The sequence below is a fragment of the Actinomadura kijaniata genome (assembly GCF_014138665.1).
GTDB classification, from domain to species: Bacteria; Actinomycetota; Actinomycetes; order Streptosporangiales; family Streptosporangiaceae; genus Spirillospora; species Spirillospora kijaniata.
The window spans coordinates 169,869-225,937 of the sequence record NZ_JACJIA010000011.1 but is presented as its reverse complement, the minus strand read 5'-3'; the positions used below and the strand labels follow the sequence as shown (position 1 = coordinate 225,937).

The following is a 56,069-nucleotide window of genomic DNA, read 5'->3' as shown; positions in this document are numbered from 1 at the left end:
GTGGAGCAGGACGCCGGTGGCGTTGATGACGGGCCGCAGCGTGGTGGCGTGCTCGGGGAGGGCGGCCAGGGCGGCGTCGGCGACGTCCTCGGGGGCGAGGCGGCCGGCGCGCACGGCGTGCTGGGCGTCGGCGACGGCGGTCTTGACCAGGACGCGGCCGAGCCGGTCGGCGGCGGCCCTCAGGCGGGGGTCGGCCAGGACGGCGTCGGTGCGGGGGACGCTGCGCCGGGGGTCGGCCGGTGGGCGGGACGGCGTGGGCTCCACGAGAGGCAACCCTATGGACGGCGGGGGCGTCGCGGAAGCCGACCGCGCGCGGAGGGCGGGAACGGGACGTCCGTCACACTCCGGCGGCGGTCCCCCCGCGCGTTCCGGACGGCGCCGCCGGCAGCGGCCCGCCGGGCGGCCCGGCGATGCCGAAGTGGTCGCACTCGGAGGCCGAGTAGGCGAGGAAGTCGTCGATCATACGGTTGACCAGGACGGCGAGCCGTTCCCGGTCGTCGGCGGGCCAGTGCGCGAGGGCGCCGGACATCCAGCGCAGCGCGGCCCCGCGGATCGCCTCGACGGCGTCGTGCCCGGCGGGCAGCAGGCGGACCCGCTGGGCGCGCCGGTCGTGCGGGTCGGGGACGCGTTCCAGGTAGCCGGCCTTCTCCAGGCGCTGGACCTGGCGGGTGACGTGCGGGGCCTCGACGGCGAGGCGCTGGGCGATCTCGCCGGGGCGCAGGGGCTCGCCGGCCTCGGCCAGCAGGCGCAGCAGGGGCACGGCCGCGCGGTCGACGGGGACCCCGGCGGCGCTGACGGTGCGGTCGTGCTGGCGGGCGCGGGTCAGCAGGTGGGCCACGCGGGTGAGGCCGCGTTCCAGCTCGACGACCCCGGCCGGATGGGTGTCGGCGACGGCGGAGGAGGAGTGTGGCGCGGACATGTGATCCATCTTACAGGCATATTACTTAACTTAAGTAAGTAGTACGCTTCGTCCTTGTCGTGGCCTTCGACGCTCTTTCCCCCTGTTTCTTCTGGAGGTCCCATGACCGGTGCCGTCACGACGGCGCCCGGCGCACGCACCGGTCCCGGGGGCGCCCCGCGCCCCGGCCTGACGCTGGTGGCGCTGGCCACGGCCGGGATGGTGGTGTCGGTGCAGCAGACGCTGGTGCTGCCGCTGCTGCCCCGGCTGATGGAGCGGTTCCACACCTCGGTGACGGCGGTGACCTGGGTGTTCACCGCCGCCCTGCTGGCGGGCGCGGTCGCCACTCCCCTGCTGACGCGGTTCGGCGACATGTACGGCAAGAAGCGCATGATCCTGCTGGCGATGGGGCTGCTGGTGGCCGGGTCGGTGGTGTGCGCGCTGTCGGAGTCGCTGGGCGTGCTGGTCGTGGGCCGGACCCTCCAGGGGACGTCGTCGGCGCTGGTCCCGCTGGCGATCGGGGTCATCCGCGACACCTCCCCCCGCGAACGCGTCACCACCGGCATCGGGATCGTCAGCGCCACGATGGGCGTGGGCGGCACGATCGGCATGCTGGTCACCGGCGTGATCGCCGACCACACCACCAGCCACCACCCGGTCTTCTGGATCACGGCGGGGCTGGCGGGCGCCGGGGCGGTGCTGATCCGGTTCGCCGCGCCGGACACCGGGACGCGCTCGGGCGGCCGCCCCGACGTCGCCGGGGCGCTGCTGCTGGGCGCGTGGCTGGTGTGCCTGCTGCTCGGGATCAGCCAGGGCAACCGCTGGGGCTGGACCTCCGGCGGGGTGCTCGGGCTGTTCGGCGCGGCGGCGGCGCTGTGCGCGGTGTGGGTGCTGGTCGAGACGCGGGTGCGCGAGCCGCTGGTGCGGCTCGGCCTGCTGGTCGGGCCGCGGTCGCTGTCGGCGAACGTCGCGTCGGTCCTGCTGGGCTTCTCGATGTTCGCGGCGTTCACCCTGATCTCCACGTTCGTGCAGACGCCCGCGGCGGTCGCCGGGTACGGCCTGAGCGGGTCGGTGCTGGACGTGGGCCTGTACACGCTGCCGAGCACGGTGACGATGCTGGCGGCCTCGATGCTGTCGGGACGGCTGGCCCTGCGGCTCGGCGCGGCGTTCACGCTGGCGATCGGGGCGGTGTTCGCGGCGCTCAGCTACGCGTGGCTGGCGGTGTTCAACGGCACCGTGACCGACATGCTGGTGTTCAACGCGGTGCAGGGCGTCGGGTTCGGGATCGCCTACGCGGCGCTCGGCACCCTGGCGGTGCAGCACGTGCCGATGGACCAGAGCGGCATCGCCAGCGGCATCAACTCGCTGGTGCGGGTCGCGGGCGGCAGCGTCGCGGGCGCGGCCACCGCCGCCGTCCTGACCGCCGGGACGGCCGCCGGGGCGAGGGCGCCGTCACTGGACGCCTACGTGCTGTGCTTCTGGCTCGCGGCGGCCGGGGCGCTGCTGGCCGCGGCGGTCGCGACGGCGCACGGGCTGCGCCACCCCCGTCACTGAGCGGTCCGCGGATCGGACCGGCGCGGGGCCTTGACGAATCGGGCCCCGGGCGGGCCGTATAGGGGAACGCCCCAATTCCCGATGTTGGGGTGGTCCGACTGCTCCGGAGGACGATATGGGCGCCTACGCGGCCGCGTACGAACGCAGCATCGCCGATCCGACCCGGTTCTGGGGGCTGGCGGCCCGCGACATCCGCTGGCTGGTCCCGCCGGACCGGGTGCTGGACGACGGCGCTCCCCCGTTCTACCGGTGGTTCACCGGCGGTGAGCTGAACACCTGCGACAACGCCCTGGACCGGCATGTGGAGGAGGGCCGCGGCGACCAGCCTGCCCTGATCTACGACAGCCCCGTCACCGGGACCGTGCGCACCTTCACCTACCGGGAGCTGACCGAGGAGGTGGCGCGGTTCGCCGGGGCGCTGCGGGCGCAGGGCGTGGACCGCGGCGACCGCGTGGTGATCTACCTGCCGATGATCCCGGAGGCGGTGGTCGCGATGCTGGCGTGCGCGCGGCTGGGCGCGGTCCACTCGGTGGTGTTCGGCGGGTTCGCGGCCCGCGAGCTGGCGGTGCGGATCGACGACGCCCGGCCCAAGGCCGTGGTGTCGGCGTCCTGCGGGATCGAGGGGTCGCGGGTGGTGGCCTACAAGCCGCTGCTGGACGAGGCCCTGGAGCTGGCGTCGCACAAGGTGGAGCGGTGCGTGATCCGGCAGCGCCCGCAGCTGCACGCCGACCTGGCGCGGCCCCGCGACGTGGAGTGGGACGAGGCCGTCGCGGCCGCCGAGCCCGCCGGGTGCGTGCCGGTCGCCGCCACCGACCCGCTCTACATCCTCTACACCTCCGGCACCACCGGCCGCCCCAAGGGCGTGGTGCGCGACAACGGCGGCCACGCGGTCGCGCTGCGCTGGTCGATGGAGAACGTCTACGGCGTCGGCCCCGGCGACGTGTTCTGGGCGGCCTCCGACGTCGGCTGGGTCGTCGGGCACTCCTACATCGTGTACGCGCCGCTGCTGACCGGCTGCACGACGGTGCTGTACGAGGGCAAGCCGGTCGGGACGCCGGACGCGGGCGCGTTCTGGCGGGTGGCGGCCCAGCACCGGGTGAAGGCGCTGTTCACCGCGCCGACGGCGATCCGCGCCATCAAGAAGGAGGACCCGGACGGGCGGCTGCCGGCCGGGTACGACCTGTCGGCGCTGGAGACGCTGTTCCTGGCCGGGGAGCGCCTGGACCCCGACACCTACCACTGGGCGGCGCGCGTGCTGGACCGGCCGGTGATCGACCACTGGTGGCAGACCGAGACCGGCTGGCCGATCGTGGCGAACCCGCGCGGCCTGGAGCCGCTGCCGGTCAGGCCGGGGTCGCCGTCGGTGCCGGTGCCCGGCTACGACGTGCGGGTGCTCGGCCCCGACGGGGAGCCGGTCCCGCCCGGCGCCGACGGCGACATCGTGATCCGGCTGCCGCTGCCGCCCGGCACGCTGCCCACCCTGTGGCAGGACGACGAGCGGTTCGTCGAGTCGTACCTGACCCGCCACCCCGGCCACTACCTGACCGGCGACGGCGGGCATCTGGACGAGGACGGCTACGTGTGGGTGATGGGCCGCACCGACGACGTGATCAACGTCGCCGGGCACCGGCTGTCCACCGGCACGATGGAGGAGGTCATCGCCGCTCACCCGGCGGTCGCCGAGTGCGCCGTCATCGGCGTGCGGGACGAGCTGAAGGGCCAGGTGCCGCGCGGGCTGGTGGTCCTGAAGAGCGGCGCCGACGCCGACCCCGCCGCGCTGCGCGACGAGCTGGTCGCGATGGTGCGGCGGCAGGTCGGGCCGGTCGCGGCGCTCAAGGAGATCACGGTGGTGCGGGCGCTGCCCAAGACCCGTTCCGGCAAGATCCTGCGCGGCGTGATGCGGGGCATCGCCGACGGGCAGGAGGTGCCGGTGCCGTCCACGATCGAGGACCCGGCGGTCCTGGAGGAGCTGCGCCCGGTGCTGCGCTCCCCCGGCGCCTGACCCGGCGCGCGCCCGGCCGCCGTCCCGGGGGCTCGGGACGGCGGCCGGGCGGCAGGCCACCGGTCAGTAGTTGCTGCCGGAGCGCTTCGGCCAGAAGGCGGCCACCAGGTAGACGCCGATGGCCGCGACGGCCACCTGGAAGAGCGTCTCCCAGAAGTTCCACCCCTCGGTCTTCAGACCGAACAGGTGGGCGAGCCCCGTGCCGATGAACGCCGCCACGATGCCCACCACCACCGTCAGCCAGATCGGCATGTGCTGCTTGCCCGGCACCACGAGCCGGCCGAGCGCGCCGATGATCGCGCCGAAGATGATGGCCGTGATGATCCCCCCGATGGTCATGTCCGCTCCTTCGGTCATGAGGCGTCGGCTCCCGCCTGTCGCGGAACCGTCACCCCTCCCCTACCCACCACGCGATCATCGACACGATCCGTGACGGAACGCACACCGGGGGCGATCCCGCCCGCTACGCGCGGGTGCCGGCCGGGTCGGCGGCGGGCGCGCGGTCCTCGCCCATCAGGCGGCGCAGGGCCCGCACGAACAGGAACATCACCACGCCCGCGGCCACGGTGAGCGCGCCCAGCAGCAGGAAGTAGGCCACATCGCCCAGCGCGCCCTGGAAGCGGGCGACCTGCCCGCCGACGGCGTCCCCGGCGGCGGTGGCCAGGAACCACACGCCCATCATCTGGCTGGCGAACGCCTGCGGGGCCAGCCGGGTGGTCACCGACAGGCCGACCGGTGACAGGCACAGCTCGCCGAGGGTCTGCAGCAGGTACACCGCGATCAGCCACAGCAGCGAGATCCGGACCCCGCCCGCGGCGGCGTTCGAGGCGATCGACATCACCACGAACGACAGCCCGCACATCACCAGCGCGAACGCGAACTTGTGCGGGGTGCCGACCCGGTCGCCGAGCCTGACCCACAGCCAGGCGAACACCGCCGAGAAGCAGATGATCAGGATGGGGTTGATGTTCTGCGTCCAGGACGAGGGCATGTCCCAGCCGAGGATGGTCAGGTCGACCTTCTGCTGGGCGAAGATGTTGAGCGGCCCGGCCGCCTGGTCGAAGATCATCCAGAAGAGGGCGGCGGCGACGAACAGCCACACGTAGGCGCGCAGCTTCACGCGCTCCTCGCCGCTGACCTCGGGGCTGCGGAACATGAACGCGAAGTAGGCGACCGGCACGACGATCGCCAGCGCGGTCAGCGCGACGGTGACGCCGTCGACGGTCAGCCGGCCCATCGCCGCGAAGGCCGCCAGCACGGCGGCGACCAGCGCCAGCACCAGGCCGACGGTGCGGAACACCCGGGTGCGCTCGGCCGGGGTGAGCGGGTTGCCGGGCCGGTCGCCCACGCCCCGCAGGTGCCGCCCGCCGATCACGTACTGGGCCAGGCCCAGCGCCATGCCGACCGCGGCGGCGCCGAAGCCGACGTGCCAGTTGACGTCCTGGCCCAGGTAGCCGACCAGGAACGGCGCCAGCGACCCGATGTTGATGCCCATGTAGAAGATCGAGAACGCCGAGTCGCGGCGGGCGTCGGGCTCGCCGTCGTACAGCTTGCCGACCATCGTGGAGATGTTCGGCTTCAGCAGCCCGGTGCCCAGGATGATCAGCATGAGGCCGAGGTAGACGAAGCCCGCCCCGCCGGGGACGGCCATCGACAGGTGGCCGCACATGATGACGATGCCGCCGACCAGCACGGCCCGGCGGGCGCCGAGGATCCGGTCGGCGACCCAGCCGCCGGGCAGGGCCACGAAGTAGACCATCGCCATGTAGACGCCGAGCAGCGCCTTGGCCGTGCCCTCGGCCATGCCCAGGCCGGAGTCGGCGGGCGGCGCGATCAGGAACAGCACGAGGATCGCGCGCAGGCCGTAGAAGCTGAACCGCTCCCACAGCTCGGTGAAGAAGAGCGTGGCCAGGCCCCATGGATGACCGAAGAAGGTGCGACCCGACGTCGCACCGGCAGACGTGGGCGTCGCCATACGGTGTTTCCCCCCGGAGATCGTCGCCACCCGGCGTGATCGGGGCCTACCCCGAACCGGCGCCGGGCGAACAGTCCGTCGGGGAGGCTATCCGATCCTTTGACCTGCTAAGTTCCGGGCTTCGTCACCGAGGGTGGTCAGCGGACCACGAGGGTGTGCCGCCCCCGCGGCACCAGTTCCCCGACCACCGGGGCGCCGGGGATCTCCCCCGCGACCAGCAGCCCGCCGGAGGTCTGGGCGTCGGCCAGCAGTAGCCGCTCCTCCTCCGGCAGCGCGCCGAAGTCGGTGTGCGGGGCGATCCAGGCCAGGTTGCGGCGCGTCCCGCCGGGCACGAACCCGTCGCGCACCGCCTCCCGGGCGCCCTCCAGGCGGGGCACGGCCGCCGCGTGCACCACGGCGGTCACGCCGCTGGCGCGGGCCAGCTTGTACAGGTGGCCGAGCAGCCCGAACCCGGTGACGTCGGTGGCGCAGGTCACGCCCCGCTCCAGGGCGAGCCGGGAGGCGTCGGCGTTCAGCGCGGTCATCGCGGCGACCGCCTGCGGGAACACCTGCCCGGTCGCCTTGTGGCGGGCGTTGAGGACCCCGATGCCGAGCGGCTTGGTCAGCGACAGCGGGACGCCGGGGCGGCCGGCGTCCAGCCGCAGCAGCCGGGCGGGGTCGGCGATCCCGGTGACGGCCAGGCCGTACTTGGGCTCGGGGTCGTCGACGCTGTGCCCGCCGGCGATCGGGCAGCCCGCGGCGGTGGCCACGTCCCGGCCGCCGCGCAGCACCTCCCGGGCGAGCTCGGCGGGCAGCACGTCGCGCGGCCAGCCCAGCAGGTTGAGCGCCATCAGCGGCGTGCCGCCGACGGCGTAGACGTCCGACAGGGCGTTGGCGGCGGCGATCCGGCCCCAGTCGTAGGGGTCGTCGACGACGGGGGTGAAGAAGTCGGCGGTCGAGACCACCGCGCGGTCGCCGTCGACGCGCAGCACGGCCGCGTCGTCGCCGTCGGCCGCGCCGACCAGCAGCTCGGTGCCGGGCGGGGCGGGGGCGAGGCCCGGTCCGTCGCTCAGCCCGGCCACCAGCTCCTCCAGCTCGCCGGGCGGGATCTTGCAGGCGCAGCCGCCGCCGTGGGCGTACCGGGTCAGCCGGAGGGGGGCGGAGTGGGCCGCTGCCTGGGAGGTCACGCGGGGACCGTACCCACCCCGACCATTAACGATCAAGAAACGCTGCGCCACCGTTCGGTCACCGGTCGCCTTACACCGCCTCCGACCAGCCGGTAAACCCGCCGGGCCACGCCGAACGCGTTCGCCCCGCCCCTTGCCCGAACGCCGTTCGCCATGATGCGATGCCCTCTGCAAGTAATCACTTATCTGGCCGCACGGACCGAGAGGGGCGCGAGATGGTCGATGCCGGTATCCAGGAGGCGCGGGAGGAGCCGGCCCGGCGGCTGGCGGGACGGACGGTCTGCACCGAGCTCGCCGGCACCGCCCGCGCGCACGGCGACCGGCCCGCCTACTCCGACCGCGACGCCGACGGCTGGCGCACCCTCACCTGGAGCGCGTTCCGCGACCGGGCCCTGGACGCCGCCGCCGGGTTCGCCGCGCTCGGCCTGGAGCCGGGCGACGTGGTGGCGCTGATGATGCCCAACCGCGTGGAGCACCTGCTGGCCGACTCCGGCGCGGTGCACGCCGGGGCCGTCCCCACCACCGTCTACGCCACCCTGGCCCCCGACCAGGTCGCGTTCATCGCCACCGACTGCGCCGCCAAGGTCGCGGTGCTCGACGGCCGCGACCAGCTCGACCGGTGGCTCCCGGTGCTGGACCGGCTGCCCACCCTGCGCCGCGTCGTCGTGGTGGACGCCGCGGCCTGCCCGGCCGGGGACAAGTTCCTGACCTGGGACGACCTCCTGGCGCTGGGCGCCGAGCGCCGCGCCGCCGACGCCGCCGCCCTGGACGCCCGCTGGACGGCCCTCACCCCCGGCGACACCGTCTGCCTGCTCTACACCTCCGGCACCACCGGCGACCCCAAGGGCGTGCGGATCACCCACTCGATGGTGCTGCACGAGGCGGAGATGGTGGGCGGCGCGTCCGCGCTGCCCGAGCGGCCCACCGCGATCTCCTACCTGCCGTTCGCGCACATCGCCGACCGCGTCTTGAGCTACTACCTGCCGATCCGGCTGGCCGCCCACATCCACTTCTGCCCCGACCCCGCCCAGCTCACCACCGTGCTGCGGGAGGTGCGGCCGCACACCTTCTTCGGCGTCCCGCGCGTCTGGGAGAAGATCATGGCGGGGATCCAGGCGGTGCTGGCCGGAGAGCGGGACGAGCAGAAGAAGGCCGCCGTCGCGCGGGCGCTGGAGGCGGGCCGCCGGTACGTGACGGCGCAGGAGTACGGCAATCCGCCCGTCCCCGATGACGTGGCGGCCGAGTTCGCGCGCTGGGACCAGGCCGTGCTCGCCCCGATGCGCGGGCTGCTCGGCCTGGACCGCGTCGTGCAGTCCTCCAGCGCCGCCGCCCCGCTGCCCGAGGAGGTCGCCCGGTTCTTCGCCGGGCTCGGCCTGAAGATCTTCGACGCGTACGGGATGACCGAGACCACCGGCGCGATCACCGCCAACCTCCACGACGCGTTCAAGCTCGGCACCGTCGGCCGCGCCTTCCCCGGCGTGGAGCTCTCCCTCGCCGAGGACGGGGAGATCCTGGTGCGCGGCGCGACCTGCACCCCCGGCTACCTCAACCGGCCGCGGGCCGACGCCGACCTGATCGACCCGGACGGCTGGATCCGCACCGGCGACATCGGCGTGCTGGACGACGACGGCTTCCTGCGGGTCGTGGACCGCAAGAAGGAGATCATCATCACGGCGGGCGGCGAGAACATCGCGCCCTCCCTCATCGAGAACCACCTCAAGGAGCACCCGCTGGTCGGGCAGGCCCTCGCCTACGGCGACCGGCGGCCCTACGTCGTCGCCCTGATCACCCTGGACGGCGAGGTCGCGCCGGTGTGGGCCGCCGCCCGCGGCGTCGAGGCCGGCGACGTCGCCGAGCTGGCCGAGCACCCGCTGGTCCTGGAGGAGGTCGCGCGGGCCGTCGAGGACGCCAACGCCCGGCTCGCCCGCGTCCAGCAGGTCAAGAAGTGGCGGCTGCTGCCGGCCGAGTGGACCGCCGAGAGCGAGGAGCTCACCCCCACCCTCAAGCTCCGGCGCCGCGTCGTGCACGGCAAGTACGGCGACGCCATCGAGGGGCTGTACGCCTCCTGACCCGGTCCGGCGCCGCCTCCCGCCGACGGGACTCAGCGGGAGGCGGTGCCGGGCCGCCCGGCCACCTCCGCGCGCAGCGCCTCCACCCGCGCGCTCAGCGCCCGCACCTCCGCCAGCACCGCCGCCGAGTCGGCCTCCCCCTCGGGCCCCGCCCCGGCCCCCCGGTCGTTCTCCAGGTCGAGACGCGCCTCCTCCTCCATCGCGCTCACCACGATCGCGATGAACAGGTTCAGCACCGCGAACGTCGTGACCAGGATGTAGACCACGAAGAACGCCCAGGCCAGCGGCTGGGACTTCATGATCTCGCGGCTGACGTCGGACCAGCCGTCCCCGGTCATGATCTGGAACAGGGTGAACAGCGACGCGCCCAGGTCGCCGAAGTGGTCGGGCGCGGCCTCGGCGAACAGCTCGGTCGCCATCACGCCCGACACGTACAGGATCAGCACCAGCAGCCCGATGGTCGACACCATGCCGGGGATCGCGCCCAGCAGCGCCGCCACCACCCGCCGCATGCTCGGCACCGCCGAGATCAGCCGCAGCACCCGCAGGACCCGCAGCGCCCGCAGCACCGACAGCCCGCCCGAGTCGGGCAGCAGCGCGATCGCCACGACCGCTAGGTCGAACATGCTCCACGGATCGCGCGCGAAGCGGCGGCCGTGGGCGACCAGGCGCAGCCCCAGCTCCGCCGTGAACAGCGCCAGCGCCACCTGGTCGACGGCGGCGGCGGCCTCGCTGAACGGCCCGGAGAGGGCGGGCACCGTGTCCACCCCGAGCGCCAGGGCGTTGACGACGATCAGGACGGTGACGGCACGCTGGAACGCCGGGGCCTCCACCAGGGCGCGCAGCCGGGCACGTGGCCCGGTGCTCTCCCTGGGACGGGGGACGGCCTCGGAAGGGGAAGCAGACTCGACCACGTTGCCCAGCGTAATGAACCGATCACGCGGCGGCGGCCGTAATGGTGATCCGGTCCCGGCCGCCACCCGACCCTCACCCGGCCGTCACCCGGTCCCCTCCCCGGTCACAGCGCGGTCAGGCCGCCGTCGACCGGGATCACCGCGCCGTTGACGTAGGCCCCGGCGCGGCTGGCCAGGAAGACCGCCACGCCCGCCATGTCGTCGGGCCGCCCGATCCGGCGCAGCGGCACCGCGCCCGCGATGGCCTCGCCGAACGCCTCCAGCGTCGCCGCCATCATCTTCGACTCGAACGGGCCCGGCGCCACCGCGTTGACCGTGATCCGCTCGGGCCCCAGCTCCTTGGCCAGCACGCGGGTCAGCTGGTGCAGCCCGGCCTTGCTGGCGGTGTAGGAGTACCGGTCGGCCGGCGTCATGATCCCGTCGACCGAGCCGATGTTGATGACGCGGGCCGGGTCGTCGTCGGTGGCGGCGGCGCGCAGCGCGGGCAGCAGCGCCCGGGTGAGGAAGAACGGGGCCTTCAGGTTGAGGTCCACCACCTTGTCCCACGCCGACGCCGGGAACTCCGCCAGCGGCGCGCCCCAGGTCGCGCCCGCGTTGTTGACCAGGACGTGCAGCGGGCCGTCGCCGAGCCCGGCGGCCAGCCCCAGGCACCCGGCCTCGGTGCCGAGGTCCGCCGGGATCGCCTCGACGGTCCCGGACTCCGCCAGCTCGGCCGCCGCCTTCGCGCACGCCTCCGGCTTGCGGGAGCTGATCACCACCTTCGCCGCGCCCGCCCGCAGCAGGCCCCGCGCGATCATCAGTCCGATGCCGCGCGTCCCGCCGGTCACCAGCGCCGTCTTGCCCGCCAGGCTGAACAGGTCCGTCATGCCGCTTTCCTTCCGTGGGGAGGCGATCCCCAGGTAATACGGTGGAGGGATGAGGCGGCGCAAGTTGGCCTACGGCGTCATGATGGGCGCCTGCCTGATCCTGTTCGTGCTCGCCTGGACGGTGGTGCGGCTCTTCTCCCCCGCCCTGGCGGTCGCGATGACGGTGGTGGCGATGGTGATCCCGCCGTTCGCCGCCGTGGTCGCCAACTGGAACTACGACCGCGACGAGTGATGCCCGCGCCGGTGCGCGAAGCCCTCCATATCCCCCATTTTCCTGCCATTTTTTGGCGATATTTCCGTTTTCTGTTGTCCAGCGGGACACATTTTCCTGCACGGGCGGTGCATTTTTCTCTGCTGGATCTCCCCCTTATGGGGCCGGGGCACGGCAATTAGCCTTCCCTGCGTGCGCCGCCCCCGGCAGATGGGAGAGCCCCCGAGATGACCAGCGAGGCAGCCGCCGCGCCGCCCCCCGCGTCCGCGCTGAGCCTCGGCACCCGCGCGGCGCGCAATCTGGCGACCACCACCAAGTCGGTACCGCAGACGCAGGGGATCACCCCGCGGTGGCTGCTGCGCAAACTGCCGTGGGTGGAGGTGCGCGGCGGCACCTACCGGGTGAACCGCCGCCTGCGGGTGACGCCGGGGCGCGGCCGGCCGGCGTTCGTGCAGGAGGGCGCCGACCACGTCCGGATCGTCCCCGAGACCCTCACCGAGCTGCCCCCGCTCCACGGCCTCGCCGACCGGGCCGCGCTGGAACGCCTGGCCGGGCTGTTCACCGCCCGCGAGCTGCGGCCCGGCGAGGTCCTCACCGAGGCCGGGACGCCGGTCGGGGAGATGCTGGTCGTCGCGCACGGCAAGGTCGAACGCCTCGGGCCCGGCGAGTACGGCGGCGTCCGGAGCCTCGCCGTCGTCGGCGGCGGCGCGACGCTGGGCGAGGAGCTGCTGCACGAGCCCGACCCCGTGTGGCCGCACACCCACCGCGCCGTGACCGCCGGGACCCTCCTGACCGCCCCGCGCGGCGCCGTCCGCGAGCTCGTGGACGCCTCGCCCGCCCTGCGCGAGCACGCCGCCGCCCGCCGGGCCGGGGCCGCGCGTCCCGCCAACCGCAAGGGCGAGGCCGACCTCCCCCTCGCGGCCGGGCACCACGGCGAGCCGGAGATCCCCGCCGGGTTCGCCGAGTACGAGCTGGCCCCCCGCGAGTACGGGCTGTCCCCCGTGCAGACCGTGCTGCGCGTCCACTCCCGCGTCCAGGACCTCTACAGCCACCCCGTGGACCAGCTGGAGCAGCAGATCCGGCTGGTCGTCGAGGAGGTCCGCGAACGCGAGGAGTGGGAGCTGCTCAACAACCGCGCGTTCGGCCTGCTGCACAACGCCGAGTTCGACCAGCGGATCAGCACCCGCACCGGTCCGCCGACGCCGCACGACATGGACGAGCTGCTCACCCGCCGCCGCGGCACCCGGCTGTTCCTGGCCCACCCCCGCGCCATCGCCGCCTTCCACCGCCAGTGCACCCGGCACGGCCTGTACCCCGAGCCGGCGGTGGAGGACGGCCGCCCCGTCCCCGCCTGGCGCGGCGTCCCGATCCTGCCCTGCCCGAAGATCCCGATCTCCGGCCGGGGGACCACCTCGATCGTCGCGATGCGCCTCGGGGAGGACGCCCACGGCGTGGTCGGGCTGCGCCGCACCGGCCTGCCCGACGAGCGCGCGCCCGGCCTGACGGTGCGGCTCACCGGGATCGACGAGCACGCCGTCCTCCACTACCTCGTCTCCGCCCACTCCTCGACCGCGGTCCTCGTCCCCGACGCGATCGGCGTTCTGGAGAACGTCGAGATCACCGAAAGGCAGTCGTCATGACCATCGCCAGTGACTACCAGAGCGACGTCGCCGACTACTGGAACGCCGAGCGCAACCCGGTGAACCTGCGGCTGGGCGACGTGTCGGGGATCTACCACCACCACTACGGCATCGGCGCGGCGGACCGGTCGGTGCTCGACATCGAGGACGAGAAGGCCAGGGACGAGGCCGTCATCAGGGAGCTGCACCGGCTGGAGAACGACCAGGCCGCGTTCCTGCTCGGCCATCTCGGCGACATCCGGCCCGAGCACCGGCTGCTGGACGCCGGGTGCGGGCGGGGCGGGTCGTCGATCCTGGCCAACGCCGCGTTCGGCTGCCGGGTCGACGGGGTGTCCATCTCCCGGAAGCAGGTCGACTTCGCCAACGAGCGGGCCGCCGAGCGCGGCGTCGCCGACAAGGTCCGCTTCCACTTCCGGAACATGCTCGACACCGGGTTCGAGTCGGGGTCGTTCCAGGCGAGCTGGAACAACGAGTCGACCATGTACGTGGTGCTGGACGACCTGTTCGCCGAGCACTCCCGGCTGCTGGCGCGCGGCGGCCGGTACGTGACGATCACCGGCTGCTACAACGACGTGTACGGGCTGCCGTCACGGGCGGTCTCCACCATCAACGCCCACTACGTGTGCGACGTCCACCCCCGCAGCGCCTACTTCCGCGCGATGGCCGCCCACCGCCTGGTGCCGAGCGCGGTCGTCGACCTGACGGCCCAGACGATCCCCTACTGGGAGCTGCGCCGCGAGTCCTCGGTCGCCACCGGCATCGAGGACACGTTCCTGGAGGCCTACCGCGAGGGCGGCTTCCAGTACCTGCTGATCGCCGCGGACCGGGTCTGACGATGAGCCCCCACGGCCTGCCCCACGGTCTCCCCCACGGCCTGCCCCATGGGCTGGGCACCTCGGCGGCCCAGCTGCCCGCGCTGCTGGCGGTCTCCCGCCCCAGCCGCGAGCTGCCGCACACCACCCCGTTCCCCTCCGGCGGGGCCTACGTCGAACGCGAGTGGGGCGACGGCTCCCACACCCCCCTGTACTGCCCGCTCCCCGAACGCGCCGACGACGTCCTGGCCGCCGAGGTGGACCGCCGCCTGCTGGACTGGGCGCGCCGGCGGGGCTTCCGCGACGACGAGTTGGAGGGCCTGGCCGGGGCGCGGTTCGGGCGGCTGGTGACCCTCGCGCATCCCGACAGCGACGACCCCGACCGCCTGCTGGTGGCGGCCGAGCTCAACGCGAGCTGGTGGGCGGCCGACGACTACTACGCCGACGACACCGCGCTCGGCGCGGTCCCCGCGCTGCTGCCGCCGCGCCTCACCCTGGCGATGTCGGCGATGGACGAGGTCCCCCCGGCGGGGGACTTCACCCCGCCGCTGGAGGCCGCGCTCCGCGACGACCTGGTGCTGCGGATGCTGCGCTCGGCCACCGGCCATCTGCGGCGGTACGCCACCCCGTCCCAGGTCCAGCGGGTCTGCTACTCGACGTTCGCGATGTTCGTGAGCTGGACGGCGTACGCGGCCTGGCGCGAGACGCGCGAGCACCCGCCCGCCTGGGAGTACCTGGCGGCCCGCCAGCACGACAGCTTCTACACGTCCATGACGCTGATCGACGTGGTGGGCGGCTACGAGGTCCCGGCCGACCTGTTCTACGAGCCCCGGGTCCGCCGCGCCGCGTTCCAGGCGGGCACCGCCAGCGTGATCGTCAACGACCTGCACTCGGTCGCCAAGGACGCCGCCGACGAGAACCCGGTCTGCAACCTGGTCCTGCTGATCGCCGCCGACCGGGGCTGCTCGGTGCGGGAGGCGACCGAGGTGGCGGTGGAGCTGCACAACGACCTGGTGCGGTCGTTCGAACGCGGCCACCTGGAGCTGTCGGCGGTCCCCTCCCCCGACCTCCAGCGGCTGCTGCGCGGGCTGCGGGCCTGGATGGGCGGCGGGATGGAGTGGCACGCCACCAACCCCCGCTACCGGACGGACCCGCCCTGAGGGCAGGCCGTCAAGGCGGGAGCAGCCGGGGCCAAAGGATCCGCCAAGTCGGCTTGCTTCTGATATGCGAGTTTTCACCGCGGGTAGTGGTGCTGCCGTCCGCAGTGTTCCGACGACACGGAGGTGGCCCATGGGCCTGCCGAGCCAGCAGCAACGACCACCGGGGACGCAGTCCGAGATGACGCCCCGGCCCGACTGCGGGGAGGAGTCCTACCGGGGCTCGGGCAGGCTGACCGACAAGGTGGCCGTGATCACCGGTGGGGACAGCGGCATCGGGCGGGCGGTCGCGATCGCGTTCGCCCGGGAGGGCGCCGACGTGGTGATCTCCTACCTCGACGAGGACGGGGACGCCGAGGACACCGCGCGGCTGGTCGAGGAGGCCGGGCGCAAGGCGGTGCTGGTGCGCGGCGACCTGTCGGAGGCCGCCGCGTGCCGCCGGGTGGTCGACGAGGCGATGGGGGCGTTCGGCCGGATCGACGTGCTGGTCGGCAACGCCGCCTACCAGATGACCCGCGAGTCGCTGGAGGAGATCCCGGACGAGGAGTGGGACCACACCTGGCGGACCAACGTCTCGGCGCTGTTCCACCTGTGCAAGGCGGCCCTGCCCCACCTGCGCGAGGGAGCGTCGATCATCGCCACCACCTCGGTGAACTCCGACATGCCGCCGCCCCAGCTGCTGCCCTACAACGCCACCAAGGCCGCGATCGCGAACTTCGCGGGCAGCCTGGCCCAGCTGGTGGGGCCGCGCGGGATCCGGGTCAACTCCGTCGCCCCCGGCCCCATCTGGACGCCGCTGATCCCCTCGACCATGCCCGCCGACCAGGTGGAGTCGCTCGGCCAGGACGTCCCGCTGGGCAGGCCCGGACAGCCCGCCGAGCTGGCGCCCGTATACGTGCTGCTGGCCGGCGGCGAGGGGAGCTACGTGTCGGGGGCGCGGATCGCGGTCACCGGCGGGCAGCCGATCCTGTGACCGGGGACCGCCGAGGTGACCGACGGCCCGCTGGCGGGCCGCTCCCCGCGTTCGCTGGTGCGGGAGCACCCCGAGGAGGTGGTGGGGAGGGGCCGGCGCGCCGGTGCGGGTCACCGCCGACGGCCGGAGCGGCGTCCTGGGCGCGGCCCGCAGCCTGCTGGTCCCCGCCGCCGTGACCCGGTCCCGCCGCCTCCCCGTGCCCCGCCGGCTCCTCCGCGTTACCGGGGGTGACCGTCGGTGCGGGAAGATCGTTCCATGGAGGAGCTGGGTGTCCTCGGCCTGCTGGACCTGGTCGGGATCTTCGTCTTCGCGGTGTCGGGGGCGCTGGCGGCGGTGCGCCAGCGCCTCGACGTCGTGGGCATGGTGGTGCTGGCCGAGATCACCGCGCTGGGCGGCGGGATCCTGCGCGACCTGGTGATCGGCGCGGTGCCGCCGGCCGCGTTCACCAGCCTGGGCTACGTGCTGACGCCGCTGGTCGCCAGCGCCCTGGTGTTCTTCTGGCATCCGCAGGTCACCCGGCTGCTGCCCGCCGTGCTGTTCTTCGACGCCGCCGGGCTCGGGCTGTTCTGCGTCACCGGCACCCTCAAGGCCCTCGACCACGGCCTGTCACCACTGCACGCGGTGCTGCTCGGCGTCATCACCGCCGTCGGCGGCGGCATCCTCCGCGACATGATGAGCGGGCAGATCCCCTCGGTGCTGTACGACCGGCAGCTGTACGCCCTGCCCGCCCTGCTGGGCGCGACCATGATGGCGTTCGCGCACTGGCTGGACCTGCACGGCGGGATCGTCACGACCGGGTCGGCGGTGCTGGCGTTCCTGCTGCGGCTGCTGGCGATGCGGTACGGGTGGCGGACGCCGCGCCCCCGCGGCGTCCCCGACTAGCGGGCCGGGTCAGGTCCCGGCCTTCATCGTGAAGTCGACCTGGTCGCCCTCGACGGAGGTGACGGTCACGGTGACGGCGGCGACGCCCGGCGCGTTCGCCGCGGTGCAGCGCAGCGTCGCGCCGACCTCGCCCGACAGGTCGCCGGGGCAGTCGGCGGTGATCCCGAGCTTCCGGCTGATCTGGGCCTCGATCTCGTCGTCGTCCACCGCCTGGGTGAACTGGCAGGCCGAGGCGCCGAGGGCGAGTCCGCCCAGCAGGAACGGCAGGGTGATGAGCGTGCGCATGCGCGGTGTTCTCCCCGTGGTCGCGAACGGCCGGATCCGAGTGCGCTCCACGTCCCCCGGAAGCGCTCCGGCACGTTCCAAGGGTCGGTCCCGGCGCGCCCCGCCCGCCAGGGTGCCCGGCCCCGTTCCCGCAGGGACGCGCGGCCGGGACATACCGCCGCGACCCGCCCCTCGCTTCGCGGGGCCGCCGGTTCGGCGGTACCGTCACGGCATGGGTCGGATCACCGTGCGCAGGCCCGTCCTGCGGCTCAGCACCGCCGGGACGCGAGGGCGGCGGCCCGACACCCTGGCGGTGGAGGAGCCCCTGGAGATCCGGGTCGGCGGGCGGCCGCTGACCATCACCATGCGCACCCCCGGCGACGACTTCGACCTGGTCGCCGGGTTCCTGGCCGCCGAGGGGGTCGTCGCGGGGCCCGAGGACATCGCGGCCATGCGGTACTGCGCCGACACCCTTGAGCAGAACACCCTGGACGTGGTGCTGGCGGCGGGCGTGCGGCCGCCCGACACGCTGCTGACGCGGGCGTTCACCACCACCAGCGCGTGCGGGGTGTGCGGGAAGGCCAGCGTGGAGGCGCTGCGCGACGACCGGCCCTACGACGTGGCCGCCGACCCGCTGACGCTGACCCCGCGGCTGCTGGCGGGGCTGCCGGACCGGCTGCGGGAGGCGCAGCGGGTGTTCGACCGCACCGGCGGCCTGCACGCGGCGGGCCTGTTCTCGGCCGCCGGGGAGCTGGTGGCGCTGCGCGAGGACGTGGGGCGGCACAACGCCGTGGACAAGGTCGTCGGCCACGCCCTGCGGCAGGGGCGGCTGCCGCTGGCCGGGCACGTGCTGGTGGTGAGCGGGCGGGCCTCGTTCGAGCTGACCCAGAAGGCGATGCAGGCCGGGATCCCGGTGCTGGCGGCGGTGTCGGCCCCGTCGTCGCTGGCGGTGGAGCTGGCCGAGGACGCCGGGATGACCCTGGTCGGGTTCCTGCGCGGCGAGACGATGAACGTCTACACCGGCGCCCACCGGATCACGGTCTGATCTCTTCTTGTCATCCGGGCACAGTCCGGCGGACCCGTGATGTGGCCCAGGGCACAAGAGTTCGGCCGCGCCCCAGGGGTTCAATACTTTTCCTACTCATCAGTAAGTGCGGTCTGTACGCTGCGCGCGTGACCTGACGCGCACCGGTGGAGGAGAGGGAATGACGAGGCTTCCGACGCCCGACGGCCCGGCCTTCGAGATCGACGAGAGGCACCCTCCCATCAGGACCCGGCGCGTGTCGTTCGACTGGTCGGGCACGCCGCTGCACTGGATCCCCGGGGACCCGGTCGCCACCCACATCATCAACTCCTTCCACCTCGTGCTGCCCGAGGGCGAGAAGTGGTTCATCCAGTGCGTCAAGGACGCGCGGCCCCACATCAGGGACCCCCGGCTGCTGGAGGAGATCAAGGGGTTCATCGGGCAGGAGATGGTGCACGCCCGCTCCCACCAGGGGGTGCTGGACCAGATCCTGGAGGCCAACGGCATCGACGTCTCCCGCATCACCGGACCGGCGGGGCAGGGCAACGCCGACCGCGCCCGGCAGATGGCCGAGCTGAAGGCCCGGTCGCCGCGCAGATGGCGGTGGCGGCTGCGGTTCGAGCTGGCGGCCGTCGCCTCGATCGAGCACTACACCGCCGTCCTCGGTCAGTGGATCATGGACAACGACCGGCTGGACAAGGCCGGGGTCGACCCCACGATGCTGGACCTGCTGCGCTGGCACGGCGCCGAGGAGGTCGAGCACCGGTCGGTGGTGTTCGACGTCTACCGGGCGGTGGGCGGCCGGTACCCGATGCGGGTCGCGGCCTGGCTGGTGTCGCTGTCCTTCCTGTACTGGGCGCTGATCGGCGGGTCGCTGTACCTGCTGCGGCAGGACCCGACGATCAAGGGGAGGGTGACGCTGCCCCGCGTGTACCGGGCCTACCGGCGCTCGGTCCGCAAGGGGCACGTCCCGGGGGTCTTCCGGCTGCTGCTCGGCGAGGCCCCCGTCTACCTGCGGCCCTCCCACCACCCGTCGCAGGTGTGCTCGACCCCGCGGGCCCTGGAGTACCTGATGCACTCCCCGGCCGCCCGGCAGGCCGGATACACCCCCTACTGACCGCGCCTCCCCGCCGGGCGTGGCACGCGTCACGCCGGGCGCGGCTTGACCGGGCCCCGGCACGGACGCTTAATTAACACTGTGTCTAATAAAGTGGCGCTCGCCCGCACCGACGACGCGGCGGAGCTCGAGCGATTCCGTGAGATGCAGCGTCTGTGCTACCGGTGCGCCGCCGAGGTGGCCGCCACCCTCGAACCGGGCGTGACCGAACGCGAGGCGTGCCGCCGCATGCGCCGCTGGCTGCTCTCCAACGGCGTGGACGACTGGCTGCACACCCCGTTCGCCTGGTTCGGCGACCGCAGCGCGTTCACCGGCTTCCGCACCCCCGCCGCCTTCCTGCCCAGCGGCCGGCGGCTGGAGGAGGGGATGCCCTACATCCTCGACATGGCCCCGGTGCGCGACGGCTACTCCGCCGACATCGGCTACGGCGGCGTCCTCGGCGGGAACCGCGTGTGGGAGCGGCTCGACACCGATCTGGCCGAGTACCGGACGCTGATCCTGGAGCTGGTGCGGCGGAGGCGGCCGTTCGCCGAGATCTACGCCGAGGTCGACGCGCTCATCGAGCGCCAGGGCTACCGGAACCGGCACCGCAAGTATCCCGGACGTGTCATCGGCCACCAGGTCGGGATCATCGGTGGGATACTTCCCAGGCGCGTCGGTTTCCCGTTCGGCGTGCGGTTCCTGCAGACGCTCGGGCGCGAACTGGTCAAGGAACGCCTGGAGGGCCGCTCCCCGCTGTGGAACGGCGCCCGGCGCTCCCAGCACCCGCCGACGCCCGGCCTGTGGGCCGTCGAGCCGCACATCGGGTTCCGGGGCGTGGGAGTGAAGTTCGAGGAGATCCTCGTCGTGACCGAGGACGACGCCTACTGGCTCGACGACGACCTCCCGCACGTCCACCGCTGGGCCGCGCGCGCCGACGAGGCCGCACCGAACGAGAAGGCGAACGCATGACGACCGTGCCCTCCCCCGCCAGGCGCGCCCGGAAGGTGCGCGGTGACGGCGTCGACCTGGCCGTCTACGAGCAGGGCGACCCCCGCAGGCCGACCGTTCTGCTCATGCACGGCTACCCCGACACCCACGCGGTGTGGGACGAGGTCGCCGCCGAGCTGGCCGAGCGGTACCACGTGGTGCGCTACGACGTGCGCGGCGCGGGCGCGTCGTCCCGCCCGTTCGGACGGCGCCGCTACACCTTCTCCTACCTGATGGCCGACATGCGCGCGGTGCTGGACTCGACCGCGCCGGACCGGAAGGTGCACCTGGTCGGGCACGACTGGGGGTCGATCCAGGGGTGGGAGGCGGCCTGCACCATGCCCGACCGGTTCGCCTCGTTCACCTCGATCTCGGGGCCGTGCCTGGACCACGTGGCGCACCTGACGCGCCGCGGCCTGCGCCGCCCCACCCCGCGCGACCTCGGGCGCTCCCTCGGCCAGGCGCTGCGGTCCTGGTACATCTACTTCTTCCAGACGCCGCTGCTGCCCGAGACGCTGTGGCGGGCGGGGATCACCCGGCTGTTCACCCGCGCGCTGGAGGCCGGGGAGGGCGTCGCGCCCCGCGCCGGGCACCCGGCGCGGACGCTGGCGCGCGACGGCGCGGCCGGGGTCGGCCTGTACCGGGCCAACATGGCGCAGCGGCTGCGCCGGCCGCTGGACCGCCGCACGAGCGTCCCCACGCAGGTCATCGTCCCGACCCGGGACCTGTTCGTGTCCCCGCACCTGGTCGCCGGGCTGAACGCGCGGGTGCCGCGGCTGTCGCTGCGGACGATCGACGCCGGGCACTGGGTGGTGCGCAGCCACCCCGCGGTGATCGCGCGGTGGATCGGCGAGCACATCACCGGCGCCACCGGCGGGGCGCTCACCCCCGCCGGGTCACGGGCGCTGCGCCGCGCGAGGGTGGAGGCGGGACGGCGGCCGTTCGAGGGCTCCCTGGTGGTCGTCACCGGAGCGGGCAGCGGCATCGGGCGCGCCACGGCGCTGGCGTTCGCCGAACGCGGCGCGGAGGTGGTCGCCGCCGACCTGGACCTGCCGTCGGCGCGGCGCACCGCCGAGCTGGCCGGGCTGGTCGGCCCCGACGCCCACGCCTTCGAGGTGGACGTGTCGGACGCCGGCGCGATGGAGCACTTCGCCAAGACGGTGCTGCACGACCTCGGCGTCCCCGACGTCGTGGTCAACAACGCGGGCATCGGCATGGCCGGGCCGTTCCTGGAGCACACCGCCGAGGACTGGCGGCGCGTGCTGGACGTCAACCTGTGGGGCGTGATCCACGGGTCGCGGCTGTTCGGGGCGGCGATGGCCGAACGCGGCGAGGGCGGCCACATCGTCAACACCGCCTCGGCCGCCGCGTTCACCCCGTCACGGACGCTGCCCGCCTACGCCACCAGCAAGGCGGCGGTGCTGATGCTGTCGGAGTGCCTGCGCGCCGAGCTGAAGGGCCACGGCATCGGGGTCAGCGCGATCTGCCCCGGCATCGTCAACACCAACATCACCCGGGCCTCCCGGTTCGTGGGGCTGGCGGCCGAGGACCAGGAGCGGCGGCGGCACCGCGCCTCCCGCGCCTACGCGCTGCGCAACTTCGGCCCCGAGAGCGTCGCCGAGCAGATCGTGGCGGCGGTGCGGCGCGACCGGGCCGTCGTCCCGGTCACCCCCGAGGCGAAGGTGAGCCGCCTGGTCTCCCGGTTGTCCCCCGGCCTGATGCGGCTGCTGGCCCGCCTCGACCTCGGCTGAGGTCCGCCCCGGCCGCGTTCGCCGGTCGCCTGGCGCCGCCCCGCCGGGGAGGGTCAGGCGTCCTCGGTGAGGTTGACGCCGGTGTCGGGCGCGAACAGGTGGATCGCGTCCGGGTCGTAGACCAGTTCCAGCTCGTCGCCCTCGCGGACCGGTGAGGCCGGGTCGAGGCGGGCGACGAGCTGGTCGCCGCTCCAGGACTCCCGGCCCTGGAACGCGTCGGCCAGGTGCTCGGACCGCACCGCGGCGGCCGCGTCCAGGGTGAGGTAGGCCAGCTTCTCGGCGCCCAGCGACTCCAGGATCTCCACCTGCCCGGTGAAGGAGCACGGCTCCGCCCCGCCGTGGACGCCTCCCAGCCGCGGGTCGGCGAACGCCTCGGGCCGGACGCCGAGGACGAGTTCGCGGGGCACGCCGCGGCGCCGTTGCAGGGCGTTCCGCATCCGGTCGGTCAGCGGGATGCGGCCGATCACGCTCCGCAGGGTGCCGTCCTGGATCTCGGCGGGCAGGAAGTTCATGGCCGGGGACCCCACGAACCCGGCCACGAACAGGTTGTGCGGGCGCCGGTACAGCTCGTCGGGCGGGCCGACCTGCTGGACGCGCCCCTTGTTCATCAGCACCATGCGGTCGCCGAGGGTCATCGCCTCGGTCTGGTCGTGGGTGACGTACACGGTGGTGGTGCCCAGCCGCTTCTGGAGCCGGGAGATCGTGGTGCGCATCTGCACGCGCAGCTTGGCGTCCAGGTTGGACAGCGGCTCGTCCATCAGGAACGCCTTGGGGTCGCGGACGATGGCCCGGCCCATCGCCACCCGCTGCCGCTGCCCTCCCGACAGGTGCGCGGGGCGGCGGTCCAGCAGCCCCTCCAGGTCGAGGATCCGCGCGGTCTCCTCGATCTTCCCGGCCGCCCGCGCCCGGTCCATCCCGGCCAGCCGCAGCGGGAACCCGATGTTCTCGCGGACGGTCATGTGCGGGTACAGGGCGTAGGACTGGAACACCATCGCGATGTCGCGGGCGCGCGGGGCGACCTCGTTGACGCGGGCCCCGTCGATGCGCAGCTCGCCGGAGGTGATGTCCTCCAGGCCCGCGATCATGTTGAGGGTGGTGGACTTGCCGCAGCCCGACGGCCCCACCAGGATGACGAACTCGCCGTCGGCGACGGTCAGGTCGAGGGCGCGCACGGCGGTGTAGCCGTCGGGATAGGTCTTGTCGACCTTCTCCAGCGCGATCTCAGCCATGGCGGGACCCCATCCTCTCCCCCACTATCCCTTCACCGCTCCGGAGGTCAGGCCGGACACGATCCGGCGCTGGAACAGCAGCACGAACACCACGATCGGCACCGTGATCACCATGGCGGCCGCCGCGATCGACCCGGTCGGGTCCTCGAACTGGGAGCTGCCGGTGAAGAACGAGATCGTGGCCGGCGCGGTGCGGGCCGCGTCGGAGGAGGTCAGCGAGATCGAGAACAGGAAGTCGTTCCAGCACACGATGAACGCCAGGATGGCCGTGGTCACCACCCCGGGCATCGCCAGCGGCGCGATGACCAGGCGGAACGCCTGGAACGGCGTCGCCCCGTCCATCTTGGCGGCCTTCTCCAGGTCCCACGGGATCTCGCGGAAGAACGTCGACAGCGTGTAGATGGTCAGCGGCAGCGCGAAGGTGACGTACGGCAGGATCAGGCCCGGCCAGGTGTTGAACAGCCCGAGGCCGCGCTCGATCTGGAACAGCGGCGTCACCAGCGAGATCTGCGGGAACATCGCGATCAGCAGCGAGACGCCGAGCACCAGCGACTTGCCGGGGAACTCCAGCCGCGCGATCGCGTAGGCGGCCAGCGTGCCGACGGCGATGGCGACCGCGGTGGAGATCAGCCCGATGCCGATCGAGTTGACCAGGCCGCGCACGAAGTCGTCGTTGGCGAAGATGCCCCGGTAGTTGTCCAGGGTCCACCGGCGGGGCCAGAACGCCCCGTCGCTGATGGTGGCGGGCGTCTTGAACGACAGCGCCGCGATCCACGCGACCGGCACCAGCGCGTACAGCAGCACCAGCGCGTTGACGGCGCTCCACCGCGCCCTGTTCCGCCCCGTCGTCACCGCCGCCCCTCCGGGTCCCGGCCGGGCGCGGCGGTGCCGAAGCCCTTGACGAACACGAACGCGACCAGCGCGACGGTCAGGAAGATGAGCACCGACATGGTCGAGCCGATGCCGAGGTTCAGGCCGCCGATGAGGTTGTGGTAGGCGATCACCGAGACCGAGGAGGTCTGCTGCGCGCCGTTGGTGAGCACGTAGATGTTGTCGAAGACGCGGAACGCGTCCAGCGTGCGGAACAGCAGCGCCGCCAGGATCGCCGGCTTCATCAGCGGCAGCGTGACCATCGTGAACCGCTGCCAGGCGGTCGCGCCGTCCATCGCGGCGGCCTTCAGGGTGTCCTCGGGCACCAGCGCCAGCCCCGCCATCAGCAGCAGCGCCATGAACGGCGTGGTCTTCCACACCTCGGCCAGGATGATGATGCCGACGGCGGGCCAGTGCTCGGTGAGCGGGGCCTCCCCCTGGGGCAGCATCCCGGCGAGCCAGCCGGTGCCGGGCGTCCAGGCGTACTTCCAGCCGTAGGCGGCGGCGACGGTGACGATGCCGTACGGGATCAGCACGACGGTCCGCACCAGCCCGCGGCCGACGACCGTCCGGTACATCGCGACGGCGACGGCCATGCCGAGCACCAGTTCCAGCACCACGCTGACCGCGGTGACCAGCAGGGTGAGGCCGAACGCCTCCCACCAGAACGGGCTGGTCAGCACGGTGGCGTAGTTGTCCAGCCCGACCCAGGCCCGCCGGCCGGGGAAGCGCAGGTCGTTGCGTTGCAGCGACAGCAGCAGCGAGTACAGCACCGGCCATCCGGCGACCAGCACCATCACCAGCGCGGCGGGCGCGCACAGCCACCAGCCCAGGCGGCGTTCGGCCCTCCTCCCCTCGCTGGGTGTGCGGGCGGCGGTGCCGGCGCGCGCCGTCACGGCAGCACCCCCTTGCTCTGCAGCGCCTCGGCGATCTGCTCGCGCAGGGTCGCCAGCGTGCGGTCGGGGTCGATGGAGCCCGGCGGCGACAGCGCGACCGCCGTGACCGTGGAGACGTTCTGGTAGGTGGGGGTGACGGGCCGGGGCGCGGCGGTCCTCAGGGCCGCCAGGATCGCCTCCTTCATCGGGTACGCCTCGCGCATGCCCTCGGCGTCGTAGACCGCCTCCAGGGTGGGCGGCAGGCCGTCCCGGACGGCGGCGATCCGCTGGCTCTCGGGGTCGCGCAGGCACAGCGCGGCCTCGAACGCCTGCGCGGGCCGCCTGGAGTAGCTGCTGACGGCGAAGTTCGCGCCGCCCAGCGGGGAGCGGCCCGGCCCGTCGATGCCCGGATAGGGCGCCCACCGGAAGTGGCGCAGCATGCCGGGCCGGTTGCCGGCCATCGAGGCGTACACGAACGGCCAGTTGACCTCGTAGGCGGCGCGCCCGCTCTCCACCGCCAGCCGGGCGTCGTCCTCCTTGGTGTTGGCCAGCGACGGGTCGGCGGCCCGGGAGCGCGCGTAGTCCCGCATGACCGCGAGCGCCCTGCGGGCGGGGGCGCCGAGGTCGACGCGTTCGCCGTCGGCGCTCAGCATGCTCCCCCCGGCGGAGGCGACCATGCTGTTGAACCACACCACCAGGCCCTCGTACTGCGCGCCGGTGACCTCGCCGTAGGCGGGTCTCCCGTCGGCCGCCAGCCGCGCGGAGGCGGCCATCATCTGCGACCAGGTGGCGGGCGGTTCGGGCAGCAGGTCCGAGCGGTACCACAGCAGCTGCACGTTGGTGTTGTAGGGCGCGGCGTACAGCCTGCCCTGCCAGGTGGCGGTGTCGAGCGGCCGGGTGAGGGTGCCGCGCCGGGCCCGTTCGGCGTGGGCGCCGGTCCACTCGCGGATCCATCCGGCCTCGGCGAGCTCGGCGGTCCAGGTGACGTCCAGGCCGAGCACGTCGAGGCCGTCGTCCTCGGCCGCCAGCCGCCGCACCAGCTGCTCGCGCTGGTCGTCGGCGCCGCGCGGCAGCGTGTTGAGGACGATCCGGTAGCGGCCCCCGGCGAGGTCGTTGCAGCGCCTGACGATGGCGGGCAGGTTCTGCTGCGGCGCGTTGTAGAGGTTGACGACGGGCGTCGCGGGGCCGTCGGAGCCGCACCCGGCGGCCAGGGCCGCCGCGACGGCGGCCGCCGCCAGCGCCGCCCGCACGCGCATCGCTCCCCCTTGATCGTTTCGCTTCGGAGCGGGGCCTACCCCGCGTGCGTCACCCGGTCGCCCCGCCTTGCCGAATCCTTACCGGCCGATCGCGATCCCGAGACCCGCGCGTCCTGGTCGGGCACCGAGTGCTCCAGGTCCACCTGGCGGCCGGTGCGGGTGTCGAGGAAGCCGAGCCGGATCAGGTCGTCGCCCGCCAGGCTGTGCAGCAGCCAGTCCCCCATCACCCGCGCCTTGGCGCGCAGCGACGGCACCGTGGACAGGTGGTAGCCGCGCGTGACGGCCTGCGCGGGCACGCCGGTCAGCGGCACCCCCAGCGGGCGCGCGACGGCCTGCGGGCCGCCCAGGTCGACGACCATGCCGAGGTCGCGGTGGTGGTAGGGGCGCGGTTCCCGGCCGGTCAGCGACGCGGCCACGTTGTGGGCGACGGCGCGGGCCTGGCGGGTGGCGTGCTGGGCGGTCGGCGGGCAGATCGCGCCGTCGCCCCTGGCCAGGTCGGGCACGGCGGCGGCGTCGCCGAGCGCGAACACCTCCGGGTGGCCCGGCAGCCGCAGGTCCGCGCCGACCACCAGGCGGCCCTTCTCGGTCGGCCGGTCCAGCGTGGCGACGACCGGCGCGGGCGTGACCCCGGCCGTCCAGATCACGGTGCGGGTCGGCAGCACGCGTCCGTCGGTCATCTCGGCGCTGTCGGCGGTGAGGCTCTTGAGGCTGACGCGCAGCCGGATGTCGATGCCGCGGCGGCGCAGCTTGGCCATCGCGACGTCGCCGAGCCGTTCGCCGAGCTCGGGCAGCAGGCGCGGCGCGAGGTCGATCAGCGTCCACGACAGCAGGTCGGGGTCCAGGCGCGGGAAGCGCCGCATCGCGTTGAGGGTGAGCAGGTGCAGGTTGGCGGCGGTCTCCACGCCCGAGTAGCCGCCGCCGACCACCAGGAAGCCGAGGCGCGCGGCGCGCTCGGCGGCGTCGTCGGTGGCGCTGGCCAGCTCCAGCTGGGCGATGACGTGGTCGCGCATGTAGACGGCCTCGGCCAGGTTCTTCATCCCGTGGGCGTGCTCCTTCAGCCCGGGGATGTCGAAGGTGCGGGTGACGCTGCCGGGGCACAGCACCAGGCGGTCGTAGGGCACCGCCTTCACCGACCCGTCGATCATGTCGACCTCGACGGTGCGGGCGGCCAGGTCCACGCCGGTCGCCTTGCCGGGGACCAGCTGGGTGCGGCGCAGCATGCGGTGCAGCGGCCCGGCGATCGAGCGCGGGTCCAGCACGCCCGCGGCCACCTCCGGAAGCAGCGGCTGGTAGAGCGAGTAGCCGTGCGGTGCGATGATCTTGAGTTGGGCCTGGCCGCGGCGCAGCCTGCGCTCCAGCAGCCGGGCGACGTTGTAGCCGGCGAATCCGGCGCCCACGATCACGACGCGGGGTGTGGGCATGGCGTGCTCCCTTCGGACGGCGGGAACGACGCGGGACGCCGCCCCCGTGACGACGCGTTGCACGTGATCAATAACAATACGTGACAGTCCGTACCCGCCCTACCCCCGGGGCCCTGGAAAAACACAGGTCAGAGCCCCGGCTTGGCGGACGGCCCGGCCCCGGCGGGATGCGACCGGGACGGGGGCGGTACCTGGAGCGCGCGCCGGTCACCGGGTCGTGCGGGCAGTTCTCGAAGATTTCGCGGATCCGCACCGTGACCGCCGCGTCCGCGCCGGGCTGGTCGGCATCGACGACACCTCCCCCGACAGCGCCGGGCGACGGCCCGTTCACCTCACCGCCGTGCCGGTCAAGGCGCGGGGCCTGGCGACCTTCCCGGTCGGGGCGTACGCCAGGCAGGGCTCCCGGCGAGGCGGTACCGCGACCTGCTGCGCAGGCGCGGGACGGCCCGCTGGAGCAGCGTCCGCCTGGTCACGCGCGTTCCCGCGGCGGCCGCGCCGGTCATGTTCGTGATGCTGTCGAAGACGCAGCTCGGCGACTACCCCACGGGGGCCTGGATGGCCGCCGAGTGCGCCGCCGCACCGGGCGCTGCCCGCACACAGCCTCTCCCCCGGCGAGGCCACCGCCCTGGCCCTGCTCTCCTGCCCGCTCACGCTCGGGGCGGCCTGGCTGGGGGGTGGCTCAGGAGGCGGTCTCGTCGACGCCGATCCCGGTGAGGACGGCGTCCAGCAGGCCCGGGTAGCGGGCGTCCAGGTCGTCGCGGCGCAGGGACACCAGGGTCTCCCGGCCCGAGGGCACCTGCCAGATCACGCCGTTCTCCCGCAGGACGCGCCAGTGGTGGGTCATCGTCGACTTGGCGGTGATCCCCAGCTCGGCGAGAACGCTGTTGCAGGTGCGCTCGGCGCCTCCGGTCAGCGCGCGGACCACGCCGAGGCGCACCGGGTTGCCCAGGGCCGACAGCACGCCGTCGAGACGGATCTGCTCGGGGTCGGGGTGGAGACGCCTCATGGTCCCACCGTACCAAGACCGTCGGATGGTCCTCCGGCCCCGGCTTGCCGACGGATCCCAGGGTACGGAAATATCCGTACCTACGTACTGCGGTAACGTCCATCCGGAAGTGCGCATGTCGTTCACGGTTTCCGCCTGCACCACGTGGCGGGCGGCCACGGGGACCCGCTGCTCCTGCTCGGCGGACGGCCGCGGACCTGGTGGCGGTTCCACAAGATCGTGCCCGCGCTCGCTAAGCGCTTCCAGGGCGTCGCGGTGGACCTGCGGGGCAGGGTCGGCGACGTCCACGCGCTGGAGCCGAAGGCGGCCGACCTCCGCGTCATCGAGGAGCGGCCCGAGCAGGTCACCCGGCCTCTGACCGGGTTCTTCTCCTGACCCCGCGAGTCGCCGCCCATCGGTCAGGATTCGAGAAGCGGGCCGCGCCGCCACCGCCTAGCGTCGGCGGCATGACCATGGAACAGAAGCAGGCGGGCGGCCGCCGGAGGCGCGAGCCCGGCACTCCCGGACCGGTGTCCCGCTGGATGCAGCGCACGATGAACGCCCGCGTCAACCGCAAGATCCGCCGCGGCCGCGACCGCCTCATGGGCATGGACGTGCTGATCCTGCACACGGTGGGCCGCCACAGCGGGCAGCCCCGGCAGTCCCCGCTGGCCTGGTTCGCCGACGGTCCCGACGCCTGGATGATCATCGCCTCCGGCGGCGGCGCCCACCACCCCGGCTGGTACCACAACCTGATGGCCCACCCCGACCGCGCGGCCATCGAGCTGCCCGGCCGCCCCGCCGTCCCGGTGACGCCCCGGCGCCTCGACGGCCCCGACCGCGACCGGGCCTGGGAGCGCGTCGTCGCCGCCCAGCCCCGCTACGCCAAGTACCAGGACAAGTCCGACCGCGAATACCCGGTCATCCGGCTCACCCCGCGGTGACCGGCCCCGACGGGCGCCGGGCGGTTCACTCCTGGACGAGGGGGCGGTCCTCGGTCCAGTCCACGTGGATGTGCCGGGAGGCGAACAGCCAGGCGTCGCCGTCGCGGGCGAAGGTGTCGAGGTAGCGGGCGACCATGACGAAGACGCGCGGCCCCCGCGGGGTCTCGTAGACGTGGCGCGCGTCGCAGTAGGTCTCGGCGGTCGGCGGGTCGCGGGTCAGGTCGGGCAGGTGGTTGCCGACCAGGTGGTGGGTCACCGCGAAGCGGTCGAGGGCGGTGGTCGCCTCGGCGATCTCGGCGCGGCCCCGGTAGACGCGCGGCGGGGCGTCGCGTTCGTGGACGACCAGCTCGCCGTCCTCGGTGAACAGGCCCGCGACGACCTCGGGCCGCCGCCGGTCGAGCCCGGAGGCGTACCGGTGGACCAGGTCCCGCAGGGCGCTCCGGACCTTGCCATCGCTCATGCGGCGACCGTACCGGCGGAGCGGGCGCGAGACCAGCCGGACGCCGGTTCGCCGCGAACGTCAGGCGACGGCGTACATGCGGATGGCGACGACGTCGGCTTCCACCTCGCGCGCCAGGCCGACGAAGACGGTTTCGGCGAGCCACCGATGCGCCGGGGCGTCGGTGCGGAAGGTGGGCGAGGTGCGGTAGTACACCCCCGCCTCGGTCACCCGGAGGTCGCCGTCGTGCTGGTCGGGGCTGTCGGCGCCCTCGTGGTAGTAGCCCCGGTTGACGATGTCGATGACCGCGCCGTCCTCCGCCTGGAGGAGGTAGCGGGCGTCGAGCTCGCAGACGCGGCCACGGGTGCTGGACCAGTCGCCACCGCCGGGGAGGACGGTCCCGCGCAGCAGCGGGCCGTCGACCGTGCCGCCGGTGATGGGGGTGAACTCGGTCCTCTCGCCCTCGCCGTGCCCGACGTGCAGGGTCGGGGCCAGGCGGGCGCGGATCTCGAAGGCGAAGGTCAGGGCGGGAGCGAACGCGGGCTCACGGGTGTCGGGCATGACCGCAGGCTAGCGGGAAACCAGCGGATGTGTAACAGCGTTGTACATCAACGTTGCATAACGGGTTCCCGCGCACCTGCCCTCCGGCCGGACGCCACCGCCGGGGCGGAAGGCCGGTGGCGTCCGGGCGGCCGAGGATCAGCCGAGGATGAGGGGGAGCCTGGCGGGGAAGTCGCTCAGCGCGGCCTTCTCCGCGACGTCCGGTGCGCGGCGTCCGGTGCCGACCAGCAGCGCGTCGGTGTCGGAGAACGAGGCGGGGAACGGGCTTCCGGCGATCTTCTCCAGCGCGGCGCGCGCCGCGGCGAGGGTCTCGGCGGGCGGATCGGCGGCCGACGGCAGGTGCGCGATCAGGTCGAGGTGGTGCAGCGTCCATTCGAGCACGTACGCCGACAGGTAGTCGCCGACGGTCAGCACCATGTCCTGGGTGCTGACGCGGGCGGCGGGGTCGGCGAGCCCGGCGGCGCGGCCCGCGGCGGAGCCGACGTCGTCGAGGTGGAACTTCAGCCACCGCGGCTCGCCGTAGGCGGCGGCCAGCCGGGGGATCAGCGCGTCGAGCGGGTCGTCGCCGGTCGGGGGTTCGTCAAGGAGGCTCCAGTAGCCGGCCGCGTCCACGGTCGGTTCGGTGTCGGCGGGGGTGACCAGGGTGATCAGGACGTCCTGGGCGTCGATGACCAGGTGGCACGCCAGGTCGCGCACGAGCCAGCCGGTGCAGCCGGAGGGCCGTTCGAAGTACTCGTCCGGGAGTTCGGCGACCGCCGTGCGCAGCGCCGCCCATGAACGCGAGAAGAGATCCACTGCGGCACGGTAGTCCCGGCCCGGAGCGCCGGACAAGCGATTAACGAACGGCACCACGCCAACGAAAACGCCGGGCTGTTCCCATCCTGATCGTGCCGGCCACAGGGCGGCGGTGCCGACCGAGGGCCCGAGGCCCGTCGACGGAGCCGAGGGTCGCCCTGTCCGCGGCGACCTGGGCGGGCTCGGCCTTCCGCCGAGCCCGCCCCGCCGGGGTCCGCGCCGGAGCCGGACCCGTGTCACGCCGTCAGCGCTGCAACGTCAGCAGACCCGGCCGGTAGGGCAGGAGGCCGTAGTCGCCGCCGGAGTTGGGGCTGCGCCCCTGGTAGAGGAACTGCAGGTTGCAGGGATCGACGGTGAAGGTCTGGTCGGCGCTGGTACGGATCAGTTCGCCATGGCTGATGTCGTTGGTCCAGGTGGCGCCGCTGTTGGCCTTCCCGGCGAAGGGGTTGGCCTCGGTCGCGGCCTGCGGGGTCCACGAACCGTTCAGGCTGGTCGCCGTGAACGAGCGGAAGTAACGGCCCTGCGAGCCGATCGCCTCGACGAGCATGAGGTACCGGTTCTGGCCCTGGAGCTTGTAGACCTGAACGGCTTCGAACAGGTTGTTCGTCGTATCGCTCATGATCACTGTCGAGGTCGTTCCGAAACTTCCCGGGAAGTTCCCTATCGGCATGCTGGCCCGGTATATCTTGCCATTGTCACCGGCGAAGAAAAGGTACATGTTCGTGCCGTCACCGATGAGCGTCTGGTCGATGGGCCCCGTTCCGGAGCCGGTGATGCTTCCGGAGAAGAGCACCTGCTCTGATGACCATCCATTGGGGTTGGTGGGGTCGCTCGACGTCCGGTAGGAGAAGGCGCTTCTCCCCCACTGGTAGGCGAGCACCCAGATATTCTTCGGCGCGAAGTAGAAGAGCGTGGGAGCGACGGCGGAATTCGTCATCGTGTTCTGACCGGCCGAGGACATCTCCGACCAGTTGGTGAACAGGCCGAAGTTCATCGAACCCCACCTCGTCCCCGTGTCGTGCGTCGTCGCGTAGACGAGATGCCTGCCGCCGTACGGGGCGACGGTGAAGTCCTTGAGCGAGACCCACCCCGGCCTGGGCTGCGCCAGCGGGCCCGTCGACGTCCAGCGGTATGTCGACGGAAGGTCGCACGTCGGGGCGGAGCCGCCGACCTGGACGAGCTGCCACTGCTGGTTGGCGCCGCCCCAGTCGTCGTACTGGACGATGTTCGCGTTGTCGGCGGTGGAGGCGCCCTGCACTTCGAGGGCCTTGCCGCTGTGGCGCGAGACGAGCCTCACGTGGCCGCCCGGGCTGTCGGCCAGCCTCCACTGCTGGTTGGCGCCGTTCAGGTCGGCCCACTGGACGATCGGGCCGCCGTTGGCGGTGGAGAAGTTGTGGACGTCCAGCACCTTGCCCGAGTGGCGGGACTTGAGGCGGTAGTAACCGCCGCCGGCGTCGACGAACCGCCACTGCTGCTGGTTCTGGTCGTTCCTGGTCCACTGGGTGACGCGGGCGCCGTCGTTGGTCGCCAGGTTGTAGACGTCCAGGGCCTTGCCGCTGTTGCGGTTGACCAGGACGTACCACTTGTCCACATCCACTGTCGCAGCCTCGGCGTTCTGTGCGTTCGTCACGGTCAAGGACGCCGACAGCAGGAGCGATGCCAGGATCGCACCGATCCTCAACATGAAGTACTTCCTTCCGTTCGACCTGAATGTTAGCGCTAACATTTTGTGTCGGACGAGACCTTCTCTCCATCGGTGACCGGGAGGTGGTGGTGGCCGGAGTAAATACGAGGCGGAGTGGCACCGTCAAGGGTCCCGGACCTTCGAAAAGTTTTCGAGCACAAACCGGCTGATAGACCGCGTGCGCCACTCGGCGAGTGGATACACGCGCTGGAATATTTCACGACTATTGACAGGATCTGTAGGCGCTCACACACTGAGTCCGCGACGCCCTGGTGGTGTGTGCGTTCCCCATACCGGAACGCGGCGTCTGTTGCGCGGGATATGGCCCGCGCCTCCACTCCTCGTTCATTCATGGAGGAACAGACGTGCCTACGAACGCCATGCCCAGATTCGAAATCCGCAGGCGGGCCCTCGCCACATGCGCCCTCGGAGTGCTCAGCGCGGCCGTCGCTCTGGTGACACCGGCTCCGGCCGCCGCCGCGGCGAGCACGCTGGGCGCCGGGGCGGCGCAGAACGGCCGTTACTTCGGCACCGCCATCGCCTCGGGCAGGCTCAACGACCCGGTGTACACCACGATCGCGAACCGCGAGTTCAACTCGGTGACCGCCGAGAACGAAATGAAGATCGACGCCACCGAGCCCCAGCGGGACCGGTTCGACTTCACCGCCGCCGACCGCGTCTACAACTGGGCGGTCCAGAACGGCAAGCAGGTACGCGGCCACACCCTGGCCTGGCACTCCCAGCAACCCGACTGGATGCGCAGCCTCAGCGGCGGCGCGCTGCGCCAGGCGATGATCAACCACATCAACGGCGTCATGGCCCACTACAGGGGCAAGATCGTCCAGTGGGACGTCGTGAACGAGGCCTTCGCCGACGGCGGCTCGGGGGCCCGCCGCGACTCCAACCTCCAGCGCACCGGCAACGACTGGATCGAGGTCGCCTTCCGCACCGCGCGCGCCGCCGACCCGGCCGCCAAGCTCTGCTACAACGACTACAACGTCGAGAACTGGACCTGGGCCAAGACCCAGGCCATGTACGCCATGGTCCGCGACTTCAAGCAGCGCGGCGTGCCCATCGACTGCGTCGGCTTCCAGGCCCACTTCAACAGCGGCAGCCCCTACGACAGCAACTTCCGCACCACCCTGCGGAACTTCGCCGCCCTCGGCGTCGACGTGGCCATCACCGAACTGGACATCCAGGGCGCCCCGCCCGCGACCTACGCCAACGTGACCAACGACTGCCTGGCCGTCCCGCGCTGCCTCGGCATCACCGTCTGGGGCGTGCGCGACACCGACTCCTGGCGCCCGGAGCACACACCGCTGCTGTTCGACGGCAACGGCAACAAGAAGGCCGCCTACACCTCGGTCCTCAACGCCCTCAACGCCACCTCGCCGCCCACCCCCGGTTCGAGAACGATCAGGGGCGTCGGTTCGGGCCGTTGCCTGGACGTGCCCGGCGCCGCCACCACCGACGGCACCCAGCTCCAGCTGTGGGACTGCCACAACGGCACCAACCAGCAGTGGACCTCCACCTCCGCGGGTGAGCTCAGGGTCTACGGCGACAAGTGCCTGGACGCCGCCGGTACCGCCAACGGCGCCAAGGTTCAGATCTACAACTGCTGGGGCGGCGACAACCAGAAATGGCGCCTCAACTCCGACGGATCCATCGTCGGCGTCCAGTCCGGCCTCTGCCTGGACGCCGCCGGCGCCGCCAACGGCGCCCTGATCCAGCTCTACTCCTGCTGGAACAGCGGCAACCAACGCTGGACCCGCGCCTGACCCGCCGCGAACCGGGCGACGGCTCGGTACCGGACAGCGGTGAGCCGGTCAGGGTCGAGGCGGGCAGCTCGGTGGTGAACCGTCAACCACCGAGCTGCCCGCCTCGCTGCTCCAGCGAAGCTGACGCTGTGCGGAGAACCATCGCTCGTGTGGTTGACCTCCCGCGTTGCGGACCCAGTCGGCTCTGTTAACCGCGTGGGGAACTCCAGCCGGAAAGCCGCCGCGGCAGCCATCCGGCCGGGGTGCGCTCCACCTCCAGCGCCCTGCGAAGCCGCACCGCCCCGTCGGGGGAGGCTCGACGCGGGTCTCGCCGGCACCGGTTCCGTCAGGTCCTGCTGGATCAGGTGCCGTGGTGAGCGGTTCTGGGCCGCAGGTCCTCCCCGAGCCGGCCGCGGTAGTGGCGGGGCCTCGTGTCGGATGCGGTCCTTCAGCGTTTCCCGCGGCTCCACGTGCGTCCCGTCACCCGGCCCCGGACGCGTCAGCCCTTGGTCGCGCCGGCGGTGAGGCCGCTGATGAGCTGGCGTTCGGCCACCGCGTAGAAGGCCAGGGCGGGCACCATCGCCAGCACGATGTAGGCGAGGACGAGCGCGTAGTCGGTGGCGTACTGGCCCTGGAACTGCTGGACGCCGACCGGGATCGTCTGCCAGCGGGGCTGGCTGAGCACCAGCAGCGGGAGGAAGAAGTTGTTCCAGCTCGTGACGGTGGCCAGCACCGCCACGGTGCCGAGCGCCGGGCGCGCCATGGGCAGCAGGATCCGCCAGAAGAACCCGAACCGGCCGCAGCCGTCCATGGTGGCGGCCTCCTCCAGCTCGGCGGGGATCGTCCGGAAGAACCCGCGCAGGATGATGATCGTCATGGGCAGGCCGAACGCCGCCTGCGGCAGCACCACGCCCAGCGGGTTGTCCAGCAGGCCGAACGCTCTCAGCAGCACGAACAGGGGAAGCACCGCCACCGCGAACGGGAACATCAGCCCCATCGCGAACAGGGTGAAGAACATCTCCCGGCCGCGGAAGGCGTAGCGGGCGAACGCGAACGCCGCCATCGCCGACACCCCCACGGTCAGCACCGTGGTGGCGATCGCGATCCCGGCGCTGTTGGCGATCTGCCGCCAGAACACGTCCGAGGTCAGGATGCCGGTGTAGTTGGACCCCCGCCAGGGCGAGGGCAGCCCGAACGGGTTGCGCGACAGGTCGCCGGTGCTCTTGAAGCCCGACAGCACCGCGTAGCCGAGCGGCACGACGATGAACGCGCCGATCACCCAGACGGTCAGGTGCCGGGCGAGGCTCCCCGCCCACCGGCGCGGTCGGCGGGAGGGCGCGGAGGGCTCCCGGGCGGGGGTGCTCTGGGCGGCGGTGCTCATCGGGGCGCTCCCGGGGCGGTGACGGCACCGCGCAGGTCGCGGTGCAGGACGTAGCGCTGGTAGAGCAGCGAGAACACCAGGCTGATGGCGAACATGGCCACGCTGATGGCGCTGGCGTAGCCCATCTGGTAGCGCTTGAACCCGTACTGGAACATGGTGATCGACATCGTCTCGGTGGAGTGCGACGGCCCGCCGGCGGTGATCACCCAGACCAGGTCGAAGAGCTGGATGGAGCCGATGACCGACAGGAACACGCTGATCCGCAGCGTCGGCCCCAGCAGCGGCAGGACGATGTGGCGGAACCGCCGCCAGGGCCCGGCGCCGTCGATCGAGGCCGCCTCCAGCACCTCGCCGGGGATGCTCTGCAGCCCGGCCAGGTAGAGCATCATGTGGAAGCCGAAGTACTTCCAGGTCATCACCAGGAACAGGGTCGGCATGGCGGTGGAGGGGTCGGAGAACCAGCGGCCCGCCAGCCCGCCCAGCAGCGGCAGGTCTCCCACCAGGTGGTCGGCGAGCCCGCCGCCCGGCAGGAAGATCATGCCGAACAGCACCCCGGTGACGACCTCCGACAGCACGTACGGCGCGAAGAAGACCATCCGGTAGACGGCGCGGCCCCGCATGCGGCCGTTGAGCAGCATGGCGGTGCCGACGGCCAGCGGCAGTTGCAGCACCAGCGACAGCAGGACCAGCACCAGCCCGCGCCACAGGTCGCCGCGGAAGATCGGGTCGCCGGCCATCCGGGTGAAGTTGTCCAGGCCGACGAACTCGCTCGGCGGCCCGAACCCGCCCCACCGGAAGAAGGCGGCGTACCCCGCGATCGCGATCGGCAGCAGCACGAACAGGGCGAACAGCACCAGGGCCGGGATCAGGAACCAGGCGCTGGACAGCCATCGGCGCAGCCGTCGCGGCCGCGCGGCGCTCCGGGCGGGCACGGTCGCCCCGGACGCGCCCGGGGCGGGCGCGGCCGGGGCCGCCGCGTCCCCGGGTGGGGCTCCGGGGGTCGAGGTGGCCGGCGCGGAGGCGCCCGGTGACGCGGGCGGTCCCGAGGTCATCGTCCTTCCTCCCGTTCCCGGCCCGGCCGGTGCCGTCGGCTCGTTCCGCTCACGGCCGTCACTGGGTCCTGGCGGCCTGCGTGATCGCCCGGGTGACCTGTTCGGGCGTGGCACGGTCGGCGATCAGCTCGGCGACGCTGTCGTTGACCTGCTGGCCGACCGCGGGCGCGAACGCCTGGTCGAGGAAGAGCTGGAAGCCGGTCGCCCCGGTCATCGCCTGGGCCACCTGCTTGCGGTTGGGGTCGGTGATGGCGCTCTCGGCGCCCTTGACCACCGGCATGAACGCGCCGGAGGAGACGAACATGCGCTCGTTCTCGGCGTTGAGGAAGAACCTCAGGAAGTCCATGGCCTCCTTGGGGGCGCCCTTGCGCAGGGCGTGGCCGTTGCCGCCGCCGAACACCTCGGTGAGCGTCCCCTTCCCGCCCTCGACGGTGGGGAAGGGGAAGAAGCCGAGGTCGGCGCCGAGGTCGCCGCCGGCGTCCTCCTGCACGGAGGGCGCCCACTGGCCCATGAGCTCCATGGCGGCGCGGCCGGTGCCCATCAGGGCGGCCTGCCCGCCCGGCGTCGGGTAGCCGGCGCCCTGGTAGCCCTGCTGGAACGGCTGCAGGTCGGCCAGCTCCTTCAGCCGCCGCCCGGCGTCGACGAAGACCGGGGCGGAGAAGTCCCTGGACGTCTCGGCCTGCTTGAACACCGCGCCGCCGCCGATCCTCATCGCCAGGTAGGACCAGTAGTAGTGGCCGGGCCACTTCTCCTTGCCGGCCAGCGCGATGGGGGTGACGCCCGCGGCCTTGAGCCTGCGGACGGCGTCCAGGAACGCCGACCAGGTGGCGGGGGGCTGCTTGACGCCCGCCTTGGCGAAGAGCTTCTTGTTGTACCAGAACCCGACCATGCCCATGTCGTACGGAACCCCGTAGAGCTTGCCGTCGAGCCGGTAGGCGTCCATCGACAGCGGGTTCAGGGTGGCCGACAGGTCGGCGGCCCGCCGGGTGAGGTCCTCGACCAGGCCGGCCTCGACCTGCTGTTTCAGCACGCCGCCGCCCCAGGAGACGAAGATGTCCGGCAGCTTCCCGGAGGCGGTCTGCGCCGTCATCTTCGCCTTGTAGGCCTCGTTCTCCAGGGCGGTCATCCTGACGGTGACGTTGGGGTTGGCCGCCTGGAAGGCCTGGACGACCTTGGGGTACTGGGTCTTCTGCGGCTCGGTGGTGGCGATGTTCCAGAACTCCAGGGTGACCTTCCCGCCCGCCCCGGAGCCGCCGTCGTTCCCGCAGGCACCGAGCAGTGGTCCGGCCGCGGCCACGAGCGCGCCCGCGGAGGCGGCGGAGAGGAAGGAGCGGCGTGAGGGTGACGCGATGCCCATGGGGGGCCTCCTGGGCTCGGGTTGTCGGGGCCGAGGGCAGAAAACGATCTTCCGAAACATTTCGAAAGGCTTCGAAGGTGTTACTGCCGTGGAACTCTAAAGAGAACCCCTAATGTGGTCAATACCTCATTCCGGTTTCCGTCCCCGAACGTGAAACCCCCTTCCCCGCCGGGCCTGCGAGGGTGTCGGTGGAGGCTAGGCGAGTTCGAAAGATTGCGATACTGTTCGCAATCGTTCTCGGGAGGAGAGACCGTGTCCGCACGCGCATCCGATGACGTCTCCGACCGGCCGGGGCGGCCGACGCTGGCCCTGATCGCGGCCGAGGCCGGGGTCTCTCCCGCGACCGTCTCCAAGGTCCTCAACGGCCGCACCGACGTGGCCGCCGAGACCCGCCGGCGTGTCGAGGAGCTGCTGCGCACCCACAACTACCCCGGGCCGGGCGGCACGCGCCGCGCCCGCCGGTCCGGCCTGATCGACCTGGTCATCAAGGGGCTGGACAGCCCCTGGGCGATCGAGATCATGCGGGGCGTGGAGGCCGAGTGCGCCGAGAAGGGCATCGGCATGGTCGTCTCCCAGGTCGGCGACCACGACGCCCGCCCGCCGAGCTGGCAGAACGTGGCCGTCCAGCACCACAGCGACGGCGTCATCCTGGTGACCTCGCGGATGACGCGGCACCAGCGCGAGCAGCTCGAACGCGCCGGGGTCGGCCTGGTGCTGGTCGACCCGGTGAACCTTCCCGACGGCGACATCGCCAGCGTCGGCGCCACCAACTGGGCCGGCGGGCTGGCGGCCACCGAGCACCTGGTCGGGCTGGGCCACCGCCGGATCGCGGTGATCGGCGGGCCCGCCGACATGCTGTGCACCCAGGCCCGCGTGGACGGTTACCGCAGCGCGCTGGAGCGTGCCGGGATCGCGGTCGACCGGGACCTGGTGCGCTACGGCGACTTCCGGCACGAGGGCGGCTTCGAGCGGACCCGCGAGCTGCTGGCGCTGCCGGACCCGCCGACCGCCGTCTTCGCCGGCAGCGACCAGCAGGCGATGGGCGCCTACCAGGCCGCCCGGCTGGCGGGACTGCGGGTGCCCGAGGACCTCAGCGTCGTCGGCTTCGACGACCTGCCCGCCTGCGAGTGGATGTCGCCGCCGCTGACCACCGTGCGCCAGCCCCTGGAGGAGATGGGCCGGATCGCGGCCCGCACCCTGCTCCAGCTCCTGGACGGGCGCCGGCCGCTGACCCCGCGCGTGGAGCTCGCCACCGAGCTGCGCGTCCGCGGCTCCACCGCCCCGCCCCACTCCTCGGACGCCCCCGAAAGAAGGTAGGGACCGATGACCGAAGCCCTCTCCGCCGGCGCGGTCGGCGGACCCTGGCGCGACCCGGCGCTGCCGGTCGCCGACCGGGTCGCCGCCCTGGTGGCCCGGATGACCCCGGAGGAGAAGGCGGGGCAGCTCGCCGGGTACTGGGCGATGCCCGCCGCCCCCGGCGCGCCGGTGGCTCCCATGGAGGACGACTCCGGCGAGCCCGCCGCCACCCTGGACGAGGTCGTCCGCTCCGGGCTCGGGCAGCTCACCCGGGTGTTCGGCACCGCCCCGGTGACGCCCGCCGAGGGCGCCGCCCGCCTGCGCGACCTGCAGCGGCGGGTGGCGGCCGGGAACCGGTTCGGCATCGGCGCGATCGTCCACGAGGAGTGCCTCACCGGGCTCATGACCTGGGGCGCCACCCTCTACCCCGCCCCGCCGGCGTGGGGGGCCAGCTTCGATCCCGAGCTGGTGGAGCAGGTGGCCGCCGCGATCGGGGCGGACATGCGGCGGCTGGGCGTCCACCAGGGGCTGGCGCCGGTGCTGGACGTGGTGCGCGACGCGCGCTGGGGCCGCACCGAGGAGTGCGTCGGCGAGGACCCCCACCTGGTCGGGACCGTCGGCGCCGCCTATGTGCGCGGCCTGGAACGCTCCGGCGTGGTCGCCACGCTCAAGCACTTCGTCGGCTACTCGGCCTCCCGCGCCGCGCGCAACATGGCCCCGGCGCCGATGGGGCCGCGCGAGTTCGCCGACGTCATGGTGGAGCCGTTCGTCATGGCGCTGCGCGAGGGCGGCGCCCGTGCGGTCATGCACTCCTACACCGACACCGACGGCATGCCCGCCGCGGCGGACGAGCGCCTGCTGACCGGGCTGCTGCGCGGCGAGCTCGGCTTCACCGGCGTCGTCGTCTCCGACTACTTCGGCATCTCCTTCCTGGAGAGCCGCCACCGCGTGGCCGGGTCGCGCGGCGAGGCCGCGGCGCTGGCCCTGCGCGCCGGCATCGACATGGAGCTGCCCACCGTCCGCTGCTACGGCGAGCCGCTGGTGGAGCGGGTGCGCGGCGGCGCCGTCCCCGAGGAGCTGCTGGACCGCGCCGTCACCCGGGTGCTCACGTTGAAGGCCGAGCTGGGACTGCTCGACGGCGCCGCCGCCGGGGACGGGCCCGGGGACGGGCCGCCGGTCGACCTGGACCCTCCCGCCAACCGGGACCTGGCCCGGCGGCTGGCCGAGGAGTCGGTGGTGCTGCTGGCCAACGGCGGTGTCCTGCCCTGGACCGGGCGGGGCGCGATCGCGCTGGTCGGGCCGCTGGCCGACGACCCGGCGGGCATGCTCGGCTGCTACAGCTTCCCCAACCACGTCGGCGGCCACCACCCCGGACTCCCGCTCGGGGTGGCGATCCCGTCGCTGGCCGAGGCGGTGCGCGCCGAGTTCGGCGACGCCGCGGTGCGGGTGGTGGCGGCCGAGGACGTGCGGGTGCCCGCGGACGCCGACATCGCCGCCGCGGCCTCCGCCGCCGCGGAGGCCGACCTGTGCGTGCTGGCGCTCGGCGACCGCGCCGGGCTGTTCGGCCGCGGCACCTCCGGGGAAGGCTGCGACGCCGCGACGTTCGCGCTGCCGGGGCGCCAGGGCGAGCTGGCCGAGGCGGTGCTGGCCACCGGCACGCCCACGGTCGTGGTGCTGCTCAGCGGGCGCCCCTACGCGCTGGGGGCCCTGGCCGGCCGGGCCGCCGCGGTCGTCCAGGCGTTCTTCCCCGGCGAGGAGGGAGCCGGGGCGGTCGCGGGCGTCCTGTCGGGCCGCCTGGACCCCTCGGGGCGGCTGCCGCTGAGCGTGCCGCGCGACCCGACCTCCCCGCCGGTGCCGTACCTGCGGTCGCGGATGGACGCCGCCCACGACTGGAGCACCGTCGACCCGGCGCCGCTGTACCCGTTCGGCCACGGCCTGACCTGGACCCGCTTCGACTACTCCGACCTGCGGACCGACGAGCGGGCCCCCACCGACGGGACGGTGACGGTGAGCGCCGTCGTGCGCAACGCCGGCGACCGCGCCGGGACCGAGGTCGTCCAGCTCTACCTGGCCGACCCGGTCGCCTCGGTCGTGCGGCCCGAACGCTGGCTGGCGGGCTGGGCGCGGGTGCGGCTGGAGCCCGGACGGGCGGCGCGCGTGACCTTCGCCGTGCACGCCGACCGCACCTCCTTCACCGGCCCGGACCTGCGGCGCGTCGTCGAACCGGGGGTGGTGGAGATCGCCGTGGGCCGCTCCAGCCAGGACCTGCCCCTGCGCGGATCGGTCACCCTGGAGGGCCCGGTCCGCGTCCTCGGCCCCGACCGCGTCCTGACCGTCCCGGCCACCGTCACGCCCGTGTGACGACCGGCCGTCCCCCGGCCGCCACCCGCCGACGGCCCGAGCCGCACCGCGGGTCAGGTGGGTTCGGCGGACAGGGGGCGGGCGATGTCCTCCAGGGAACGCCGGGCCGCCGCCACCCCGATCAGCAGTTCCACGATCCCGGCGGCGATCATCAGTGCGGCGCCCAGGAAGTAGCCGCCCGCCACCGCCGCCGGATCACCGGTCTCCACCAGGCGGCCGAACGGCACCGGGCCCACCACGCCGCCGAGGCCGGTGCCCACGGCGTAGAACGCCGCGATCGCCAGCGCGCGGGTCTCCATCGGGAAGATCTCGCTGACGGTCAGGTAGGCGGCGCCGGCCCCGGCCGAGGCCAGGAAGAACACCGCGCACCAGCAGGCGGTCAGCGTCCAGGCGGTCAGCACCTCGGCGCGGAACAGGAACCCGGCGCCCACCAGCAGCACGCCCGAGCCGATGTACGAGGTCGCGATCATGGTGCGGCGGCCCACCACGTCGAGAGCCCGCCCTCCTCTCCCGTCAGCCGGGGGCCGATCACGCCGACGACCGTGACCTCCAGGCCGTCGAGGATCCAGACCGCGCCGAGACCCAGCAGGATCGTCCAGTGTCATCGGGACCACGGGAGCCGGTCCAGCCGGGCCGGCACATCGGTCTCGACGGTCCGCGGTGATGCGCTCGTCATGCGCCACTTCATCCCGATCTGCGGCTTTTATTCCCTCAGGGCATGATGGAGGGCGGCAAGGCGTCGCCTCCGCGGGCTTCCGCCGGAACGCGGAACGTGCGACGGTGTCGGCAACGGCCCCTGCGACCACTCGGAAGTGAGCCCATGCGCATTCGAGACATCCTGCGGAGGAAGGGAACGGCGGTGGCCACGGTGCGACCCGAGGCCACCGTCCGGGAGCTGCTGGCCACCCTGGCCGAGCACAACATCGGGGCGGTCGTGGTGTCGCCCGACGGCGGAACGATCACCGGGATCGTCTCGGAGCGCGACGTGGTGCGCCACCTCCACGAGTACGGCGCGGGCCTGCTGGACCGCCCGGTCGAGCAGATCATGACGGCCGAGGTGCACACCTGCCAGCCGGACGCGCGCGTCGACGACCTGCGGCAGACCATGACCGAACGCCGCATCCGGCACCTGCCGGTCGTGGAGAACGACCGGCTGGTCGGGATCGTCAGCATCGGCGACGTGGTCAAGAGCACCATCGACGCCCTGGAGAGCGAACGCGAGCACCTGGTCGACTACATCCAGCGCGCCCCCTGACCGGTCACACGTAGGCGGGCAGTGGCCGCGCGACCGGGGAGGACTCGACCTCCCGGTGCGCGGCCGCCAGGCGTTCGACGGCCTCGCGCAGCGTGTCGGGCGGCAGCACGAACGGCAGCCGCACGTAGTCCTCCAGGACGCCGTCGGCACCGAACACCGGGCCGGGCACCACGCGCACGCCGTGCCGTTCGGCGGCCTCGGCCAGCAGCGTGGCCACGGGCGCGTCCAGCCGCGCCCACAGCGACATCCCGCCGTCGGGCACGGTGTACTCCCACTCGGGCAGGTGCTCGCGCAGCGCCGCCACCAGCGCGTCGCGGCTGCGGCGCAGGGCGGTCGCGCGCTCGGCGCGGACCTCCCCGACCCGTTGCAGCAGCTCGCCGACGATCAGCTGGTCGAGGACGGGGCTGGCCATGTCCATCGGCTCGCGCGCCATGGCCAGGCGGCGGGCCAGCGGCGCGGTGGCGCGGATCCAGCCGATCCGCAGCCCGCCCCACAGCAGCTTGGACGCCGACCCGACGCTGACGACCCGGCCGCCGGAGTCGAACGCCGCCAGCGGCGCGGGGCGCGGCGCGTCGGGGTCCAGTGACAGCTCGGCGAAGGTCTCGTCGGCCACCACGAACGCGTCGGCGCGGCGCGCGGCGTCCACCAGGGCGGCCCGGTCGTCCTCGCCCATCAGCAGGCCGGTCGGGTTCTGGAAGTCGGGGATCAGGTAGGCCAGCCGGACCGCGGCCTGCCGCATCGTCTGGGCGACCAGCTCGGCGTCCCAGCCCTCGTTGACCCCGGCCGGGACCAGCCGCGCCCCGCGCCGCCGCAGCGCGCCCAGGGCGTGCGGGTAGGTGGGGCGCTCCACCAGGGCGGGGTCGCCGGTCTCCAGCAGCACCTGGGTGAGCAGCGTGAACGCGTGCTGCGCGCCGGTGGTGACGACGATCTGGTCGGGACGGGTCGGCACGCCCCGGTCGGTGTAGCCGGCGGCGACGATCTCGCGCAGCTCGACCAGCCCGGCGGGCTCGTAGCCGGGGCCGGCGCTGTAGCGCGGCAGGCTCTCCACGGCCGCCGCGACCGCCTCCTGGAAGATCGCGGGCGCGCCGGGGGTGGCGCAGCCCAGGTCGATGAAGGCCGCGTCGGCGGGCGCGTGCGCCATCCCGTACTGCCCGGCGATCATCCCGGTGCGGGCGCTGGGCGGCCGCCCGCCCGGCCCGGCGGTCCGGCCGCGCGGCGACCGCGCCGGGGGCAGGGCCGTCATCCGCATCGGCGGCAGCCGGGTCCAGCTCCCCGCGCCCTGGCGGCTCTCGACGTAGCCCTCGGCGCGCAGCGCGTCGTAGGCGGAGGTGACGGTGGTGCGGCTGACGCCGAGCGCGGCGGCCAGGTCGCGTTCGGCGGGCAGCCGGGTGCGGACCGCCAGCCGCCCGTCCAGGACCAGGGCCCGCACGGCGCGGGCCAGCGCCGCGTAGAAGGGCCGTTCCGGCGGGACGTCGCCCAGCATCCGGGCCAGCTGCGGTCCGCTCACGTAACGCGCGCTCATGCAGACCACTTTTTCATATTGGCCCTTAAAAGAACAGGCCACTCTCCACCAGAATGATCGTGGCGACACGGCGTCCCCTCGACGGGACGCAGGTCGTCACCGCTTTGAGGGGAGTTCGAGAAATGGCCTTGATGACACGCCGCCTGGTGCAACTGTACGCGGGATTGGCCCTCTACGGACTGGGCATCGCGCTCCAGGTGGCCTCCACGCTGGGCAACGACCCGTGGGACGTGTTCCACCAGGGCCTGTCCCGGCGGTTCGGGCTGTCGATCGGGGCGTGGATCATCATCGCCGGGGCGCTGGTGATGCTGCTGTGGATCCCGCTGCGGCAGCGGCCCGGGCTCGGCACGGTCAGCAACGTGATCTTCGTCGGGCTGTTCGCCGACCTGTTCCTGTGGCTGCTGCCCGAACCGGGGGACCCGGCGATGCGCTGGACCTACCTGATCACCGCGATCGTGGTCGGCGGGTTCGCCACCGGCTGCTACATCGGCGCCGGGTTCGGCGCGGGGCCGCGCGACGGGCTGATGACCGGCCTGGCCGCGCGCGGCCACTCGATCCGGGTGGTCCGCACCGGCATCGAGGTGACCGTGCTGGCCGTCGGGTGGCTGCTGGGCGGCACCGTCGGGATCGGCACCCTGCTGTACGCGGTGGCGATCGGCCCGCTGGCCCACGTGTTCATCCCCATGCTGGCCGTGAAGACCCCGGTGAAGGAGGAGGCGCCGGTCGAGGCACCGCCGCAGCCCGCCGCCGCCTGACCCCGGCACCGGCCGGACGGCCCGCAGCCCCACCGGCTGCGGGCCGTTCCGCGTCCGGGGCGCCCGGGCAGTGCTCGGCCGGCGTTCGGCCGGTGCTCGGTCAGTGCTCGGTCAGTGCTCGGCGGCCAGGGCCGTCAGCACCGCCACGAAGTCGCTGGGAAGGACCAGGCGGCCGTCCTCGTACCGCAGGTGCAGCGCGGTGAGGTCTCCCCCGCGCCACCAGTACACGTGCGGGCTGAGCGACCCGGGACCGTCCTCGTGGGCGCGCAGGGCGTAGGCGTGGAGCTCCTCGGCGGCGGCGACCGCGGCCCGGTAACGGGTGCGCGGGTCGGCCCCGCCGGGGCGCAGCACGTGCGCGACGATCTGGCCGTGGGTGGGGGCGACCACCAGCGCGCCGTGCGGCCCGATCGGCAGGTACTCCTCCAGCCACGCCAGGTGGGTGGCGGTGTAGGAGGTCGTGCCGTGCAGCACCGACACCCGCACGCCACCCAGCGAGTGCTCGTCGTGCGTCAGCGGGCCGTCGGCGCGCACGTTGGCGCGGCCGAGCATGAACAGCGCGTCGCCCGAGACCGGCCAGCCGTGCATCTCCTCGGTGGTGACGGTCCGCACGGTGGTGGGGGTGTCCACGACCACCACCTCGACCAGGCCGGGCACGAACGGCCGGGACGCCAGCCCGCCGTTGTCGGCCTCGACGGGGTAGGCGCGGGTGCGCAGCAGGTGCTGGCCGAGGTCGAAGTCGCTGAGGTCGAGGGGCTCCTCGATCGCGGTGACGATGGTGGTGACGTGGTCCGACACCAGCGCGGGCCAGTCGTCGCGCGGCACCCGGCGGGCCAGCTGGCGCAGGTTGCGCACGCTGACGTGCAGGCGGGCGGCGCCCTCCAGCAGCACCGCGTCGGCCGACACCCGGCGGCAGGTGTAACCGAGGTTCTCGGCGACAAGGACCAGCAGCGAGTCGAGCGCGCCGTCCATGGTGGGGTCGTGGCGGACGTTCCGGCCGTTCATCGAGCGCCTCCCGGGAGGGGGACCAGGGTCAGAGCGTCGGCGTCGATCCGCACCGGAGCGCCGAGTTCCAGGGTGTGCTGGCGTGGGCCGTGCCCGGCCGGGACCCCGGCCAGCAGCGGCACGCCGAGCGGGCCGAGCCGCGCGGTGAACACCGCCGCCAGCTCGGCGGGGTCGCCGCATCCGTCCCACGAGCCCAGCGCGATCCCGGCCACACCGTCGAACCAGCCCGACTGCAGGAGCTGCACCAGCATCCGGTCGATCCGGTAGGGGGCCTCGGTGACGTCCTCCAGGAACACCACGCGCCCGGCGGCGGGGGGCGGGGCGTACGGGGTCCCCAGCAGGGCCGTCAGCATCGACAGCGTACCGCCGGTGAGCGGCCCCTCGGCACGGCCGGGGCGCAGCGCGGCGCTGCCGGTGACCGGCACGGGCGGGCCGCCGAACAGCGCGGCGCGGAACGACGCCGTGCTCGCGGCGTCCGGGTCGTCCGCCCCGAGCAGCCCGGCGACCATCGGGCCGAACGAGGTGGTGACCCCCAGCCGGTTCCCGAACGCCACGTGCAGCGCGGTCACGTCGCTGGAGCCGTGCAGCGGCTTGGGCCCGGCGGCGGCCAGCACGTCCCAGTCCAGCAGGTCCAGCAGCCGGGTCGCGCCGTAGCCGCCCCGGGCGCACACCACCGCGCGCACCCCGGGGTCGCACCAGGCGTCGGTCAGGTCGGCGGCCCGGTTGGCGTCGGTCCCGGCCAGGCCCTGCCAGCCGGCGCGGCGCGGCGCGCTGTCGTCGAGGTTCACGCTGTCCGGTACGTGCTTGGCGACGGTCACGTTCAGGCCCGTCGCGCGCAGCGCGGCGCACCCGGCGGCGAGCCGGCCGGGCTCGACGGGCCCGCTCGGCGCGACCACCGCGACCCGGTCACCGGGCCGCAGCCGGGGGTATGGACGTGGTGCTCCGCCCGGCCCGGCATGATCATCGCCGGCCGCCGGGTGAGCGCCCCCGCTCTGCAACCCGATCCCTCCTCGCATTACACCGTGTAGAGCTTGACAGGTGATCCCGACTGACGGAAGACCTCGGACCGATCAAGGTTCAGTTTTCAATGACAGCGCCACCAGCCGCGGAAGCGTCACACCTATCGGTTCTCGCAGCACGGCGTCGGCGACCGCGTCGTAGGGGGTGGGCTGGGCGTTGACTATCACCAGTCGGGCGCCGTGCTCGACGGCCTCCAGGCACAGTCCGGCGGCGGGCTGCACGGTCAGCGAGGTCCCCACCGCCAGGAACAGGTCGCAGGAGCGGGCGGCGTCGACCGCCGCGTCCAGCACGTCCTGCCGCAGCGGCTGCCCGAACGAGATCGTCGCCGACTTCTGGATGCCGCCGCACTCGGGGCACGGCGGGTCCTCCTCCCCCGCGTCGACCCGGGCCAGCACCTCCGGCATCGGCGTGCGCAGCCCGCAGACCAGGCACTCGGCCTCGCGCATGGTGCCGTGGATCTCCAGCACGTTCACCGAGCCGGCGCGCTGGTGCAGGCCGTCGATGTTCTGGGTGACCAGGGCGCGCAGGCGCCCGGAGCGTTCCAGGTCCACCAGGGCGGCGTGGGCGGCGTTGGGCTCGGCGTTCCAGGCGGGGTGGTCGCGGCGGGACCGCCAGGCGCGGCGGCGGACCTCCGGGTCGGAGATGTAGGCGCCGATCGTCGACAGGCGCTCGGCCGTGGGGTCCTTCGTCCAGACGCCCTGCGGGCCGCGGAAGTCCGGGATGCCGCTGTCGGTGCTGATCCCGGCGCCGGACAGCACGGTGATCGCCTCGGCTTGGCGCAACCACCGGCGCAGCGTCTGGGGAACGTCCATGGACCAAGGCTAGGCCCGGAACGCTCTATTCTGTTCCTCGTACACGGACGGGCCCCGGCACACGGGCGGGGCCCACGGAGCGTCGTGGAGGCGCCCTGTCCCCGAAGGTGTCAGACTGGTCGCCGGTATGAGGACGACGCCGCACATCCTTGTGATCCACGGCACCAAGGTCCGCCGCCCGGTGTTCATCCTGGGCGCGCCCCACTCCGGTGCGGACCTGCTGGCCCGTGCGATCAAGCGGTCCCCCGGGTTCCATCTGACCGCGGGCCGCCCGAGCGTGCTGCGCGTCACCTACGCCTTCGCGCGGCGGCCGTCGATCGCCACCGAACGGGTGGTGGGCGCGGCCCGCGTGCTGCGCGACGCCTACGCCGAGTCCTGGCAGATCTCCGCGCGGTCGTGCGCCGAGTGCCCGCCCGAGTGCCGCGAGCTGGCCGGGCTGCCGCGCCGCGCCGGGGCGGTGCGGCGCGACGCCCCGGCCGGGGACCCGTCGGGGCCGTGCGTGGAGTCGAAGGTGGTGCACCGGTTCGCCGACGCCTCCCCCGACCTGCTCTACAGCGCCGACGTGCTGCTGGACGCCTTCCCCGACGCCCAGCTGCTCCAGGTGATCCGGGACGGCCGGGACGTGGTCGCCGAGATGCTCGGCGACGAGCGCTGCCTGGCGTGGTTCAAGCCGGGCCTGGCGAACCTGGAGACGGTGTTCCCCAACCCGTTCCTGGGGGTGGAGGACCTGGGCGAGCGCGAGCGCTGGTCGCGCGCGGCGACGGCGGTCAAGTGCGCGCTGCGGTGGCGTGGAGCGGTCCGGCTCAGCGCCCGGCTGCGGGCGCAGACCCCCGACGACCAGCTCTACACGGTCCGGTACGAGGACCTGGTCCACCACCCGAGCCGCATCGCCGACGACGTGTCGGCGTACCTGGGCGCCCCGATCTCGCGGGGCACCGTGGCGGGGCTGGTCCGCCCCCGCGACCGGGAGGCGGCCGAACCCCGCACGGGCGTCTGGCGCGAACGCCTGTCACCGCGTCAGCTCGTCCAGGTCGAGAAGGTCGCCGGAGCGGAGCTGAAGCGCCTGGGCTACCGGCTCAGCGACGGTGAATGACGGCGCGGGCGAGCTCGCGGGGCTTCGGGGCCGTCTCCGGGCCCAGCCGCCAGCCGAGGGCCACGCCCGCCGCGCCGAGCCCGGCCAGCAGGACGGCGTAGCGGCCGGGACCGCTCTTGACCAGCTGCTCCGGACGGATCGTCGGACGCACGCTGTTCCCCTCTCTGTCACGGACCTTTCGTGGGGCTCCGTACCAATCTGACGCTCGCAGATGGACGTCTGGTTTCCGCTCCGGCTCACCGAAGGGAAGACAAGGAAACCGCATTCTGTGGCGTGCGTCACGTGTTTCGGAGGGGACGCGCGTGGCGGATGGGACGGCCCGTATGACGGGTCGCGCGGCGGGTCAGTCGGCCGTCAGGGCCCTGGCCGCCTCGGGCCCGTCGGTGGGCCCGCCGGTGGGTCCGTCGGAGGACCCGTCCTGGCGGGCGAACTGGGTGCGGTACAGCTCGGCGTACAGGCCGCCGCGCAGCAGCAGCTCCTCGTGGCGCCCGCGCTCGACGATCCGGCCGTCGTCGACCACCAGGATCTGGTCGGCCTCGCGGACCGTGGACAGCCGGTGCGCGATCACCAGGGAGGTGCGGCCGGCCAGCGCGGTGGCCAGGGCCCGCTGCACCGCCGCCTCGGACTCGGAGTCCAGGTGGGCGGTGGCCTCGTCCAGCACCACCACCGAGGGGGCCTTCAGCAGCAGCCGGGCGAGGGCCAGGCGCTGCTTCTCTCCGCCCGACAGCCGGTAGCCGCGGTCGCCGACGACGGTGTCCAGGCCGTCGGGCATCGCCGCGACCAGGTCGCCGATCTGCGCGGCCTCCAGGGCCTCCCAGATCTCCTCGTCGGTGGCGCCGGGACGGGCGTAGGCGAGGTTGGCGCGGATGGTGTCGTGGTAGAGGTGGGCGTCCTGGCTGACGACGCCGACGCGGTCGCGCAGCGACTCCAGGGTCACCTCGCGCACGTCCCGCCCGCCGATCCGCACCGCGCCGCCGGTGACGTCGTAGAGCCGCGACACCAGGTGGGTGATCGTGGACTTGCCCGCCCCGGACGGGCCGACCAGCGCGACCAGCTGGCCGGACCCGGCGGTGAACGTCACGTCGTGCAGCACCTCCCGCGAGGTGGCGGCCTCGGCGCGGGCGATCGACTCCAGGGAGGCCAGCGACACCTCCTCGGCGGCCGGGTAGCGGAACGACACGTGGTCGAACTCCACGGCGGGCGCGGCGCCCGCGGCGCCGTCGAGGGGCCGGGCGTCCGGCCCGTCGTCGATCAGCGGCTTCAGGTCCAGCACCTCGAAGACCCGGTCGAAGCTGACCAGGGCGGTCATCACGTCGACGTGCACGTTGGACAGGGCGGTGAGCGGCCCGTACATGCGGGTCAGCAGGGTCGCCAGCGCCACCAGCGTGCCGAGCTGGAGGGCACCGCCCACGGCCAGGAGCCCGCCGACGCCGTAGACCATGGCGGTGGCCAGCGCGGCGACCAGGGTGAGGGCGGTGAAGAAGACCCGGCCGTACATCGCCGCCACGACGCCGATGTCGCGGACGCGGGCGGCGCGCTGGGAGAAGTCGCGCTCCTCGTCGGCGGGGCGGCCGTAGAGCTTGGCGAGCATCGCCCCGGCGACGTTGAACCGCTCGGTCATCAGCGAGCTCATCTCGGCGTCCAGCTGCATCTGCTCGCGGCTGATCGCCGACAGGCGGCGGCCGACCCACTTGGCCGGCAGGATGAAGATCGGGAGCAGCAGCAGCGCGATCAGCGTGACCTGCCAGGACAGCACCAGCATGGTGCCCAGCACCAGGACCAGGCTGAGCACGTTGGACACCACCGAGGACAGGGTCGTGGTCAGGGCGCGCTGCGCGCCGATCACGTCGCTGTTGAGCCGGGAGACCAGCGAGCCGGTCTGGGCGCGCATGAAGAACGCGACGGGCTGGCGCTGCACGTGCCCGAACACCTGGGTGCGCAGGTCGTAGATCAGCCCCTCGCCGATCCGGGCCGAGTACCAGCGCTGGGCGAGCCCGAGCACCGCCTCCACCAGCGCCAGGCCGGCGACGGCGAGCGCCAGCCCGACGACCAGGCCGTGGTCCTTCGGCACGATGCCCTTGTCGATGATCGCCTTGAGCAGCAGCGGGTTGGCCACCACGATCACGGCGGCCAGCGAGTTGAGGGCCAGGAACAGCACCAGCTCGCGGACGTAGGGCCGGGCGTAACCCGCGATCCGCCGTACCGTTCCGGGCTTGAGCTTCTGCTTGGTCACCGATCCGTCGCGCCGGAACGAGGCCATCACCTGCCACCCGTTGCCGGGCATCGTCACTGCGGCCTCCGTAGGGGTCCGGGCGCGTCCGCCCCGCCGACCGCGGCGAACGCGCGTGTAATCAAGTAAGCATTCCAGTCTCCCCGAACAACACCGTGCGCGCCCGCCCCCTTCCCGCCGACGCACGCCATCCCGAATGTCCAGGTCCGGCAGGTGTACCCGGCTATATGGACTTTGTCGCAAGGGCCCGATAAATATGATCAGCAACTTCCGGCTCACTCCCCCCTGGAGCCCTTGTGAGACAACGCCTCCTGCGCGGCGGCGCGGGCGCGGTCACCCTCGCGTCCGCCCTGTTCGCCACGACCGCCCTTCCGGCGGGGGCCGCCCCCACCCCGGCGACCCCCAAGATCAAGGTGAGGAACGGCGAGACCCAGCCGGTCTTCTCCCGCGCCGACGCGGTGACCCAGACCGTCGACGTCGAGACCACGGTCGACAGCGACCGCGACGGCGTGCGGGACCGGGTGCGGATGCGGCTGATCCGGCCCAAGGAGACCGACGCCGGTCTCAAGGTCGCCACCATCATCGAGCCCAGCCCCTACTGGGCGGGCACCCACGACGTGCCGATGCACCCGGTCGACATCGACGGGGTGCAGCGGAAGGGCCGGGCCGCCGCCAAGCGGAACCTGGCCGAGGTGTTCCCCGGCTACCTGGACAACTACTACGTCCCGCGTGGCTACGCGGTCGCCCAGGTCGACAGCATCGGAACCGGCGGCTCCACCGGCTGCCCGACCTCCGGCGACCGGCAGGAGCAGGCCGGGGCCCGGGCCGCGGTGGACTGGCTGAACGGCCGCGCCCGCGGCTGGTCCCCCGACGGCGCGCCGGTGAAGGCCGCCTGGTCCACCGGCAACGTCGGCATGACCGGCCAGTCCTACAACGGCACCCTGCCGAACATGGCCGCCGCCACCGGCGTCAAGGGCCTGAAGGCCATCGTCCCGGTCGCCGCCATCTCCAGCTGGTACGACTACTACCGGGCCAACGGCGGCGTCGTCGCGCCCTACGAGTTCCAGGGCGAGGACCTGGACGTGCTCGCCAAGGCCGTGCTGACCCGGAAGAACCCCGAGGTCTGCAAGCAGGTCATCGACGAGATCACGGCCAAGCAGGACCGCGTCACCGGCGACTACTCGAAGGTGTGGGCCGAGCGCGACTACGTCGGGGACGCGCGCAAGGTGACCGCCGCCGTCATGGTGGTGCACGGCCTCAACGACTGGAACGTCAAGGTCAAGCACTCCGTGCAGTGGTGGAACGCCCTCAAGCGGGCGGGCGTCCCGCGCAAGCTGTGGCTGCACCAGGCCAACCACGCCACCCCGGTCCGCTGGCGCGGCGAGGAGTGGATGCGCCAGACCGGCCGGTGGTTCGACCGGTTCCTCTACAACATCCCCAACGGGATCGACCGGGAGCCGCGCGTCGACATCGAGCGCGCCCCCGGCCAGTGGGAGACCGCCAGGGAATGGCCGGTCCCCGGCACGCGCACCGTGGGCCTCGCGCTGAACGCCGGTCCGAACGGCCAGCCCGGCGCGCTGTCGCCGCGACCCCGCGGGGGCGCCCCCCAGGCGTTCACCGACCAGGGCCGCACCCGCACCGCCGAGCAGCTGGTGGTCAACGAGAACCAGGCCGACCCCAACCGGCTGGCCTACCTGACCGGCGCGCTCAAGCGGCCGGTGCGCATCAACGGCACGCCGAGGGCCGCGTTCCGCGCGTCCCTGGACGGCCGCTCGCCGTACCTGACGGCGCTGCTGGTGGACTACGGCACCGACACCCGGCCGACCGGGCGCCGCGCCAACACCACCGAGCAGTTCTGCCCCGGTGAGGGCGTGCCGGGCGACAGCGGGTGCATCCCCCGGCAGACCCACGTCACCGAGACCGCCCCCTACAAGATCATCACCCGGGGCTGGCTGGACGTGCGCAACCGGTACTCGATCTCCCGCGAGACCCCGGTCCGGCCCGGCAGGCTCTACGACCTGAGGTGGGACTTCGAGCCGACCGACTACGTCGTCAAGCCGGGCCACCGCCTCGGCGTGATCGTCCTGTCCACGGACTACGACTACACGCTGCGGTACACCCCCGGCACGAAGGTCACCGTGCAGCCGGGCGCCTCGAAGGTGCTGCTGCCGCTGGCCCGCGGCGGCCGGGAGGCGCTGAAGTAGGCGTGCTGGAGTAGGCGAGCATGGCGACGGCCCGGACCTGCGCGGTCCGGGCCGTTCGCATGTCGTGGGGTCAGCCCTGGCGCCGGGCCTCGGCCATCTCGCGCAGGCGGCCGATCTGCTCGCGGCGCTCGGCGGCGCACTGCTCCGCGAGGGTGTTCTCGGTGGCCTCCAGCAGCAGCCGCTTGGTGGCGACGGCCGCGCCGGGGTTGACCGCCAGCAGCGAGCCGACCAGCTCCCTGACGGCGTCGTCGAGGCCCTCGCGCGGCACCACGATCTCGGCGAGGCCGAGGCGCCGGGCCTCCTCGGCCAGGACCGTGCGGGCGGTCAGGCACAGCTCCAGCGCCCGGTTCACCCCGACGATCTCGACCAGGGGCTTGGTGCCGGTGAGGTCCGGGACCAGGCCGAGCGCCGGCTCCTTCATGCACAGCTTCACGTCGTCGGCCGCGACGCGGATGTCACAGGCCAGCGCGAGCTGGAACCCGCCGCCGATGACATGGCCGTGGATCGCCGCGACCGTGACGAACCGCGGGTCGCGCAGCCAGGTGTAGCCCTCCTGCAACTCGGCGATGAACGCGTCCGAGGCGGCGAAGTCGCTCCCGTCGGGCAGCGACTCCCCCGAGCCGCCGGAGAACATCGACAGGTCGATGCCGGCCGAGAACGAGGGCCCCTCGCCGCGCAGCACGACCACCCGCACCTGCGGGGGCAGGGACCGGCCGATGCGCGCCAGGCCGCGCCAGGTGGCGAACGTCATGGCGTTGCGGCGCTCGGGCCGGTCCAGGACGACGGTCGCGACCGCCCCGTCCACCTCCAGACGCAGGCCGGCCTCGGCCAGGTCCGCGGCCGGTTCCATGACCGGTTCCGGCCGCGGGCTCCCACTCCTCGCGTCCACCATGACGCTTCCTTTCCGCCAGTGCGGCGTCACCTGCCAGTGACGCCGTTCCCTCGTGCACGGCGGCAGGAAGGCCTCACCCGATCGCCGGGCGACCGGGCGGTGCCGCCGATCCGCCGCCGCGACCGAACCCTACTCGGTCGGCCGCGACGGCGGATCGGGCGGTGCGCTCATCCGGGGGTTCGACGTCCGTTCAGGACTTCTTGCCACGGGTCGCGCCGCCGCGACCACGCAGGTTGACACCGGACTCGGTGAGAATCCGGTGGATGAACCCGTAGGAGCGGCCGGTGGCGGCTGCCAACGCGCGGATGCTCTCGCCGGAGTCGTACCTCTTCTTGAGTTCCGCCGCCAGCTTGTCGCGCTCGGCACCGGTCACGCGGGTGCCCTTCTTGAGGGTCTCGGCCACGAGTACCTCCCGTAGTGATGTGGTGACCGCTGCGTTATCCCCCGCCATGATCAGTCATTCCCGCGCGTTCGGCTACCCACTCGGCCAGAAAAGATCTGCCGAAGCCGATCTGCAGGTCACGCCAGGGCCACCAGATCGGAAAACTCATCACTCCAGATGTCTTCCACACCATCGGGCAGCAAAATCACTCTTTCCGGTCGGAGCGCCTCCACCGCGCCCTCGTCGTGCGTCACCATCACGATCGCTCCGGTGAAGGTGCGCAGCGCCGCGAGGATCTCCGCGCGGCTGGCCGGGTCGAGGTTGTTGGTGGGCTCGTCCAGCAGCAGGACGTTGGCGCTGGAGACCACCAGCGTCGCCAGGGCGAGCCGGGTCTT

53 protein-coding genes (2 of these 53 cut by a window edge) are annotated in these 56,069 nt (G+C 73.2%); 22 read left to right on the top strand and 31 right to left on the bottom strand.

What is annotated here, in order from left to right; genetic code table 11:
- Together selA and HNR61_RS34475 are read right to left on the bottom strand one after the other, a co-directional pair.
- On the bottom strand, positions 1-264 hold the 5' end (the start) of the coding sequence (selA, locus tag HNR61_RS34480; protein ID WP_182847322.1) for an L-seryl-tRNA(Sec) selenium transferase. 1,053 nt of this gene lie to the left of the window's left edge; only the first 264 of its 1,317 coding nucleotides appear in the window; the start codon lies at positions 262-264; its stop codon lies off the left edge, out of view.
- Positions 265-337: 73 nt separating this feature from the next.
- Positions 338-919 (bottom strand): MarR family winged helix-turn-helix transcriptional regulator, encoded by a 582-nt coding sequence (locus HNR61_RS34475; protein WP_182847321.1) that lies wholly within the window; start codon positions 917-919, stop codon positions 338-340.
- Positions 920-1,021: 102 nt separating this feature from the next.
- Between HNR61_RS34475 and HNR61_RS34470 the strand changes: the two genes are divergently transcribed.
- Together HNR61_RS34470 and HNR61_RS34465 are read left to right on the top strand one after the other, a co-directional pair.
- Complete coding sequence (locus tag HNR61_RS34470; RefSeq protein WP_182847320.1) at positions 1,022-2,452, top strand: MFS transporter; 1,431 nt, start codon at positions 1,022-1,024, stop codon at positions 2,450-2,452.
- Positions 2,453-2,567: 115 nt separating this feature from the next.
- Positions 2,568-4,454: a propionyl-CoA synthetase gene (locus HNR61_RS34465; protein ID WP_182847319.1), complete on the top strand. Its 1,887-nt coding sequence runs from the start codon at positions 2,568-2,570 to the stop codon at positions 4,452-4,454.
- A 63-nt stretch (positions 4,455-4,517) separates the two neighbouring features.
- On the opposite strand, the gene HNR61_RS34460 is transcribed toward HNR61_RS34465, so the two are convergent.
- From HNR61_RS34460 to selD, 3 genes are all read right to left on the bottom strand, one after another.
- Positions 4,518-4,793, bottom strand: a complete 276-nt coding sequence (locus HNR61_RS34460) for a GlsB/YeaQ/YmgE family stress response membrane protein (RefSeq protein WP_182847318.1) — start codon at positions 4,791-4,793, stop codon at positions 4,518-4,520.
- 124 nt (positions 4,794-4,917) lie between these two features.
- Positions 4,918-6,429, bottom strand: coding sequence for a peptide MFS transporter (locus HNR61_RS34455; protein WP_182847317.1), 1,512 nt, complete (start codon positions 6,427-6,429; stop codon positions 4,918-4,920).
- Between the two features lie 137 nt (positions 6,430-6,566).
- Positions 6,567-7,595, bottom strand: a complete 1,029-nt coding sequence (gene selD / locus HNR61_RS34450; protein ID WP_182847316.1) for a selenide, water dikinase SelD — start codon at positions 7,593-7,595, stop codon at positions 6,567-6,569.
- 215 nt (positions 7,596-7,810) lie between these two features.
- Here selD and HNR61_RS34445 point away from each other — a divergent pair, with 215 nt between their 5' ends.
- Positions 7,811-9,664: an AMP-dependent synthetase/ligase gene (locus tag HNR61_RS34445; protein ID WP_182847315.1), complete on the top strand. Its 1,854-nt coding sequence runs from the start codon at positions 7,811-7,813 to the stop codon at positions 9,662-9,664.
- A 32-nt stretch (positions 9,665-9,696) separates the two neighbouring features.
- Here the strand turns inward: HNR61_RS34445 and HNR61_RS34440 are convergent, their stop codons facing one another.
- Positions 9,697-10,578, bottom strand: a complete 882-nt coding sequence (locus HNR61_RS34440; RefSeq protein ID WP_312898243.1) for an ion transporter — start codon at positions 10,576-10,578, stop codon at positions 9,697-9,699.
- A 104-nt stretch (positions 10,579-10,682) separates the two neighbouring features.
- Positions 10,683-11,444 (bottom strand): SDR family oxidoreductase, encoded by a 762-nt coding sequence (locus tag HNR61_RS34435; protein ID WP_182847314.1) that lies wholly within the window; start codon positions 11,442-11,444, stop codon positions 10,683-10,685.
- 49 nt (positions 11,445-11,493) lie between these two features.
- Between HNR61_RS34435 and HNR61_RS34430 the strand changes: the two genes are divergently transcribed.
- From HNR61_RS34430 to HNR61_RS34405, 6 genes are all read left to right on the top strand, one after another.
- The gene (locus HNR61_RS34430) at positions 11,494-11,676 is read left to right on the top strand and encodes a DUF3099 domain-containing protein (RefSeq protein ID WP_182847313.1); all 183 of its coding nucleotides are present in this window, start codon (positions 11,494-11,496) and stop codon (positions 11,674-11,676) included.
- Positions 11,677-11,882: 206 nt separating this feature from the next.
- Positions 11,883-13,295 (top strand): family 2B encapsulin nanocompartment shell protein, encoded by a 1,413-nt coding sequence (locus HNR61_RS34425; protein ID WP_182847312.1) that lies wholly within the window; start codon positions 11,883-11,885, stop codon positions 13,293-13,295.
- Positions 13,292-14,128 (top strand): geranyl diphosphate 2-C-methyltransferase, encoded by an 837-nt coding sequence (locus tag HNR61_RS34420; RefSeq protein WP_182847311.1) that lies wholly within the window; start codon positions 13,292-13,294, stop codon positions 14,126-14,128. The genes HNR61_RS34425 and HNR61_RS34420 overlap by 4 nt, the downstream gene beginning before the upstream one ends.
- Positions 14,129-14,130: 2 nt before the next feature.
- Entirely contained in the window at positions 14,131-15,267 is a 1,137-nt protein-coding gene (locus HNR61_RS34415; RefSeq protein ID WP_182847310.1) for a family 2 encapsulin nanocompartment cargo protein terpene cyclase, read from the top strand.
- Between the two features lie 130 nt (positions 15,268-15,397).
- Entirely contained in the window at positions 15,398-16,237 is an 840-nt protein-coding gene (locus HNR61_RS34410; RefSeq protein WP_182847309.1) for an SDR family oxidoreductase, read from the top strand.
- Between the two features lie 255 nt (positions 16,238-16,492).
- Positions 16,493-17,119 carry a trimeric intracellular cation channel family protein gene (locus tag HNR61_RS34405; RefSeq protein ID WP_182847308.1) on the top strand — a complete coding sequence of 209 codons (627 nt, stop codon included), beginning with the start codon at positions 16,493-16,495 and terminating at the stop codon, positions 17,117-17,119.
- A 9-nt stretch (positions 17,120-17,128) separates the two neighbouring features.
- Here HNR61_RS34405 and HNR61_RS34400 read toward each other — a convergent pair whose 3' ends face one another.
- Complete coding sequence (locus tag HNR61_RS34400) at positions 17,129-17,404, bottom strand: DUF4333 domain-containing protein (protein ID WP_182847307.1); 276 nt, start codon at positions 17,402-17,404, stop codon at positions 17,129-17,131.
- Positions 17,405-17,615: 211 nt separating this feature from the next.
- Here HNR61_RS34400 and fdhD point away from each other — a divergent pair, with 211 nt between their 5' ends.
- The 4 genes from fdhD (at position 17,616) to HNR61_RS34380 (ending at position 22,244) form a co-directional block, all read left to right on the top strand.
- Entirely contained in the window at positions 17,616-18,428 is an 813-nt protein-coding gene (fdhD, locus tag HNR61_RS34395) for a formate dehydrogenase accessory sulfurtransferase FdhD (protein WP_182847306.1), read from the top strand.
- 160 nt (positions 18,429-18,588) lie between these two features.
- Entirely contained in the window at positions 18,589-19,524 is a 936-nt protein-coding gene (locus HNR61_RS34390) for a metal-dependent hydrolase (RefSeq protein WP_182847305.1), read from the top strand.
- Positions 19,525-19,617: 93 nt separating this feature from the next.
- Positions 19,618-20,475, top strand: coding sequence for a M24 family metallopeptidase (locus HNR61_RS34385; RefSeq protein ID WP_344451604.1), 858 nt, complete (start codon positions 19,618-19,620; stop codon positions 20,473-20,475).
- Entirely contained in the window at positions 20,472-22,244 is a 1,773-nt protein-coding gene (locus HNR61_RS34380) for an SDR family oxidoreductase (RefSeq protein WP_182847303.1), read from the top strand. The genes HNR61_RS34385 and HNR61_RS34380 overlap by 4 nt, the downstream gene beginning before the upstream one ends.
- 53 nt (positions 22,245-22,297) lie before the next feature.
- Here the strand turns inward: HNR61_RS34380 and HNR61_RS34375 are convergent, their stop codons facing one another.
- From HNR61_RS34375 to HNR61_RS34350, 6 genes are all read right to left on the bottom strand, one after another.
- Positions 22,298-23,473: an ABC transporter ATP-binding protein gene (locus HNR61_RS34375; RefSeq protein WP_182847302.1), complete on the bottom strand. Its 1,176-nt coding sequence runs from the start codon at positions 23,471-23,473 to the stop codon at positions 22,298-22,300.
- A 24-nt stretch (positions 23,474-23,497) separates the two neighbouring features.
- Entirely contained in the window at positions 23,498-24,325 is an 828-nt protein-coding gene (locus HNR61_RS34370; RefSeq protein ID WP_182847301.1) for a carbohydrate ABC transporter permease, read from the bottom strand.
- A complete protein-coding gene (locus HNR61_RS34365; protein ID WP_312898242.1) occupies positions 24,322-25,239 on the bottom strand; it encodes a carbohydrate ABC transporter permease in 918 nt (305 codons plus the stop codon). Before HNR61_RS34365 ends, HNR61_RS34370 begins: the two co-directional genes overlap by 4 nt.
- A complete protein-coding gene (locus HNR61_RS34360) occupies positions 25,236-26,474 on the bottom strand; it encodes an ABC transporter substrate-binding protein (RefSeq protein WP_182847300.1) in 1,239 nt (412 codons plus the stop codon). The genes HNR61_RS34365 and HNR61_RS34360 overlap by 4 nt, the downstream gene beginning before the upstream one ends.
- Before the next feature lie 35 nt (positions 26,475-26,509).
- Positions 26,510-27,895 carry an NAD(P)/FAD-dependent oxidoreductase gene (locus HNR61_RS34355; RefSeq protein WP_182847299.1) on the bottom strand — a complete coding sequence of 462 codons (1,386 nt, stop codon included), beginning with the start codon at positions 27,893-27,895 and terminating at the stop codon, positions 26,510-26,512.
- A 679-nt stretch (positions 27,896-28,574) separates the two neighbouring features.
- Positions 28,575-28,901: an ArsR/SmtB family transcription factor gene (locus tag HNR61_RS34350; protein ID WP_182847298.1), complete on the bottom strand. Its 327-nt coding sequence runs from the start codon at positions 28,899-28,901 to the stop codon at positions 28,575-28,577.
- 144 nt (positions 28,902-29,045) lie between these two features.
- On the opposite strand from HNR61_RS34350, the gene HNR61_RS34345 reads away from it, so the two are divergent.
- Both HNR61_RS34345 and HNR61_RS34340 read left to right on the top strand, forming a co-directional pair.
- On the top strand, positions 29,046-29,276 hold the full coding sequence (locus tag HNR61_RS34345; RefSeq protein WP_182847297.1) for an alpha/beta fold hydrolase: 231 nt from the start codon (positions 29,046-29,048) through the stop codon (positions 29,274-29,276).
- Between the two features lie 71 nt (positions 29,277-29,347).
- Entirely contained in the window at positions 29,348-29,824 is a 477-nt protein-coding gene (locus tag HNR61_RS34340; RefSeq protein ID WP_182847296.1) for a nitroreductase family deazaflavin-dependent oxidoreductase, read from the top strand.
- 25 nt (positions 29,825-29,849) lie between these two features.
- Here the strand turns inward: HNR61_RS34340 and HNR61_RS34335 are convergent, their stop codons facing one another.
- The 4 genes from HNR61_RS34335 to HNR61_RS34320 form a co-directional block, all read right to left on the bottom strand.
- Positions 29,850-30,284, bottom strand: a complete 435-nt coding sequence (locus tag HNR61_RS34335) for a nuclear transport factor 2 family protein (RefSeq protein ID WP_182847295.1) — start codon at positions 30,282-30,284, stop codon at positions 29,850-29,852.
- 60 nt (positions 30,285-30,344) lie between these two features.
- Complete coding sequence (locus HNR61_RS34330) at positions 30,345-30,824, bottom strand: DUF3237 domain-containing protein (protein WP_182847294.1); 480 nt, start codon at positions 30,822-30,824, stop codon at positions 30,345-30,347.
- 138 nt (positions 30,825-30,962) lie between these two features.
- A complete protein-coding gene (locus HNR61_RS34325; protein ID WP_182847293.1) occupies positions 30,963-31,619 on the bottom strand; it encodes a maleylpyruvate isomerase N-terminal domain-containing protein in 657 nt (218 codons plus the stop codon).
- A 244-nt stretch (positions 31,620-31,863) separates the two neighbouring features.
- Positions 31,864-33,303, bottom strand: a complete 1,440-nt coding sequence (locus HNR61_RS34320; protein WP_220510133.1) for a non-reducing end alpha-L-arabinofuranosidase family hydrolase — start codon at positions 33,301-33,303, stop codon at positions 31,864-31,866.
- A gap of 455 nt (positions 33,304-33,758) precedes the next feature.
- On the opposite strand from HNR61_RS34320, the gene HNR61_RS34315 reads away from it, so the two are divergent.
- The gene (locus HNR61_RS34315; protein WP_312898241.1) at positions 33,759-35,081 is read left to right on the top strand and encodes an endo-1,4-beta-xylanase; all 1,323 of its coding nucleotides are present in this window, start codon (positions 33,759-33,761) and stop codon (positions 35,079-35,081) included.
- 478 nt (positions 35,082-35,559) lie between these two features.
- Here HNR61_RS34315 and HNR61_RS34310 read toward each other — a convergent pair whose 3' ends face one another.
- The 3 genes from HNR61_RS34310 to HNR61_RS34300 are packed head-to-tail and all read right to left on the bottom strand — an operon-like array spanning position 35,560 to position 38,850.
- Positions 35,560-36,441 carry a carbohydrate ABC transporter permease gene (locus tag HNR61_RS34310; protein ID WP_182847290.1) on the bottom strand — a complete coding sequence of 294 codons (882 nt, stop codon included), beginning with the start codon at positions 36,439-36,441 and terminating at the stop codon, positions 35,560-35,562.
- Entirely contained in the window at positions 36,438-37,493 is a 1,056-nt protein-coding gene (locus HNR61_RS34305) for a carbohydrate ABC transporter permease (RefSeq protein ID WP_182847289.1), read from the bottom strand. The genes HNR61_RS34310 and HNR61_RS34305 overlap by 4 nt, the downstream gene beginning before the upstream one ends.
- A 58-nt stretch (positions 37,494-37,551) precedes the next feature.
- Positions 37,552-38,850 carry an extracellular solute-binding protein gene (locus HNR61_RS34300; protein ID WP_182847288.1) on the bottom strand — a complete coding sequence of 433 codons (1,299 nt, stop codon included), beginning with the start codon at positions 38,848-38,850 and terminating at the stop codon, positions 37,552-37,554.
- Positions 38,851-39,102: 252 nt separating this feature from the next.
- On the opposite strand from HNR61_RS34300, the gene HNR61_RS34295 reads away from it, so the two are divergent.
- Both HNR61_RS34295 and HNR61_RS34290 read left to right on the top strand, forming a co-directional pair.
- Positions 39,103-40,167 (top strand): LacI family DNA-binding transcriptional regulator, encoded by a 1,065-nt coding sequence (locus HNR61_RS34295; protein WP_067812087.1) that lies wholly within the window; start codon positions 39,103-39,105, stop codon positions 40,165-40,167.
- Between the two features lie 6 nt (positions 40,168-40,173).
- Positions 40,174-42,507, top strand: a complete 2,334-nt coding sequence (locus HNR61_RS34290) for a beta-xylosidase/alpha-l-arabinosidase (RefSeq protein WP_182847287.1) — start codon at positions 40,174-40,176, stop codon at positions 42,505-42,507.
- 53 nt (positions 42,508-42,560) lie between these two features.
- Here the strand turns inward: HNR61_RS34290 and HNR61_RS34285 are convergent, their stop codons facing one another.
- Positions 42,561-43,112: an MFS transporter gene (locus HNR61_RS34285; protein ID WP_376770289.1), complete on the bottom strand. Its 552-nt coding sequence runs from the start codon at positions 43,110-43,112 to the stop codon at positions 42,561-42,563.
- Between the two features lie 215 nt (positions 43,113-43,327).
- Here HNR61_RS34285 and HNR61_RS34280 point away from each other — a divergent pair, with 215 nt between their 5' ends.
- Positions 43,328-43,762, top strand: a complete 435-nt coding sequence (locus HNR61_RS34280) for a CBS domain-containing protein (protein WP_182847285.1) — start codon at positions 43,328-43,330, stop codon at positions 43,760-43,762.
- A gap of 4 nt (positions 43,763-43,766) precedes the next feature.
- Here HNR61_RS34280 and yczR read toward each other — a convergent pair whose 3' ends face one another.
- The gene (gene yczR / locus HNR61_RS34275) at positions 43,767-45,284 is read right to left on the bottom strand and encodes a MocR-like transcription factor YczR (RefSeq protein WP_182847284.1); all 1,518 of its coding nucleotides are present in this window, start codon (positions 45,282-45,284) and stop codon (positions 43,767-43,769) included.
- Positions 45,285-45,406: 122 nt separating this feature from the next.
- Between yczR and yczE the strand changes: the two genes are divergently transcribed.
- Complete coding sequence (gene yczE / locus HNR61_RS34270; RefSeq protein WP_182847283.1) at positions 45,407-46,039, top strand: membrane protein YczE; 633 nt, start codon at positions 45,407-45,409, stop codon at positions 46,037-46,039.
- 111 nt (positions 46,040-46,150) lie between these two features.
- On the opposite strand, the gene HNR61_RS34265 is transcribed toward yczE, so the two are convergent.
- From HNR61_RS34265 to HNR61_RS34255, 3 genes are all read right to left on the bottom strand, one after another.
- A complete protein-coding gene (locus HNR61_RS34265; RefSeq protein WP_182847282.1) occupies positions 46,151-47,041 on the bottom strand; it encodes a hypothetical protein in 891 nt (296 codons plus the stop codon).
- Positions 47,038-47,937 carry a S66 peptidase family protein gene (locus tag HNR61_RS34260; RefSeq protein ID WP_312898240.1) on the bottom strand — a complete coding sequence of 300 codons (900 nt, stop codon included), beginning with the start codon at positions 47,935-47,937 and terminating at the stop codon, positions 47,038-47,040. The genes HNR61_RS34265 and HNR61_RS34260 overlap by 4 nt, the downstream gene beginning before the upstream one ends.
- Positions 47,938-48,111: 174 nt before the next feature.
- Entirely contained in the window at positions 48,112-48,873 is a 762-nt protein-coding gene (locus tag HNR61_RS34255; RefSeq protein WP_067812072.1) for an SIR2 family NAD-dependent protein deacylase, read from the bottom strand.
- A gap of 127 nt (positions 48,874-49,000) precedes the next feature.
- Between HNR61_RS34255 and HNR61_RS34250 the strand changes: the two genes are divergently transcribed.
- Entirely contained in the window at positions 49,001-49,966 is a 966-nt protein-coding gene (locus HNR61_RS34250; protein WP_182847280.1) for a sulfotransferase, read from the top strand.
- On the opposite strand, the gene HNR61_RS34245 is transcribed toward HNR61_RS34250, so the two are convergent.
- Both HNR61_RS34245 and HNR61_RS34240 read right to left on the bottom strand, forming a co-directional pair.
- On the bottom strand, positions 49,950-50,117 hold the full coding sequence (locus HNR61_RS34245) for a hypothetical protein (RefSeq protein WP_157419632.1): 168 nt from the start codon (positions 50,115-50,117) through the stop codon (positions 49,950-49,952). The two genes, HNR61_RS34250 and HNR61_RS34245, sit on opposite strands and share 17 nt — an antisense overlap.
- 192 nt (positions 50,118-50,309) lie before the next feature.
- Complete coding sequence (locus HNR61_RS34240) at positions 50,310-52,250, bottom strand: ABC transporter ATP-binding protein (RefSeq protein ID WP_182847279.1); 1,941 nt, start codon at positions 52,248-52,250, stop codon at positions 50,310-50,312.
- 242 nt (positions 52,251-52,492) lie between these two features.
- Between HNR61_RS34240 and HNR61_RS34235 the strand changes: the two genes are divergently transcribed.
- Positions 52,493-54,400 carry a Xaa-Pro dipeptidyl-peptidase gene (locus tag HNR61_RS34235; RefSeq protein WP_312898239.1) on the top strand — a complete coding sequence of 636 codons (1,908 nt, stop codon included), beginning with the start codon at positions 52,493-52,495 and terminating at the stop codon, positions 54,398-54,400.
- A 70-nt stretch (positions 54,401-54,470) separates the two neighbouring features.
- Here the strand turns inward: HNR61_RS34235 and HNR61_RS34230 are convergent, their stop codons facing one another.
- The 3 genes from HNR61_RS34230 to HNR61_RS34220 form a co-directional block, all read right to left on the bottom strand.
- Positions 54,471-55,250: an enoyl-CoA hydratase/isomerase family protein gene (locus tag HNR61_RS34230; RefSeq protein ID WP_246444335.1), complete on the bottom strand. Its 780-nt coding sequence runs from the start codon at positions 55,248-55,250 to the stop codon at positions 54,471-54,473.
- Positions 55,251-55,482: 232 nt separating this feature from the next.
- On the bottom strand, positions 55,483-55,695 hold the full coding sequence (locus tag HNR61_RS34225) for a helix-turn-helix domain-containing protein (RefSeq protein WP_012852589.1): 213 nt from the start codon (positions 55,693-55,695) through the stop codon (positions 55,483-55,485).
- A 116-nt stretch (positions 55,696-55,811) separates the two neighbouring features.
- Positions 55,812-56,069 carry the 3' portion of an ABC-F family ATP-binding cassette domain-containing protein gene (locus HNR61_RS34220; RefSeq protein WP_182847277.1) on the bottom strand. It continues 1,341 nt past the right edge of the window, so only the last 258 of its 1,599 coding nucleotides appear in the window; the start codon falls outside the window, past its right edge; the stop codon is at positions 55,812-55,814.

Coding starts and splice junctions, on each gene's coding strand:
- HNR61_RS34475 (WP_182847321.1), bottom strand. CDS start 919: ATGTCCGCGCCACACTCCTCCTCCGCCGTCGCCGACACCCATCCGGCC.
- HNR61_RS34470 (WP_182847320.1), top strand. CDS start 1,022: ATGACCGGTGCCGTCACGACGGCGCCCGGCGCACGCACCGGTCCCGGG.
- HNR61_RS34465 (WP_182847319.1), top strand. CDS start 2,568: ATGGGCGCCTACGCGGCCGCGTACGAACGCAGCATCGCCGATCCGACC.
- HNR61_RS34460 (WP_182847318.1), bottom strand. CDS start 4,793: ATGACCATCGGGGGGATCATCACGGCCATCATCTTCGGCGCGATCATC.
- HNR61_RS34455 (WP_182847317.1), bottom strand. CDS start 6,429: ATGGCGACGCCCACGTCTGCCGGTGCGACGTCGGGTCGCACCTTCTTC.
- HNR61_RS34445 (WP_182847315.1), top strand. CDS start 7,811: ATGGTCGATGCCGGTATCCAGGAGGCGCGGGAGGAGCCGGCCCGGCGG.
- HNR61_RS34435 (WP_182847314.1), bottom strand. CDS start 11,444: ATGACGGACCTGTTCAGCCTGGCGGGCAAGACGGCGCTGGTGACCGGC.
- HNR61_RS34430 (WP_182847313.1), top strand. CDS start 11,494: ATGAGGCGGCGCAAGTTGGCCTACGGCGTCATGATGGGCGCCTGCCTG.
- HNR61_RS34425 (WP_182847312.1), top strand. CDS start 11,883: ATGACCAGCGAGGCAGCCGCCGCGCCGCCCCCCGCGTCCGCGCTGAGC.
- HNR61_RS34420 (WP_182847311.1), top strand. CDS start 13,292: ATGACCATCGCCAGTGACTACCAGAGCGACGTCGCCGACTACTGGAAC.
- HNR61_RS34415 (WP_182847310.1), top strand. CDS start 14,131: ATGAGCCCCCACGGCCTGCCCCACGGTCTCCCCCACGGCCTGCCCCAT.
- HNR61_RS34410 (WP_182847309.1), top strand. CDS start 15,398: ATGGGCCTGCCGAGCCAGCAGCAACGACCACCGGGGACGCAGTCCGAG.
- HNR61_RS34405 (WP_182847308.1), top strand. CDS start 16,493: ATGGAGGAGCTGGGTGTCCTCGGCCTGCTGGACCTGGTCGGGATCTTC.
- HNR61_RS34400 (WP_182847307.1), bottom strand. CDS start 17,404: ATGCGCACGCTCATCACCCTGCCGTTCCTGCTGGGCGGACTCGCCCTC.
- fdhD (WP_182847306.1), top strand. CDS start 17,616: ATGGGTCGGATCACCGTGCGCAGGCCCGTCCTGCGGCTCAGCACCGCC.
- HNR61_RS34390 (WP_182847305.1), top strand. CDS start 18,589: ATGACGAGGCTTCCGACGCCCGACGGCCCGGCCTTCGAGATCGACGAG.
- HNR61_RS34380 (WP_182847303.1), top strand. CDS start 20,472: ATGACGACCGTGCCCTCCCCCGCCAGGCGCGCCCGGAAGGTGCGCGGT.
- HNR61_RS34375 (WP_182847302.1), bottom strand. CDS start 23,473: ATGGCTGAGATCGCGCTGGAGAAGGTCGACAAGACCTATCCCGACGGC.
- HNR61_RS34360 (WP_182847300.1), bottom strand. CDS start 26,474: ATGCGCGTGCGGGCGGCGCTGGCGGCGGCCGCCGTCGCGGCGGCCCTG.
- HNR61_RS34355 (WP_182847299.1), bottom strand. CDS start 27,895: ATGCCCACACCCCGCGTCGTGATCGTGGGCGCCGGATTCGCCGGCTAC.
- HNR61_RS34350 (WP_182847298.1), bottom strand. CDS start 28,901: ATGAGGCGTCTCCACCCCGACCCCGAGCAGATCCGTCTCGACGGCGTG.
- HNR61_RS34340 (WP_182847296.1), top strand. CDS start 29,348: ATGACCATGGAACAGAAGCAGGCGGGCGGCCGCCGGAGGCGCGAGCCC.
- HNR61_RS34335 (WP_182847295.1), bottom strand. CDS start 30,284: ATGAGCGATGGCAAGGTCCGGAGCGCCCTGCGGGACCTGGTCCACCGG.
- HNR61_RS34330 (WP_182847294.1), bottom strand. CDS start 30,824: ATGCCCGACACCCGTGAGCCCGCGTTCGCTCCCGCCCTGACCTTCGCC.
- HNR61_RS34320 (WP_220510133.1), bottom strand. CDS start 33,303: ATGTTGAGGATCGGTGCGATCCTGGCATCGCTCCTGCTGTCGGCGTCC.
- HNR61_RS34310 (WP_182847290.1), bottom strand. CDS start 36,441: ATGAGCACCGCCGCCCAGAGCACCCCCGCCCGGGAGCCCTCCGCGCCC.
- HNR61_RS34305 (WP_182847289.1), bottom strand. CDS start 37,493: ATGACCTCGGGACCGCCCGCGTCACCGGGCGCCTCCGCGCCGGCCACC.
- HNR61_RS34300 (WP_182847288.1), bottom strand. CDS start 38,850: ATGGGCATCGCGTCACCCTCACGCCGCTCCTTCCTCTCCGCCGCCTCC.
- HNR61_RS34290 (WP_182847287.1), top strand. CDS start 40,174: ATGACCGAAGCCCTCTCCGCCGGCGCGGTCGGCGGACCCTGGCGCGAC.
- HNR61_RS34285 (WP_376770289.1), bottom strand. CDS start 43,112: ATGACACTGGACGATCCTGCTGGGTCTCGGCGCGGTCTGGATCCTCGA.
- HNR61_RS34280 (WP_182847285.1), top strand. CDS start 43,328: ATGCGCATTCGAGACATCCTGCGGAGGAAGGGAACGGCGGTGGCCACG.
- yczR (WP_182847284.1), bottom strand. CDS start 45,284: ATGAGCGCGCGTTACGTGAGCGGACCGCAGCTGGCCCGGATGCTGGGC.
- yczE (WP_182847283.1), top strand. CDS start 45,407: ATGGCCTTGATGACACGCCGCCTGGTGCAACTGTACGCGGGATTGGCC.
- HNR61_RS34265 (WP_182847282.1), bottom strand. CDS start 47,041: ATGAACGGCCGGAACGTCCGCCACGACCCCACCATGGACGGCGCGCTC.
- HNR61_RS34255 (WP_067812072.1), bottom strand. CDS start 48,873: ATGGACGTTCCCCAGACGCTGCGCCGGTGGTTGCGCCAAGCCGAGGCG.
- HNR61_RS34250 (WP_182847280.1), top strand. CDS start 49,001: ATGAGGACGACGCCGCACATCCTTGTGATCCACGGCACCAAGGTCCGC.
- HNR61_RS34240 (WP_182847279.1), bottom strand. CDS start 52,250: ATGCCCGGCAACGGGTGGCAGGTGATGGCCTCGTTCCGGCGCGACGGA.
- HNR61_RS34230 (WP_246444335.1), bottom strand. CDS start 55,250: ATGGAACCGGCCGCGGACCTGGCCGAGGCCGGCCTGCGTCTGGAGGTG.